General features: G+C 69.6%; 47 protein-coding genes and 1 tRNA gene (1 of these 48 running past the window's edge). 20 read left to right on the top strand and 28 right to left on the bottom strand.

The annotated features are described in order from the left end of the window. The 3 genes in view from folP to ftsH are tightly spaced (at most 50 nt apart) and all read right to left on the bottom strand, a layout consistent with a single transcriptional unit that may run on beyond the window. Positions 1 to 765: the 5' portion of a dihydropteroate synthase gene (folP, locus tag H7I41_RS29455; protein ID WP_264016202.1), read on the bottom strand. Its footprint begins 39 nt before the window's first position; 765 of the gene's 804 nt are visible here — the first part of the coding sequence; the start codon lies at positions 763 to 765; its stop codon lies beyond the left edge, outside the window. A gap of 50 nt (positions 766 to 815) precedes the next feature. Continuing rightward, complete coding sequence (gene folE, locus H7I41_RS29450; RefSeq protein ID WP_264016192.1) at positions 816 to 1418, bottom strand: GTP cyclohydrolase I FolE; 603 nt, start codon at positions 1416 to 1418, stop codon at positions 816 to 818. Positions 1419 to 1444: 26 nt separating this feature from the next. Beyond that, positions 1445 to 3772 (bottom strand): ATP-dependent zinc metalloprotease FtsH, encoded by a 2328-nt coding sequence (ftsH, locus tag H7I41_RS29445; protein ID WP_264016191.1) that lies wholly within the window; start codon positions 3770 to 3772, stop codon positions 1445 to 1447. 188 nt (positions 3773 to 3960) lie between these two features. On the opposite strand from ftsH, the gene H7I41_RS29440 reads away from it, so the two are divergent. The 4 genes from H7I41_RS29440 to H7I41_RS29425 are packed head-to-tail and all read left to right on the top strand — an operon-like array spanning position 3961 to position 7880. Beyond that, on the top strand, positions 3961 to 4935 hold the full coding sequence (locus H7I41_RS29440; RefSeq protein ID WP_264016190.1) for an alpha/beta fold hydrolase: 975 nt from the start codon (positions 3961 to 3963) through the stop codon (positions 4933 to 4935). Continuing rightward, positions 4932 to 6119 carry an LLM class flavin-dependent oxidoreductase gene (locus tag H7I41_RS29435; protein ID WP_264016189.1) on the top strand — a complete coding sequence of 396 codons (1188 nt, stop codon included), beginning with the start codon at positions 4932 to 4934 and terminating at the stop codon, positions 6117 to 6119. Before H7I41_RS29440 ends, H7I41_RS29435 begins: the two co-directional genes overlap by 4 nt. Next, positions 6119 to 7135 (top strand): zinc-binding dehydrogenase, encoded by a 1017-nt coding sequence (locus H7I41_RS29430; RefSeq protein WP_264016188.1) that lies wholly within the window; start codon positions 6119 to 6121, stop codon positions 7133 to 7135. Before H7I41_RS29435 ends, H7I41_RS29430 begins: the two co-directional genes overlap by 1 nt. A 16-nt stretch (positions 7136 to 7151) precedes the next feature. Further along, entirely contained in the window at positions 7152 to 7880 is a 729-nt protein-coding gene (locus H7I41_RS29425) for an SIMPL domain-containing protein (protein WP_264016187.1), read from the top strand. On the opposite strand, the gene H7I41_RS29420 is transcribed toward H7I41_RS29425, so the two are convergent. Further along, entirely contained in the window at positions 7877 to 10096 is a 2220-nt protein-coding gene (locus H7I41_RS29420; protein ID WP_264016186.1) for a molybdopterin-dependent oxidoreductase, read from the bottom strand. The genes H7I41_RS29425 and H7I41_RS29420 overlap by 4 nt on opposite strands. Positions 10097 to 10099: 3 nt before the next feature. Beyond that, positions 10100 to 10681 (bottom strand): hypoxanthine phosphoribosyltransferase, encoded by a 582-nt coding sequence (hpt, locus tag H7I41_RS29415; protein WP_372503826.1) that lies wholly within the window; start codon positions 10679 to 10681, stop codon positions 10100 to 10102. A gap of 166 nt (positions 10682 to 10847) precedes the next feature. Between hpt and H7I41_RS29410 the strand changes: the two genes are divergently transcribed. Continuing rightward, complete coding sequence (locus H7I41_RS29410) at positions 10848 to 11180, top strand: hypothetical protein (RefSeq protein ID WP_264016184.1); 333 nt, start codon at positions 10848 to 10850, stop codon at positions 11178 to 11180. Here the strand turns inward: H7I41_RS29410 and tilS are convergent. The 3 genes from tilS to dacB are packed head-to-tail and all read right to left on the bottom strand — an operon-like array spanning position 11138 to position 14558. Then, positions 11138 to 12145 (bottom strand): tRNA lysidine(34) synthetase TilS, encoded by a 1008-nt coding sequence (gene tilS / locus H7I41_RS29405; protein WP_264016183.1) that lies wholly within the window; start codon positions 12143 to 12145, stop codon positions 11138 to 11140. The two genes, H7I41_RS29410 and tilS, sit on opposite strands and share 43 nt — an antisense overlap. Continuing rightward, positions 12124 to 13173 (bottom strand): Rv3626c family coenzyme F420 biosynthesis-associated protein, encoded by a 1050-nt coding sequence (locus tag H7I41_RS29400; protein ID WP_264016182.1) that lies wholly within the window; start codon positions 13171 to 13173, stop codon positions 12124 to 12126. The genes tilS and H7I41_RS29400 overlap by 22 nt, the downstream gene beginning before the upstream one ends. Next, complete coding sequence (dacB, locus tag H7I41_RS29395) at positions 13170 to 14558, bottom strand: D-alanyl-D-alanine carboxypeptidase/D-alanyl-D-alanine endopeptidase (RefSeq protein ID WP_264016201.1); 1389 nt, start codon at positions 14556 to 14558, stop codon at positions 13170 to 13172. The genes H7I41_RS29400 and dacB overlap by 4 nt, the downstream gene beginning before the upstream one ends. A gap of 160 nt (positions 14559 to 14718) precedes the next feature. On the opposite strand from dacB, the gene H7I41_RS29390 reads away from it, so the two are divergent. The 3 genes from H7I41_RS29390 (at position 14719) to alc (ending at position 16859) form a co-directional block, all read left to right on the top strand. Then, the gene (locus tag H7I41_RS29390) at positions 14719 to 15207 is read left to right on the top strand and encodes an inorganic diphosphatase (protein ID WP_264016181.1); all 489 of its coding nucleotides are present in this window, start codon (positions 14719 to 14721) and stop codon (positions 15205 to 15207) included. Between the two features lie 76 nt (positions 15208 to 15283). Further along, positions 15284 to 15805 (top strand): 2-oxo-4-hydroxy-4-carboxy-5-ureidoimidazoline decarboxylase, encoded by a 522-nt coding sequence (locus H7I41_RS29385; protein ID WP_264016180.1) that lies wholly within the window; start codon positions 15284 to 15286, stop codon positions 15803 to 15805. Positions 15806 to 15827: 22 nt separating this feature from the next. Further along, positions 15828 to 16859: an allantoicase gene (gene alc, locus H7I41_RS29380; protein WP_372503825.1), complete on the top strand. Its 1032-nt coding sequence runs from the start codon at positions 15828 to 15830 to the stop codon at positions 16857 to 16859. Between the two features lies 1 nt (position 16860). Here the strand turns inward: alc and H7I41_RS29375 are convergent, their stop codons facing one another. The 9 genes from H7I41_RS29375 to H7I41_RS29335 all read right to left on the bottom strand — a co-directional run bounded on the left by H7I41_RS29375 (position 16861) and on the right by H7I41_RS29335 (position 26390). Further along, entirely contained in the window at positions 16861 to 17826 is a 966-nt protein-coding gene (locus tag H7I41_RS29375) for a 2-hydroxyacid dehydrogenase (protein WP_264016179.1), read from the bottom strand. 7 nt (positions 17827 to 17833) lie between these two features. Continuing rightward, positions 17834 to 19180 (bottom strand): glucarate dehydratase, encoded by a 1347-nt coding sequence (gene gudD, locus H7I41_RS29370; protein WP_264016178.1) that lies wholly within the window; start codon positions 19178 to 19180, stop codon positions 17834 to 17836. 87 nt (positions 19181 to 19267) lie between these two features. Further along, the gene (locus H7I41_RS29365) at positions 19268 to 20074 is read right to left on the bottom strand and encodes an IclR family transcriptional regulator (RefSeq protein WP_264016177.1); all 807 of its coding nucleotides are present in this window, start codon (positions 20072 to 20074) and stop codon (positions 19268 to 19270) included. A gap of 11 nt (positions 20075 to 20085) precedes the next feature. Continuing rightward, a complete protein-coding gene (locus H7I41_RS29360) occupies positions 20086 to 20805 on the bottom strand; it encodes a sulfite exporter TauE/SafE family protein (protein ID WP_264016176.1) in 720 nt (239 codons plus the stop codon). Next, entirely contained in the window at positions 20802 to 21821 is a 1020-nt protein-coding gene (locus tag H7I41_RS29355; protein WP_372503824.1) for an ABC transporter ATP-binding protein, read from the bottom strand. Before H7I41_RS29355 ends, H7I41_RS29360 begins: the two co-directional genes overlap by 4 nt. Continuing rightward, on the bottom strand, positions 21814 to 22857 hold the full coding sequence (locus H7I41_RS29350; RefSeq protein ID WP_264016175.1) for an ABC transporter ATP-binding protein: 1044 nt from the start codon (positions 22855 to 22857) through the stop codon (positions 21814 to 21816). The genes H7I41_RS29355 and H7I41_RS29350 overlap by 8 nt, the downstream gene beginning before the upstream one ends. Beyond that, the gene (locus H7I41_RS29345; protein WP_264016174.1) at positions 22854 to 23843 is read right to left on the bottom strand and encodes an ABC transporter permease; all 990 of its coding nucleotides are present in this window, start codon (positions 23841 to 23843) and stop codon (positions 22854 to 22856) included. Before H7I41_RS29345 ends, H7I41_RS29350 begins: the two co-directional genes overlap by 4 nt. Before the next feature lie 10 nt (positions 23844 to 23853). Then, positions 23854 to 24783, bottom strand: a complete 930-nt coding sequence (locus H7I41_RS29340) for an ABC transporter permease (protein WP_264016173.1) — start codon at positions 24781 to 24783, stop codon at positions 23854 to 23856. A gap of 14 nt (positions 24784 to 24797) precedes the next feature. Continuing rightward, a complete protein-coding gene (locus H7I41_RS29335) occupies positions 24798 to 26390 on the bottom strand; it encodes an ABC transporter substrate-binding protein (RefSeq protein WP_264016172.1) in 1593 nt (530 codons plus the stop codon). Positions 26391 to 26715: 325 nt separating this feature from the next. Between H7I41_RS29335 and H7I41_RS29330 the strand changes: the two genes are divergently transcribed. Next, positions 26716 to 27723, top strand: coding sequence for a 2-hydroxyacid dehydrogenase (locus H7I41_RS29330; protein WP_264016171.1), 1008 nt, complete (start codon positions 26716 to 26718; stop codon positions 27721 to 27723). On the opposite strand, the gene H7I41_RS29325 is transcribed toward H7I41_RS29330, so the two are convergent. Further along, the gene (locus H7I41_RS29325) at positions 27724 to 29166 is read right to left on the bottom strand and encodes a carotenoid oxygenase family protein (RefSeq protein ID WP_264016198.1); all 1443 of its coding nucleotides are present in this window, start codon (positions 29164 to 29166) and stop codon (positions 27724 to 27726) included. It abuts the gene before it with no gap. A 71-nt stretch (positions 29167 to 29237) separates the two neighbouring features. On the opposite strand from H7I41_RS29325, the gene H7I41_RS29320 reads away from it, so the two are divergent. Both H7I41_RS29320 and H7I41_RS29315 read left to right on the top strand, forming a co-directional pair. Further along, the gene (locus H7I41_RS29320) at positions 29238 to 29891 is read left to right on the top strand and encodes a TetR/AcrR family transcriptional regulator (protein ID WP_264016170.1); all 654 of its coding nucleotides are present in this window, start codon (positions 29238 to 29240) and stop codon (positions 29889 to 29891) included. Between the two features lie 68 nt (positions 29892 to 29959). Beyond that, on the top strand, positions 29960 to 30250 hold the full coding sequence (locus H7I41_RS29315) for a CDGP domain-containing protein (RefSeq protein WP_264016169.1): 291 nt from the start codon (positions 29960 to 29962) through the stop codon (positions 30248 to 30250). 11 nt (positions 30251 to 30261) lie between these two features. On the opposite strand, the gene H7I41_RS29310 is transcribed toward H7I41_RS29315, so the two are convergent. The 6 genes from H7I41_RS29310 to H7I41_RS29285 form a co-directional block, all read right to left on the bottom strand. Beyond that, positions 30262 to 31191, bottom strand: coding sequence for a LysR family transcriptional regulator (locus H7I41_RS29310; protein WP_264016168.1), 930 nt, complete (start codon positions 31189 to 31191; stop codon positions 30262 to 30264). Positions 31192 to 31258: 67 nt separating this feature from the next. Further along, positions 31259 to 32524 (bottom strand): glucarate dehydratase family protein, encoded by a 1266-nt coding sequence (locus tag H7I41_RS29305; protein WP_264016167.1) that lies wholly within the window; start codon positions 32522 to 32524, stop codon positions 31259 to 31261. Next, positions 32524 to 33459: a 5-dehydro-4-deoxyglucarate dehydratase gene (locus H7I41_RS29300; protein WP_264016166.1), complete on the bottom strand. Its 936-nt coding sequence runs from the start codon at positions 33457 to 33459 to the stop codon at positions 32524 to 32526. The genes H7I41_RS29305 and H7I41_RS29300 overlap by 1 nt, the downstream gene beginning before the upstream one ends. A gap of 29 nt (positions 33460 to 33488) precedes the next feature. Continuing rightward, on the bottom strand, positions 33489 to 35084 hold the full coding sequence (locus tag H7I41_RS29295) for an aldehyde dehydrogenase (NADP(+)) (protein ID WP_264016165.1): 1596 nt from the start codon (positions 35082 to 35084) through the stop codon (positions 33489 to 33491). Between the two features lie 187 nt (positions 35085 to 35271). Further along, entirely contained in the window at positions 35272 to 35667 is a 396-nt protein-coding gene (locus H7I41_RS29290) for a hypothetical protein (protein WP_372503823.1), read from the bottom strand. A gap of 45 nt (positions 35668 to 35712) precedes the next feature. Beyond that, the gene (locus H7I41_RS29285) at positions 35713 to 36789 is read right to left on the bottom strand and encodes a TerC family protein (RefSeq protein ID WP_264016163.1); all 1077 of its coding nucleotides are present in this window, start codon (positions 36787 to 36789) and stop codon (positions 35713 to 35715) included. 291 nt (positions 36790 to 37080) lie between these two features. Here H7I41_RS29285 and H7I41_RS29280 point away from each other — a divergent pair, with 291 nt between their 5' ends. From H7I41_RS29280 to H7I41_RS29270, 3 genes are read left to right on the top strand one after another with little or no spacing between them, the layout of a single operon-like run. After that, positions 37081 to 40995: a Pls/PosA family non-ribosomal peptide synthetase gene (locus H7I41_RS29280; RefSeq protein ID WP_264016162.1), complete on the top strand. Its 3915-nt coding sequence runs from the start codon at positions 37081 to 37083 to the stop codon at positions 40993 to 40995. Beyond that, positions 40992 to 42326, top strand: a complete 1335-nt coding sequence (locus H7I41_RS29275; protein ID WP_264016161.1) for a M1 family metallopeptidase — start codon at positions 40992 to 40994, stop codon at positions 42324 to 42326. Before H7I41_RS29280 ends, H7I41_RS29275 begins: the two co-directional genes overlap by 4 nt. Next, positions 42323 to 43588, top strand: a complete 1266-nt coding sequence (locus H7I41_RS29270) for a hypothetical protein (RefSeq protein WP_372503822.1) — start codon at positions 42323 to 42325, stop codon at positions 43586 to 43588. The genes H7I41_RS29275 and H7I41_RS29270 overlap by 4 nt, the downstream gene beginning before the upstream one ends. Here H7I41_RS29270 and H7I41_RS29265 read toward each other — a convergent pair. Together H7I41_RS29265 and H7I41_RS29260 are read right to left on the bottom strand one after the other, a co-directional pair. Further along, entirely contained in the window at positions 43566 to 44159 is a 594-nt protein-coding gene (locus H7I41_RS29265) for a TetR/AcrR family transcriptional regulator (protein WP_264016159.1), read from the bottom strand. The genes H7I41_RS29270 and H7I41_RS29265 overlap by 23 nt on opposite strands. 1 nt (position 44160) lies before the next feature. Continuing rightward, positions 44161 to 45948, bottom strand: a complete 1788-nt coding sequence (locus H7I41_RS29260; RefSeq protein ID WP_264016158.1) for an N-acyl-D-amino-acid deacylase family protein — start codon at positions 45946 to 45948, stop codon at positions 44161 to 44163. Between the two features lie 109 nt (positions 45949 to 46057). On the opposite strand from H7I41_RS29260, the gene galE reads away from it, so the two are divergent. The 6 genes from galE to H7I41_RS29230 all read left to right on the top strand — a co-directional run bounded on the left by galE (position 46058) and on the right by H7I41_RS29230 (position 56980). After that, positions 46058 to 47050: a UDP-glucose 4-epimerase GalE gene (gene galE / locus H7I41_RS29255; RefSeq protein WP_264016157.1), complete on the top strand. Its 993-nt coding sequence runs from the start codon at positions 46058 to 46060 to the stop codon at positions 47048 to 47050. Continuing rightward, positions 47047 to 48798, top strand: a complete 1752-nt coding sequence (locus tag H7I41_RS29250; protein WP_264016196.1) for a hypothetical protein — start codon at positions 47047 to 47049, stop codon at positions 48796 to 48798. Before galE ends, H7I41_RS29250 begins: the two co-directional genes overlap by 4 nt. Positions 48799 to 48854: 56 nt before the next feature. Beyond that, positions 48855 to 51215 (top strand): TPR repeat domain-containing protein, encoded by a 2361-nt coding sequence (locus H7I41_RS29245; RefSeq protein ID WP_264016156.1) that lies wholly within the window; start codon positions 48855 to 48857, stop codon positions 51213 to 51215. Positions 51216 to 51237: 22 nt separating this feature from the next. Beyond that, positions 51238 to 51906 (top strand): hypothetical protein, encoded by a 669-nt coding sequence (locus H7I41_RS29240; protein ID WP_264016155.1) that lies wholly within the window; start codon positions 51238 to 51240, stop codon positions 51904 to 51906. A 99-nt stretch (positions 51907 to 52005) separates the two neighbouring features. Continuing rightward, a complete protein-coding gene (locus H7I41_RS29235; RefSeq protein WP_264016154.1) occupies positions 52006 to 54333 on the top strand; it encodes a TPR repeat domain-containing protein in 2328 nt (775 codons plus the stop codon). A gap of 1771 nt (positions 54334 to 56104) precedes the next feature. Continuing rightward, positions 56105 to 56980, top strand: coding sequence for an alpha/beta fold hydrolase (locus H7I41_RS29230; protein ID WP_264016153.1), 876 nt, complete (start codon positions 56105 to 56107; stop codon positions 56978 to 56980). A gap of 57 nt (positions 56981 to 57037) precedes the next feature. On the opposite strand, the gene H7I41_RS29225 is transcribed toward H7I41_RS29230, so the two are convergent. Both H7I41_RS29225 and H7I41_RS29220 read right to left on the bottom strand, forming a co-directional pair. Beyond that, positions 57038 to 57110, bottom strand: a tRNA-Thr gene (locus tag H7I41_RS29225). 65 nt (positions 57111 to 57175) lie between these two features. Next, the coding region (locus tag H7I41_RS29220; RefSeq protein WP_276009964.1) for a DNA polymerase III subunit delta' C-terminal domain-containing protein at positions 57176 to 57671 on the bottom strand (496 nt) is incomplete at its 5' end.

Below are 57671 nucleotides of genomic sequence, written 5' to 3'. Positions count from 1 at the left end.
CGCATCGACCGAGGCACGCACGTCGTGCACCCGCACCCCCCACGCGCCGTGCAGCCCGGCCAGTGCGGACACCACGGCGGTGGCGGTCTCCCGCCCGTCCGGCGGTCGCGGTTCCCCGTCGGCGCCGGCCAACAGGGTGCCCAGGAACCGCTTGCGCGACGCGCCGACCAGCACCGGGATCCCGGTCGCGACGAACTCGGGCAGCGCGCGCAGCAGCGCCCAATTGTGTTGCGCGGTCTTGGCGAACCCGAGGCCGGGGTCGATGACCAGCTTCGCGGGGTCCACCCCGGCGGCGACGGCGGCGTCGACGGCGGAGAGCAGCTCGGCGCGGACCGCGGCGACCACGTCGCCGTACGGCGGCACCTCGTGTGGCCGCTGCGCGTGCACCGACCGCCAGTGCATCAACACCCACGGCACCCCGGCCTGCGCGATCAGCGGCGCCATGTCCGGGTCGGCCCGGCCGCCGGACACGTCGTTGACGATCCGCGCTCCGTGCTCCAGCGCGAGCCCGGCCACCTTCGCGTGCATGGTGTCGATGCTGACCGTGATGCCCTGGGCGACAAGGCCGTCGATCACCGGCAGTACCCGGCCGGCCTCGACCTCCGGGTCGACACGGGTGGCGCCCGGGCGGGTCGACTCACCCCCGACGTCGACGATCGCCGCACCCTCGGCGGCCAGCGCCAACCCGTGCTCGACGGCCCGCTCGCGATCGAGGAACAGGCCGCCGTCGGAGAAGGAGTCGTCGGTGACGTTGACGACACCCATCACCTGTACGTGCGTCCCGCCGGGGACCGGGACCGGAAGGCCGGGTGAACTCACTTGCGCAGGATGAGATCCAGCGCCTCGGCGCGAGATGCCTTGTCGGTCTTGAACTGTCCGCGCACCGCCGAGGTGGTGGTGACGGCGCCGGGCTTGCGGATGCCGCGCATCGCCATGCAGAGGTGTTCGGCCTCGATCACGACGATGGCACCGCGCGGGTCGAGTTTGCGCATCAGGGCGTCGGCGATCTGGGTGGTGAGCCGTTCCTGTACCTGCGGCCGCTTGGCGTACAGGTCGACGACGCGGGCCAGCTTCGACAGCCCGGTCACCCGGCCGTCCTCACCGGGGATGTAACCGACGTGGGCCACCCCGTGGAAGGCGACCAGGTGGTGCTCGCACGTCGAGTACATCGGAATGTCCTTGACCAGCACCATCTCGTCGTGCTGCTCGTCGAACGTGGTGTTCAGCACGTCGTCGGGGTTGGTGTGCAATCCGGCGAACATCTCCCGGTACGCGCGCGCCACCCGAGCCGGGGTCTCGGCCAGGCCGTGCCGGTCGGGGTCCTCCCCGATCGCGATCAGCAGTTCCCGGACCGCGGCTACGGCGCGCTCCTCATCGAATTCGACGCCGGTGGCCGTCGAGTTGTGCGACCGCGTCATCGGGGCCTCCCGTTGTGAAGTTGTCGTCAGTTCTGGGTCGGTGGATTGGGCCGGCCGGCGTCACGCGCCTGCTGGTCCTCGGGGCCACTCGCCTGTGGGCCGGCCTGCCCGGGCGGCGGGTAGTTCGGGTACGGCGGCGGGTACGCCGGCGGATAGGCCTCCGGCCAGCCCGACGGGTGGGGCGGCGGCGGATACCAGTGGCCCTGCGGCTGGCTTCCCGGCGGACCGCCCGGCGGCCAGCCGGGTGCGTGCCAGCCGGCGGGCGCACCGTAATTCGGTTGCGTCGCAGCACCGTTCGCCGGTACACCGTTGCCACCGGCACCATTGGTGCCCGCCGCGTTGCCGCCGTTCTTCGCGGCCGCCTCCTCGGCGGCCTTGGACGCCGCGGCGATCGCCGCCTTGAAGGCCGGCTCCTTGACGGGCGGGGGCCAGGGCTCACCCCGCTCGATCGCGAGTTCGCCGGGAGTCTTGATCGGCGGCTTGTCGGACGGCACCCGGCCCCCGAAGTCGTCGAACATGGTCAGCCGCGGCCGCTTCTTGACATCACCGAAGATCGCCTCGAGCTCGGCCCGGTGCAGCGTCTCCTTCTCCAGGAGCTCACCGGCGAGGGTGTCGAGCACGTCGCGGTACTCGGTGAGGATCTCCCACGCCTCGGTGTGCGCGGCCTCGATGAGCTTGCGCACCTCGTCGTCGATGATCTGCGCGACCTCGTGGCTGTAGTCGGCCTGCGTGCCCATCGTGCGGCCGAGGAACGGGTCGCCGTGCTCGGTGCCGTAGCGCACGGCGCCCAGCTTGGAGCTCATGCCGTACTCGGTGACCATCGCGCGGGCGATCTTGGTGGCCTGCTCGATGTCGGAGACCGCGCCGGTGGTCGGCTCGCGGAACACCAGTTCCTCCGCGGCACGTCCGCCCATCGCGAACACCAGGCGGGCGATCATCTCCGACCGCGTCATCAGGCCCTTGTCGTCCTCGGGGACCGCAACGGCGTGTCCGCCGGTGCGCCCGCGGGCGAGGATCGTGACCTTGTAGATCGGCTCGATGTCGGGCATCGCCCACGCCGCGAGGGTGTGTCCGCCCTCGTGGTAGGCGGTGATCTTCTTCTCGTGCTCGCTGATGATGCGGCCCTTGCGGCGCGGCCCGCCGACGACGCGGTCGACGGCCTCCTCGAGCGCGGCGCCGGTGATCACGGTGCCGTTCTCGCGGGCGGTCAGCAGCGCCGCCTCGTTGATCACGTTGGCCAGGTCGGCACCGGACATCCCGACGGTGCGCTTGGCCAGCCCGTCGAGGTCGGCGTCGGGAGCGATCGGCTTGCCCGCCGAGTGCACCTTGAGCACGGCGCGTCGCCCGGCGATGTCGGGGTTGGACACCGGGATCTGGCGGTCGAAGCGACCGGGCCGCAGCAGCGCCGGGTCGAGGATGTCGGGCCGGTTGGTGGCGGCGATCAGGATCACCCCGGCGCGTTCGCCGAAGCCGTCCATCTCGACCAGCAGCTGGTTCAGCGTCTGCTCGCGCTCGTCGTGGCCGCCACCCATGCCGGCGCCGCGCTGGCGGCCGACCGCGTCGATCTCGTCGACGAAGATGATGCAGGGGCTGTTCTGCTTGGCCTGCTCGAACATGTCGCGCACCCGGGAGGCGCCGACACCGACGAACATCTCGACGAAGTCGGAGCCGGAGATCGTGAAGAACGGCACTCCGGCCTCGCCGGCGACGGCGCGGGCCAGCAGCGTCTTGCCGGTGCCCGGGGGGCCGTAGAGCAGCACGCCCTTGGGGATCTTGGCGCCGAGCGCCTGGTAGCGGCTGGGGTTCTGCAGGAAGTCCTTGATCTCGTAGAGCTCCTCGACCGCCTCGTCGACGCCTGCGACGTCGGCGAACGTGGTGGTCGGCATGTCCTTGCCGAGCTGCTTGGCCTTCGACTTGCCGAACCCGAAGCCCATCCGCCCGCCGCTCTGCATGCGGGAGAACATCACGAACAGGCCGACGAGCAGCAGCAGCGGCAGCATGTAGATGAGCAGCGAGCCGAGCACGCTGCCCTGGTTCACCACCGTATTGATCTTGACGTTCTTGCCCTGCAGCGCCTCGAAGACCGTCACCCCGTACCCGGTGGGGTACTTGGTGATGACCTTGTCGCTGTCCTCGGTCTCGCCCTTGCCGCTCTTGAGGTCGAGTCGCAGCTGCTGTTCGCGGTCGTCGATCTGCGCGCTGTTGACGTTGCCCTCGTTGATCTGGGCGATCGCCACCGACGTGTCGACGGGTTTGTAGCCGCGGGTGTCGTCGCTGAAGTAGAAGAACGACCAGCCCAGCAGCAGCACGACCGCGATCACGGTCAGCGTGCGGATCACATTTTTCCGGTTCATCATTTTTCGGCCAGCGATGAGTCTGTCGGCCAGGTCCTTCCGATACGCGCAGCTGGGATCACTTCAGGCTACCGCTAGACCAACGTGCGGAAGTTCCCGACGGCCGACGGGTGACTTCGCGGGAGTTCTGGCTACACACGTCGCCAGAAGCCTTCCGCTGCCCGCCGCCCGTGTGCTTGGGTGAGCCGGTGGGCACCGACGCAACCACCCCGGCCGAACGTCTCGTCGACACCAACGGAGTCCGGCTGCGGGTGACGGAGGCCGGTGAGCGCGGCGCCCCGGTCGTGGTGCTGGCGCACGGCTTCCCGGAACTGGCCTACTCCTGGCGCCGTCAGATCCCGGTGCTGGCCGAAGCGGGTTACCACGTGCTGGCGCCCGATCAACGCGGGTACGGCGGGTCGTCGCGCCCGGCGGACGTGCAGGACTACCACGTCGTCCATCTCAGCGGCGACCTGATCGGACTGCTCGACGACGTCGGCGCCGACACCGCGGTGTTCGTCGGCCACGACTGGGGCTCCCCGGTGGTCAGCAACACCGCGCTGCTGCACCCGGACCGGGTGTCCGCCGTGGTGACCATGAGCGCGCCGCCGGTACCGCGCTCCTCGGGACCGCCCACCCAGATATGGCGCAGGATCTTCGCCGACAACTTCTTCTACATCCTGTACTTCCAGGACGTCGGCCCGGCGGACACCGAGTTGAACGAGGATCCGGGCCGGACGATACGGCGCATGCTGGGCGGGCTGAAGAACCCGGCCGATGCGACCGCCCTGGTCGACATGGCGACACCCGACCAGCGGGGCTTCCTCGACCGCATACCCGAGCCGGACGGCGTCCCGGCGTGGATCAGCGAGGAGGAGATCGAGCACTACGTCGCGGAGTTCACCCGCACCGGATTCACCGGCGGCCTGAACTGGTACCGCAACTTCGACCGCAACTGGGAACTGACCGCCGACACCCCGGCGAGAACGATCGGGGTGCCGACCCTGTTCATCGCGGGCACCGCCGACCCGGTGCTGTCCTTCACCCCCCGCGACCGCATCGGTGACGTGGTCACCGGTCCGTTCCGCGAGATCCTCATCGACGGCGCAGGCCACTGGGTGCAGCAGGAACGCGCCGACGAGGTCAACGCCGCCCTGCTCGAATTCCTCGGAGGTCTGCCATGAACCGTCCCCTGAACTTCGGCGTCTTCATCACGCCGTTCCACCCGGTCGGCCAGTCCCCCACCGTCGCCCTCGAGTACGACCTTGAGCGCACTGTCGCGCTGGACCGGCTCGGCTACGACGAGGTGTGGTTCGGCGAGCACCACTCCGGCGGCTACGAGCTGATCGCCTGCCCGGAAGTGTTCATCGCCGCGGCGGCCGAGCGCACCAAGCACATCCGGCTCGGCACCGGCGTGGTGTCGCTGCCCTACCACCACCCGCTGATGGTCGCCGACCGCTGGGTGCTGCTCGACCACATGACCCGCGGCCGGGTGGTGTTCGGCACCGGGCCGGGCGCTCTGCCGTCGGACGCCTACATGATGGGCATCGACCCGGTGGACCAGCGCCGGATGATGCAGGAGTCACTCGAGGCAATCCTCGCGCTGTTCCGCGCCGGGCCCGACGAGCGCGTCACCCGCGAGACCGACTGGTTCACGCTGCGCGACGCCCAATTGCACATCCGTCCCTACACCTGGCCCTACCCCGAGATCTCCACCGCGGCGATGGTGTCGCCGTCGGGTCCGCGGCTGGCCGGCCAGCACGGCACATCGCTGCTGTCGCTGTCGATGTCGGTGCCCGGCGGTTTCGCCGCGCTCGAGAACACCTGGGGTGTGGTCACCGAGCAGGCGGCCAAGGCAGGCCGCGAGACCCCCGACCGGTCGGGCTGGCGGGTGCTTGGCATCTTCCACCTCGCCGACACCCGCGAGCAGGCCATCGAGGACTGCACCTACGGGCTGCAGGACTTCGCGAACTACTTCGGCGCCGCGGGCTTCGTCCCGCTCTCCAACACCGTCGACGGCGAGCAGCAGACCCCGCGCGAGTTCGTCGCCGAATACGCCGCGGGAGGCAACTGCTGCATCGGCACCCCCGACGACGCCATCGCCTACATCACCGGCCTGCTCGAACAGTCCGGCGGCTTCGGCACACTGCTGCTGCTGGGCCACGACTGGGCCGACCCGCAGGCGACCCACCACTCCTACGAGTTGTTCGCCCGTAAGGTGATGCCGCACTTCAAGGGACAGCTGACCGCGCCGCAGGCATCGCACGAGTGGGCGAAGGGCATGCGCGACCAACTTCTCGGCAGCGCCGGACAGGCCATCGTGAACGCCATCACCGCGCACACCGACGAGATGCAGGCCAAGAGCTGATGCGGGCGTCGGTGCTGCGCGACGGCCGCATGGTGCTGCGCGACGACGTCGCCGACCCAGTGCCCGGCCCGGGACAGGTGCTCGTCGCGGTCAAGGCGTGCGGAATCTGCGGCTCCGACCTGCATTTCGCGCAGCACGGCGCCACCGTGCTGGAGTTGGGCGCCCAGCTGCAGGGCGCGCCGCTTGGCGGTGCGCCGCTCGACCTGTCCGCCGACGTGTTCCTGGGCCACGAGTTCAGCGCCGAGGTGCTCGAGGCGGGCCCGGACACCGACGCACCGGCTCCCGGCACCGTCGTGACGTCGGTCCCGGTGCTGTTGTCCGGCAACGGTGTCGAGCCGATCTTCTCCTCCAACACCACGATCGGCGGCTACGCCGAACGCATGCTTCTCTCGGCGCCCCTGCTGCTCCCGGTGCCCAACGGGCTCGACCCGCGGCACGCCGCGCTCACCGAGCCGGTGGCGGTCGGGCTGCACGCGGTGAACAGGTCGGCGATCGCCCCGGGCGAGGCGGCGCTGGTGGTGGGCTGCGGCCCGATCGGCGTGGCGATCATCGCGGCCCTGCGCCATCGGGGCGTGGAACAGATTGTCGCATCGGACTTCTCGGCGAAGCGCCGCGAGCTCGCCCAGACCGTCGGGGCGCACCGGACGGTTGACCCGGCGCAGGAGTCGCCGTTCGACACCGTCGCACCCGCGGTGGTGTTCGAGGCCGTCGGCGCCCCGGGCATCATCAACGACGTGCTGCGCCGCGCCCCGGCCCGGACACGGCTGGTGGTCGCCGGGGTGTGCATGGAGGCCGACACCGTGCTGCCGTTCTTCGCCGCCGCCAAGGAGATCGCCATCCAGTTCGTGTTCGCCTACGACCCCGCCGAGTTCGCGGAATCCCTGCGCGCCATCGCCGAAGGCGCCATCGACGTGGCCCCGCTGATCACCGGCGAGGTGGCGCTCGACGCGGTCGGCGCCGCGTTCGACGACCTGGCGCACCCCGACCAGCACTGCAAGATCCTGGTGACACCCTGACGGTAGGGTGCCAGGCATGCCGATCGCCGTGCGCGCGAAGACCCTGTTGACCACCCTCGCCGCCGCCGCGCTGACCGTCGGAACGCTGTCGGCCTGCGACGCCACGGCGGGCCCCGCCGCAGCGGCGAACACCGACTCCCGTCAGGTCACCGTGGTCGGCGCCGGGCAGGTGCAGGGCACCCCGGACCTGTTGACCGCCAACGTCTCCATGGAGTTCATCGCGCCCGACGTCACCAGTGCGATGAACCAGTCCAGCGACCGGCAGCAGGCTGTCATCAACGCCCTCGTCGACGCGGGCATCGAGCGCAAGGACATCAACACCACGCAGGTCAGCCTGCAGCCGCAGTTCGGCCCGGACAGCGTCGACATCGCCGGCTACCGGGCCAGCAACTCGCTCGACGTCAAGATCCGCGACCTCGGCGCGGCGTCGCAGGCGCTGGCGCTGATCGTCAGCACCGGCGGCGACGCCGCGCGGATCAACTCGGTGAACTACTCGATCGAGGACGACTCGCAGTTCATCCGCGACGCGCGGGCGCGGGCGTTCGAGGACGCAAGGAGCCGCGCCGAGCAGTACGCCGACCTCTCGGGACTCGGTCTCGGCGACGTCGTCTCGATCTCCGAGGTCGCCGGCGAGACGCCACCGGTGCCGATGCAGGCGCCGCGCGCGGCCATGGAGTCGGTGCCGCTGGAGCCGGGTCAGCAGTCCGTCGGCTTCACGGTGACCGTGGTGTGGGAGCTGTCCTAACCCGCAGGACTGATGTCGACGGGGATGCCGTTGAGCACCGCGGTGCCCGAGAGCGGGTCGAGCACCGCACCGTCGTTGAGCCGGTTGACGTTGACGCCCGGGCGCACGGCGGCGACGGCCAGCCGGGTGCCGAGCACGTCGTGACCCCAGCCGTGCGGTAGCGACACCACGCCGCGGCGCAATCCGTCGAACATCTCGACCGGCGCCTCCACCTCGCCGCCGGGCCCCTTGATCACCGCGGAGCCGGTGAGCCCGAGTGCGGCGGCGTCGGCCGGGTGGATCTGCAGCGTGCAGCGGTTGGTGCCGCCGGCGAGCGCGGGCAGGTTGTGCATCCAGCTGTTGTTGGAGCGCAGGTGCCTGCGGCCGATCAGGACGAAGTCCGCTTCGCGGCGTTGCAGCGAGTCCAGCAGCCGGCCGACGTCGGCGGCGAATGGCTCGGGTGCGAGTTCGACCTTGCCCGACGGCGTGCGCAGCACCTCGGTCAGCCGCGGCCGCAGTGGCCCGAGGTCGATGCCGTGCGGGTTGGCCCTGAGCCGGTCGAGCGTCAGCCCGTCGGGGCGGGCGCCGAACGCGTCGCCGTAGGGGCCGAGCCGCAGCATCATGTCGAGCCGACGTTCGTAACCGGGGCCGGGTGTCAGCATCGCGGTCAGCTCGGCGGCGTCGCGGCCGGCGACGGGTGAGTCGGGGTCGGCTGTCTCCCTGCCCAGCGTGGTCGCGATCACCTGGTCGTCGACGAGTCCGGGGTCGCCGTCTGGCGCCATCCCGTAGAGGATCAGCGCCAGCCGGGCCACGATCTCGACTTCGCCGGGCCTGCCGTCGGGCAGCGGCAGCGCGGGCGGCGAGTACCGCGCGGTGTTGCGGACCGCCAGGTTGTTCAGCGCGACGTCGAAGTGGGCGGTCCGCGACGGCGGCGGTGGCGGCAGGATCACATCGGCGTGCCGGGTGGTCTCGTTGAGGTACGGGTCGACGCTCAGCATGAAGCCGACGCCGTCGAGGGCGCGGCTCAGCCGGTCGCCGTCGGGTGCGGACAGCACGGGGTTGCCCGCCACGGTGATCAGCGCCCGCACCTGGCCGTCGCCGGGCGTCTCGATCTCCTCGGCCAGCGCGATGGCGGGCAGTTCGGACAGCGCCTCGGGATGCCCGGACACCCGGCTGTGCCAGCGGCCGGTGCGGAAGCCGCGGCCCGGCCGGTGCGGCCGCGGCGCCGAGGACACCGGCGACTGCGGGAACATCACGCCGCCGGGCCGGTCGAGGTTGCCGGTGAGGATGTTGATCACGTCGACGAGCCAGCTGGCGAGGGTGCCGAATTCGACGGTCGAGGTGCCGAGGCGGCCGTACACGGCGGCGCTCGGCGCGGCGGCGATGTCGCGGGCCAGCGCACGGATCTCTTCGGCGGCCACACCGCAGTGCGCGGCGACGGCCTCCGGTGCGAAGTCGGCGGCCAGCGCACGGACCTGGTCGACGCCGGCGACGAGGCCGGCGGGTTCGGGCGTGGCCAGCTGCTCGTCGAACAGCACGTGCACCACGGCCATCAGCAGCGCGGCGTCGGTGCCCGGCCGCGGGGCGAGGTGGCGGTCAGCGAGTTCGGCGGTGCGGGTGCGCGCCGGGTCGATGACGGTCAGCGTTCCGCCGCGCTTGCGCAGCGCCTTCAGCTTGCCGCCGAAATCGGCTGCGGTGGTGACACTTCCGTTGGAGACCAACGGGTTCGCGCCGATGATCACCAGGTGGTCGGTGCGGTCGAGGTCGGGCACCGGGAAGGCGATCGGATTGCCGAACAGGTGGCCGACCGAGACGTGCTTGGGCATCTGGTCGAGCGTGCTCGCCGAGTACACCTGCCGGGTGCCGAGCGCCTTGACGAGCAGCGGGACGTAGAGCGCGCCCGCGATGCTGTGCGCGCTCGGGTTGCCGAAGTACACCGCGACCGACGGGCCGCCGTGCTCACGCAGCACCGCGCCCAGCCGGTCGGCAACCACCGCGAACGCCCCGGCCCAGGTGGTCTCCACCAGTTCGCCGTCGCGTCGCACCAGCGGTGCGGTGAGCCGGTCGGGGTCGTTGTCGAGTTCGGGGAAGCCGGCGCCCTTCGGGCACAGGTAGCCGGCGCTGAACACGTCGGCGCGGTCGCCGCGGGCGGCGGTGACGGCGCCGTCGTCGACGGTCAGTGTCAGTCCACAGGTGGCCTCGCACAGCGGGCAGATCCGGAGCGCGGTGCCGGTCATCGTCTACCCCTCGTAGACCTTCGGGTCCAGCGTGCCGATGTAGGGCAGGTCGCGGTACCGCTCGGCGTAGTCCAGGCCGTAGCCGACCACGAACTCGTTCGGGATGTCGAAGCCGACGTAGGCCATCTCGACGTCGGCGCGCACGGCGTCGGGCTTGCGCAGCAGCGTGCACACGTTGAGGGACCGCGGCCTGCGCTGGGCCAGGTTGCGCAGCAGCCACGACAGCGTCAGCCCGGAGTCGACGATGTCCTCGACGATCAGCACGTCACGGTCGTTGATGTCGCGGTCGAGGTCCTTGAGAATGCGGACCACGCCCGACGACGACGTCGACGAGCCGTAGGAGCTCACGGCCATGAATTCCAGCTGGGTGGGCAGCGGGATCGAACGGGCCAGGTCGGTGACGAACATGACCGCGCCCTTGAGCACCGTCACCAGTAGCAGGTCCTGCCCGTCGGGGCCGATGTGGTCGCGGTACTTCTCGGCGATCAGCGCGCCGAGTTCGGCCGTGCGCTCCTGGATCTGCTGTTCGGACAGCAGCACCGACTTGATGTCCCCGGGATACAACTCGGCTGATTGCGCAGACACGTCCACAGCGTGCCACGTCCGCACCCGTCCGACCACCGCGAGGTCGTCGAAAAGGCAGGACGGTTTCGCGTTCCGGCCGCTATTTTTGGGATCGGTAGCCGCGCGGGTCGGGTCAGCTTGTCTCAACGACGCCGCACGGTGTGGCGCAGGAGATAAAAGGACACACATGACCACTCACAAGATGGGCACCCGGCTCCTCGCAGGCGCCGTTCTCGCGGGCGGACTCGCCCTCACCGGCGTCGCGCTGACTCCCGGCATCGCCCAGGCCAAGTGCAACTCGCTGAGCATGTGCGGCCAGGTGTGGTGCCCCGGACAGCCGCTGCCCGTCGGCGGGTCGGGTATGGCACCCGACGTCAAGTGGGACATGAACGTCTGCCACACCTATTTCTACGGTTTCGCCGGTCGCACCGGTGCGACCGACGGGCAGGTCCAGGTGGGGTGGCGAGTCCTGGAGGGTCAGCCGTCGAACGTCGGCCCCTTCGACTTCTTACAGCGCTGACGACTGATCGGTTCGGCACTCAGGGTCAGCGCACCGTCGTGACGCCCCGCGACCAGCCGTTGCGCCGGTAGCGACGATCCGACCGCGACGCCGCCCTGCCCCCGCCAGCCGGTGACCAGGGCGTCGACACCACGGATCTGTGTGTCGGTGAGCCCGTGGGCCCCGCCGGCCAGCAGCCACAGCCGGATCACCCGGCGTCTGACCGCCTCCGGGAGAGCGGCCAGTCCATCGGTGCTCAGTCCGTCGTCGGTGACCACCGCGGCCAGTCCGTCGCGGGCCAGGTCGTCCAGCGCGTCGTTGTCCTCGCGGAGCGCGGTGGCCGTGCGGGCCAGCGCTTCGGCGACGCCGCCGTTGAGGACGTCCTCCAGCAGCGGCAGCACCTCGGCGCGCAGGCGGCTGCGGGTGAAGCGCGGATCGGTGTTGTGCGGGTCGTGCCACGGGGTGAGCCCCAGTTCGGCGCACGCCGCCACGGTGGTGGCCCGGCGGACCGAGAGCAGCGGGCGATACCACGGTGGGTCATACGGCCTTGTCCCGGCGATCGAACGGGCGCCGGAGCCTCTGCCGAGACCGAGCAGCACCGTCTCGGCCTGGTCGTCGAGGGTGTGGCCGAGCAGCACCGGCGCCGCGTCACGAGCAGTCTCCAGCGCTGCGTAGCGAGCTGACCGTGCCGCCGCCTCCGGCCCGCCCGCGGAGCCGACGTCGACGCGAAGCACCTGTGCGTCAACGCATCCCAGGCGCAGCGCCTGTTCACCGGCGGTGTCGGCGATCCGCGCGGAATAGGGTTGCAGGCCGTGGTCGACGATCAGTGCCGTGGTCGGCTTCAGCGGGGCGGCCGCCGCCGTCAGCGCCAGCGAGTCGGGGCCGCCCGACAGTGCGACGCACCACCGCTCGTCGCCGGCGCCGTACGTGCCCGCGAAGGCCGCGACCGCCGCCCGCAAGGCGGCTACAGCACCCGTTCGATCCATCGTTGGGGTTCGTCGATCTCGGCGGGCAGCGGCAGCGTGTCGGGTCCGGACCAGACGGTGTTGAAGCGCGTCATCCCGACGCGGCCGACGACGTGGTCGACGAACGCCTTGCCGCGGGTGTACTGGCTCATCTTGGCGTCCACGCCGAGCAGCGCCCGCACCACTCGCTGCAGCGGCGGCTGTTTGCGCGTGCGCCGTTCGTCGAACCGGCGTCTGATGGTGGCCACCGACGGCACCACCTTCGGCCCGACGGCGTCCATCACGTGGTCGGCGTGTCCTTCGAGCAGCGTGCCGAGCACCAGCAGCCGGTCCATCGCCTCGCGCTGCGGCTCGCCCTGCATCGCGCGCATCAGGCCGATCACCCCGGTGGCGTTCGGATCCTGGTCGGCGTCGGCCCCGTTGCGCCTGGTCCGGACGAACTCGGCGAGCCTGCCGACCACCTCGGTGACGTCCTCGCCGGCGTCCTGGGTGAGCACCGCCAGGGACTGCGACATGTGGTCGGCCAGCCACGGGTTGGCCCGGAACTGCACCCGGTGGGTGACCTCGTGCAGACACACCCACAACCGGAAGTCGGTGGGCGACACCCGGAGTTGTCGCTCGACGGCGATCACGTTGGGCCACACCAGCAGGAGCTCGCCGCCGCCGGTCGCGAAGGGGTCGTACTGGCCCAGGATCCCGGAGGAGATGAACGCCAGCACCGCGCCGGTCTGCGCGCCCGTCAGGTGTCCGGATACGAATCCGCGTGGTGCGTCGCCGCCGCCGGTCATCACCCGCATGGAGCCGGTGGCCGCACGGACCCACTGCGCGCGGTCGACGATGCGGGCCTCGGTGACGGCCTGCCCCTCGTTCAGTCCGGTCACCTCCCGCACCGGCAGTTCGGCCTCGCGGGCCGCGGCGGCCAGCTGGTCGACGGCCTGGCGGCGGGTGTAGTCGGTGGTGACCGGGCCGGGCCGGGCGAGCTTCGCGCCGACGGTCGCGGCGAACTGCCAGTCGACGGCGCGGCCGACGGTGAGTTCGGCGCCGCTCATCTGGTGCACCCGCAGGTGCGCAGGGTGGCCGCGAACGCGTCGAGCGCGGTGCGGCCGGTCGGGCCTGCATTGTTGGACATCAGCGCGAACGTCAGCACGCGGCCGCTGGCGTCGGTGACGATGCCGGCGAGTGAGTTGGTCCCGGTGAGCGAGCCCGTCTTGGCGCGCAGCCAGCCCGCGGCGGCGCGGCCCTCGACGGTGTCGAGGTAGCGGTTGGACAGGGTGCCGCTGCCGCCGGCGATCGGCAGCAGGTCGACCAGCGGCCGCAACTTCGGCTGGTCGTCGCCGGTCGCGACGGCGACGACGTCGTCGAGGGTCAGCGCGGTGAGCCGGTCGTCGACGGACAGCCCGCTGGAGTCCTCGAGCACGGCGCGCCGGGTGTCGACACCGGCCTCCTCCAGCTGGTCCAGGACGGCCCGCGCCGCGCCGTCGAAGCTCTGCGGCTCGTCGACCTGGGCGGCGACCTCGCGCCCGATGGCCTCGGCCATCACGTTGTCCGACGCGTTCATCATGGTGCGCAGCCTCTCCATCAGCGGCGGGGACTGCACGGCGGCGATCTGCTTGCCGCCGGTGTAGGACGTCGGCCGCACGCTCACCATGGCCGGGTCGATGTCGAGCGCGATCGCCAGGGCCCGGCCCGCGTCCAGCGCCGGTGTGATGGACCGCCGCGACTCGTCGCTGACCGGCTGGGTGCGCCCGGCGTCGAGCATCACCGGCGCCATCGGCGCGATGTCGCCGCCGGGGATGTCGAGCGGGTCCCAGCCGACGGCCATGTCGGGCCCGCTGTAGGCGCTGACGTCGACCTGGACGGCGGTGACGTTGATGCCGCTGCGGCGCACCTGATCGGCGAGGTCGCTGATCCGGGCGGCGTCCTTGTACCAGGTGTCGGTGCCCTCGGGCGCCGCCGAGAGGGTCGGGTCGCCGCCGCCCTTGAGCACCACAAGCCCCCGGTCGCGCTGCTGGTCGCCCGCGACCACGGTGGTGGTCAGGCGCGCCTCGCGGTCCAGGGTCAGCAGCGCGGCGGCCGCGGTCAGCGTCTTGTTCGTCGAGGCGGGCTGCATCGGGATGTCGGCGCCCCTGGCCCACACCTCGTCGCCGGTGAGGGCGTCGGTGATGCGGCCGGTGAAGTTCCCGAGGTCCGGGTTGGCCAGCGCGCGGGCCAGTGCGGCGGCCATCCCGCGTGCCGTGGGCCGGGGTGCGTCGTCGGCGACCGGCTTGATCGCCGGGTCGGCGGTGACGGGGGTGGGCAGCGGTTTGGCGGCCTGGGCCTCACCGCCGCGGCCCGCGGTGAGCACGCCGGCCACGGCGACGACGGCGGCGACCAGCAACAGCACCGCCGCGCCGATCACCACATGGGTGGAGCGCTTCCACCGCGCGGGCCGCATCACGTCCGTGGTTCCTGCCTTCGCCACTACTCGCCCCGGTGAGCTCACCGGCAGGCACCCCCCGGGCACCTCATCAACGAGGGTATCCGCTCCATTAGGGTTGTCCCGCGTCGTCGTCACGACGCCCCGCATCGCAAACGACGTGAGAAGGAGCCGGGCCGTGGAGTTCGAGGTCGTCATCGAGATCCCCAAGGGATCGCGCAACAAGTACGAGGTCGACCACGAGACCGGGAAGGTCAAGCTCGACCGCTACCTCTACACCGCGTTCGGCTACCCCACCGACTACGGATTCATCGAGGACACCCTCGGCGAGGACGGCGACCCGCTCGACGCGCTGGTGCTGCTGCCCGAGTCGCTGTTCCCCGGCGCGGCGCTGGACGCGCGGCCGGTCGCCATGTTCCAGATGACCGACGAGGCAGGCGGCGACGACAAGGTGCTGTGCGTGCCTGCGGGCGATCCGCGCTGGGAGCACATTCGCGACCTCGGCGACATCGACGACTTCGAGCTCAAGGCGATCGAGCACTTCTTCGTGCACTACAAGGACCTGGAGCCGGGCAAGTTCGTGAAGGCCTCCAACTGGGTGGGCCGCGAGGAGGCCGAGGCCGAGGTGCAGCGTTCGGTGGAGCGCTTCAAGGCCCAGGGCCACTGATCCCGCCGTCGCGGAATTTGCCTGCGCGTAACACGGCGTAACGCCACCGTCCCATCGCCGCTGGACCATGGGGCACATGCTGATGCACCAGGGCATCGGACTCGACGCCTACAACGCGATGCCGCAGCGCCGGGCGGTGCACGCGGTCTACGAGTGCTGCGGCAGCGTGTCGCTGGCCGCCGACCTGGCGCGCGACCGGCCCTATCGCAACCACGACGCACTGTTCCGGCAGGCCGACGCGCTGCTGTTCGCGATGGCCGAGGTGTCGATCGACTCGATCCTGCAGGCGTATCCGAGTGTCGGCCGGCGGCCGCGCAGCGCCCGTTCACAGTGTGAGCAGTGCGCGGTGTGGGACGAGCGGCCCGAGGTGATGGCGCAGCTGGACGCGCACGCGCGCAGCTACGAGCAGCAGTTCGGCTTCGGCTTCGTGATGTACGTCAACGGCTTCGGCGCGGCGGACGTGCTGGCCGCGATGGTCGACCGGCTGCACAACGACGTCGACACCGAGCGCAAGGTGGTGCGCAACGAGCTCGCCCGCATCAACCGCAGCCGCCTGGAACGCATGCTGGGACCCGAAGGCGGCTACCACAACTGGTAGGCCACTGCCCTAGTCTCGGTGCGTGAGCACCCCGTCCGGCCCCGTGTCGCAGTCGCACTTCCTCTCGCTGCCCGATCTGGCCGTGCGCTCGGCGGGCGGGGCGGTGGTGTGGGCCAACGACGACCTGTTCGCCGAGAAGGAGAACCTGATCACCCCGGGCCCGGCGACCTACCGGCCCGCCACGTTCGGCCACAAGGGGCAGGTCTACGACGGGTGGGAGACCCGCAGGCGGCGCGACGCCGGCCCGGAGTCGCACGACGCGGCGATCGTGCGGCTCGGGGTGCCCGGGATCGTGCGCGGTGTGGTGGTCGACACGGCATGCTTCACCGGCAACTACCCGCCGGAGGTCTCGGTCGAGGCGGCGTTCGTCTACGGCCATCCGTCGGTGTCCGAGCTCGTCGACAACACGCACTGGACCACGATCGTGGAACGCACCGGCGTCGACGGCGACACCCGGAACCTGTTCCCGGTCGCCACATCCCGGCGGTGGACCCACGTGCGGCTGACCATTTATCCCGACGGCGGGGTGGCGCGGCTGCGGGTGCACGGCGAGGGACTGCTCGACCCGCAGTACGCGGAGTTGCCGCTGGACCTCGCCGCGCTGGAGAACGGCGGCCGGATCACCGCGTGTTCCAACATGTTCTACAGCTCGCCGAACAACCTGCTGCTACCGGGCACCGCCCGGCACATGGGCGACGGCTGGGAGACCTCGCGCCGCCGCGACGCAGGCAACGACTGGGTGGAGGTCCAGCTCGGCGGCCACGGGGTGCTCGACTTCGCCGAACTCGACACGTCCTACTTCCTCGGCAACGCGCCGGGGGCCGCGACGTTGCGTGGCCGCGACGATCCCGACGGCGAGTGGTTCGAACTGCTGCCGCGCACCGAGTTGCAGCCCGACACCCGGCACCGCTTCGTCATCGGCGACGACCGGCCGGTCACCCAGGCCCGGCTGGACATCTTCCCCGACGGCGGGATGGCCCGGCTGCGGCTGTTCGGCCGCCTCACCGAGCAGGGCCTGCGGCGGGTCGCCGAGAAGTGGAGCCTGTCCGGCTGACTCAGCGGGCGACGAGGTTGTGCAGCGGCTCGCCGCGGTGCAGCCTGCCGATGTTGGCGGCGATGTCGTCGGCCCGGCCGATGAAGGTGTCACGGGTGACGCCCGAGGAGTGCGGCGTCATCAGCACGTTCGGCAGGTCGGCGAACGGCAGCGCGCTGGGAGCGCCGTAACCCGTGGCATCGGGATACCGGTACCAGACGTCGACGGCGGCGGCGGCGATGGCCTGAGACGAAAGCGCCTCGTACAGATCGCGTTCGACGACGAGCGGCCCGCGCCCGACGTTGATGAGCACCCCGTGCGGCCCTATTGCGGCGAGTTCGGCCACGCCGATCATGCCCACGGTCTGTTCGGTCAGCGGGGCCGAGACCACGACGACGTCGGACTCGGCCATCAGGTCGGTGAGCCGGCCGGTCCCCGCCGCCCACCGCAGTCCCTCGGCGGCCGCGTCGAGATTGCCGCGGCCGGTGACGGCGGCACCGTCGGCGCCGAACGCACGGAACAGCTCCCAGCTGCGGCGGCCGATGTGGCCGAAGCCGACGAAGCCGATCCGGGCGCCCCGCAGCGAGGCGGGCTGGGCGATCGAGCGGTCGTACACCGAGGTCGCCCACCGGCCGGTGCGCAGCGCCCGGTCCTGCTCGAGAAAGTGCCGCCGCAGCATCACCGATGCGGCGACGACGAACTCGGCCATCGACTGCTCGTGATGGAAGGTGTTGGCCACCAGCGTATCCGGCGACAGCGCGTCGAAGTCGATCTTGTCGGTGCCCGCCCCCGCGGCGTGCACCAGCCGCAGTTTCGGGGCGGCGGCGGCCAGCTGCGCGCCGAACCGGCCGCCGACGAAGACGTCGGCATCGCCCAGCTCGTCGGCGACCGCACCGTCGGGCCAGCACACGCTGACACCGTCGGGCAGTGCGGCTTCGAACCGGTCGCGGTGCGGGGCGAGGTTGGTGTCGCCGACGACGACCTTCATCCGCGCGTCATCGGTCGAGCGCCGGGCGCTTGCTGTCGAAGGTCCAGCCCGGGACGAGGAACTGCATGGCCGCCGCGTCGTCGCGGGCGCCGAGGCCTTCGCTGCGGTACAGCTCGTGGGCGGCGGCCACGGCATCGTGGTCGATGTCGACGCCGAGCCCCGGGCGGTCCGGCACGGTGAGGTAGCCGTCGGCGATCGTGAACGGCGCCTTGGTGATCCGCTGGCCGTCCTGCCAGATCCAGTGCGTGTCGATCGCGGTGATCTCGCCGGGCGCGGCGGCAGCGACGTGGGTGAACATCGCCAGCGACACGTCGAAGTGGTTGTTGGAGTGCGACCCCCACGTCAGGCCCCAGGCGTCGCACAGCTGCGCGACGCGCACCGAGCCGTTCATGGTCCAGAAGTGCGGGTCGGCCAGCGGGATGTCCACGGCGCCGGTGCGGATCGCATGCCCCATCTCGCGCCAGTCGGTCGCGATCATGTTGGTGGCGGTGGGCAGACCGGTGGCGCGTTTGAACTCCGCCATCACCTCGCGGCCGGAGAACGTGCCCTCGGCTCCGACGGGGTCCTCGGCGTAGGCCAGCACGTCGGTCAGTTCGCGGCAGGTGCGGATGGCGTCGGCGAGCAGCCAGCCGCCGTTGGGGTCGAGGGTGATTCGCGCGTCGGGGAACCGGTCGGCGAGGGCGATCACGGCCTTGGCCTCGTCCGGTGCGGGCAGCACGCCGCCCTTGAGCTTGAAGTCGCGGAAGCCGTAGCGCTCGCGGGCGGCCTCGGCCAGACGGACCACCGCCTCGGGCGTCAGCGCCTCGTCGTGGCGGATGCGCAGCCACTCGTCGGCGCCGGCGTCCTCGTCGGCGGAAGACCGGTAGGCGAGGTCGGTGCGGGTGCGGTCCCCCACGAAGAACAGGTAGCCGAGCGCCTGCACCCGGTCGCGCTGCTGCCCGTCGCCGAGCAATGCTGCGACCGGCACGTCGAGGTACTGGCCGAGCAGGTCGAGCAGCGCCGACTCGACCGCGGTGACCGCGTGCACGGTGACACGCAGGTCGAACGTCTGCGCGCCGCGGCCGCCGCTGTCCCGGTCGGCGAACCGGGTCCGGATCGCGGCGAGTGTCGCGTGGTAGGCGCCCAGCGCCGAGCCGACCACCAGCGGGGCGGCGTCTTCGAGCGTGCGGCGGATCTGCTCGCCGCCGGGCACCTCACCGACACCGGTGTTGCCGTCGGAGTCGGTGAGCAGCACGAGGTTCCGGGTGAAGAACGGCCCGTGCGCGCCGCTGAGGTTCAGCAGCATGCTGTCGTGTCCGGCGATGGGCACGACCTTCATCTCACTGACGACGGGAGTACGGGTCTGCGCGCTCATGATGTCCTCACCCTAGAATCGCCGTTCTATGCGTGTCCAACACCAATGGGGCATGGACCAATACCGGCATCGAATCAGTATTGACGCTCATCCTGCGAACCATCGATCGCCGTTGACCAGCGGCCGGACCACCCGGGACACCTTGTCGCAGACCATCCGCAGCGCGTCGACGATCTCGCGTTCCCGCTCGCCGGTGAGACGCTCCAGCGGGACCGACGCGCTGATGGCGTCCTGCGCGGGCGTGACGTAGCGCAGCGGCACCGCGAAACACCGAACCCCCGGGGTGTTCTCCTCGTACTCGGTGGCGTAGCCGCGCACCCGCGCCTCCTCCAGCGACGCGTCGAGCACGGCCCGGTCGGTGATGGTGTGCGGAGTCAGCGGCGACAGCGACACCGGGATGTGGGCGTCGCGCTCGGCGCCGAACCGCTCGGCCAGCAGCGCCTTGCCGAGCGCACACGTGTAGGCCGGCAGCCTCCTGCCGACCTTGTTCGACGTCCGTACGTACTGGCGGGATTCGCGGGTCGCCAGGTACACGACGTCACCGCCGTCGAGCCTGCCGATGTGGAACGTCTCGTCGAGGTCGCTGCGCAGGTCGTCGAGGAACGGCGCGATCACGGGCAGGTAGGGGTCGGCGTCGAGGTAGCTGGTGCCGACGAGCAGCGCGCGGACGCCGATGCCGTACTGGCTGCCGGTCGGGTCCGACCGCACCCAGCCCTGCGCCACCAGCGTGCGCAGCAGGGCGTGGGCGCTGCTGCGCGGCATGTCCAGCGCTCCGCAGATGTCGCGGATGCGGGCCGGCCGGTCCGGGCGGGCGGCCAGGTATTCGAGCAGTTCGACGGTGCGCACCGCGGACTTCACCCTGCGGTCGGCCGCCGGCTCGGCAGGCTCGCCCATGACGCCCTCCTTCATCCCGTGATCTGACGGACGATCAGCACGACGGCGCCCACCGCGGAGACGGAGATCGCCAGCCAGCGCTGCCGCTGCCGGTCGAGCACCCGGTTCATCAGCCGGGACAGCAGGTATCCGATCACCACCGCGGGGCTCAGCAGCAGGAAGGACACCACCGAATGCCGGTCGATCTCCCCGCCGATGGCGAGCACCACGAGGGAGAGCACCGAGCCGACCAGGAAGAAGCCGCTCATCGTGCCGCGCAGCCTGGCGCCGGTCACCTTCTGCCAGACCAGGGCCATCGGAGGGCCGCCGATGGCGGTGGCGGTGCCGAGCACACCGGACGCCGCTCCGGCGAGCACCAGGTTGCGCCGGTGCGGCACCGGCGCCCATCCGACACTGGTCAACAGCACACCGCCGAGGACCACGCCCGCGAGCACCAGTGCAAGCGCCTTGTCCGGCAACATCACCAGCAGCAGCGCCCCGGCGACCGTCCCCGGGACCCGGCCGGCCAGCGCCCAGCCGGTGCCCTGCAGATCGATCTGCTGGTGCTCACGCGCCACCACCAGGATGGTGACGAGGGTGGCCAGCATGATCAGCGTCCCGGGGATGAGGCTCGGATCGACGAGCGCCACGAACGGCGCGGCCAGCATCCCCATGCCGAAGCCGATCGACCCCTGCATGCACGAGGCCAACAGGATCGCGGCGGCGATCACGCAGTACGCGGCGACACTCACGCCGACATCGTCGCCAACCCGCTCTGTTCGGACTGCAGCGGGTGGTGGCACAGCGCGGTGTGGCCGTCGGCCCGCGGGTCGGCGGCGACCGGCGGCGTCTGCTCGGCGCAGATGTCGGTGGCCCGCCAGCACCTGGTGCGGAAACGGCAGCCCGACGGCGGGTTCAGTGGCGAGGGCACCTCACCGCTGAGCAGGATCCGCTCGCCGCGCTGGGCGGCGTCGAGCTTCGGCGCCGCGGACATCAGCGCGGCGGTATACGGATGGCTGGGCCGCTCGAAAACCGCCTCGGTGGGCCCGTTCTCGACGATGCGGCCGAGGTACATCACCGCGACCCGGTCCGCCACATGCCGCACCACCGACAGGTCGTGGCTGATGAACACGTAGGAGATGCCGAGCTGATCCTGCAGATCGTTGAGCAGGTTGAGCACCTGCGCCTGCACCGACAGGTCGAGCGCGGACACCGGTTCGTCGCAGATGATCACGTCCGGGTCGAGTGCGAGCGCCCTGGCGATGCCGATGCGCTGGCGCTGCCCGCCGGAGAACTCCTGCGGGAACTTGCCCGCGGCCTTGGCGCCCAGCCCGACGAGGTCGAGCAGGCCGCGCACCCGCATGTCGCGGTCCTTGCGGTTCGGGTGCAGCGACTTGTGGGTGCGCCACGGCTCGGCGATGATGTCGCCCGCCGACATGCGGGAATTCAGCGACGCGTAGGGATCCTGGAACACCATCTGCACGCGGCGGCGGAAGTTCAGCAGGTCTTTGCCGCGCAGCCCGAACGGGTCGACGCCGTCGAACGTCACGGTGCCCGAGTCGGGTCGCTCGAGCATCATCAGGGTGCGCGCGAGTGTCGATTTGCCGCAACCGGATTCGCCGACCAGGCCGAGCGTCTCACCTCGAGCGAGGTCGAGGTCGATCCCGTCCAGCGCGGTCAGCCGGTTCTTGCCGCCGCCGGGCACGCGGAAGGACTTGCGCAGATCGCGGACGGTCAGCAGCTGGCCGTCCATTGCGGTGTCAGGCATTTCGGACCTCCTCCGGGAAGTGGCAGGCCACCTTGCGGCCGGCGGTGCCGGCAAGCGCTCCAGGGACGGCGGGGGCTTCGAGTGCCGGGCGGGTGGTGGTGCAGACGTCGCGGGCGATCGGGCAGCGCGCCTGGTACACGCAGCCCTCGGGGATGGAGTGCAGGTCCGGGGGCGACCCGCCGATCGACTTGAGCGCCTCGCCGCGGACCGCGTTCACGGGCACCGAGTCGAGCAGCCCCTTGGTGTAGGGGTGCCGCGGGTCGGCGAACACCTCGGCGACGGGCCCGGTCTCGACGATGTTGCCGGCGTACATCACCGCCACCCGGTCGGCCTCCTCGGCCACCAGCGCGAGGTCGTGGGTGATCAGGACGACCGCCATGTGGAATTCGGCGCGCAAATCACGCAGCAGCGCCATGATCTGCGCCTGCACGGTGACGTCCAGGGCGGTGGTGGGTTCGTCGGCGATCAGCACGGTCGGGTTGAGCGCCACGGCCATCGCGATCAGCAGCCGCTGGCGCATGCCGCCGGAGAACTGGTGCGGGTAGGAGTTCAGCCGCGACTCCGGCTGCGGGATGCCGACCCGCGCCATCAGCTCCACCGCCTTGCGCCTGGCGTCCTTGGCGCTCATGCCCTCGTGGATGCGGAACGGTTCCGACAGCTGGGTGCCCACGGTGTAGAGGGGGTTCAGCGCGGTCAGTGCGTCCTGGAAGACGATCGCCAGCTCCGTGCCCGCCAGCCTGCGCCGCGTCTTTCGGTCGACGGCCAGCAGGTCGTCGTCGCCGAGACGGGCGGAGCCGGCCACCACCTCGGCGACGGGTTCGAGCAGGCCGACGAGCGCGGTGGCGGTCATCGACTTGCCGCATCCGGATTCACCCAGCAGCGCCAGCGTCTCGCCGCGGTGGGCGGAGAACGTCACGTCGTCGACGGCGCGGACCGTGCCGGTGATGGTGCGGATGTCGACGGTGAGGCCGTCGACCTCGAGCGCCGGGTCGGCGTCGACCTTGTCGAGCGGCGGATGGTCTGCGACAGCGGTCATGAGAGTGCCTTTGCACGCTTGGTGAAGCCGGACAGTTTCTTCTGCGGGACGGTGAGCCGCCACCGCTGGGCGGGATCGGTGGCGATGCGCGCCCAGGCGGCAAGGATGGTGGCCGACACCGTGGTGATGACGATGGCGAGGCCGGGGAAGAACGACAGCCACCACGCGGTGTGCAGGTAGGTGCGGCCCTGCGACACCATCAGGCCCCAGCTGATGTCGGGCGGCTGGATGCCGATGCCCAGGAAGCTCAGCGAGCTCTCGGCGAGCATCACGTAGCAGAAGTCGAGCGTCGCGACCGTCAGCAGCGTCGGCAGCACGATCGGCAGCACGTGGCGCCAGATGATGGAGTGCGCGCTGGCACCGAATGTCCTTGCGGCGTCGACGAAGAGCCGGCTCTGCAGCTCGGCCGACTCTGCGCGGGCGGTGCGCAGGTAGACGGGGATGCGGGTGATCGCCAGCACCAGCACGATGTTCGCGGCGCTCGGTGAGAACACGTAGAGCACCACGACGGCGAGCAGCAGCGACGGGAAGCTCATGATGACGTCGGCGACGCGCATGGCGATGGTCTCCCGCCAGCCGCGGTGGTAGCCGGCCCACATGCCGACGGCCGAGCCGATCACCGCCGAGATCACCACCGCGGGGATCGCCACCGAGAGCGTGGTCTGGCTGGCGACGATGAGGCGGGCCAGCATGCTGCGGCCCAGCGGGTCGGTGCCGAGGATGTTCGCCCAGCCGTGGGACAGGGTGAACGGCGCCTGGTTTGAGTTGTCCAGGTCGATGTCGGTGGCGAGGTCGCCGACGAGCATCGGCCCGAACGCGGCGGTGAGGAACACCAGGCCGAGCACGCAGGCCGCGACCGCGGCGACGCGGTCGTTGACCAGCAGCCGGAACCACGCCGACCGGTTGCGGCCCTTCGACAGGTCGGTGTCGGCCTCGCCGACGATCGCGGTGGTCGGTTTGACCGGCACCATATCGATCTGAGTCATGGTGAGCTCCTTAGACCTTCGCGGGTTCGCGGACGCGGGCGTCGAGCAGGGCGTAGCAGGCGTCGATGATGATGTTGAGCAGGAAGATGCTCACGGCGGTCAGCAGCACGGCGGCCTGCAGCACCGCGAAGTCCCGTTGCAGGATCGCGTCGATCATCAGCTTGCCGATACCGGGCCAGCCGAAGATCGCCTCCACCACGACGGCGCCGTTGATGAGGCCGACGGCCAGGTCGCCGGCCACGGTCAGCGCGGGGGCGGCGGCGTTGCGCAGCGCGTGGTGGGTGACGACGCGGAAGTCGCTTGCGCCCTTGCTGCGGGCCAGCCGGATGTAGGGCGCCGACAGCGCGGACACCATGGCGCCGCGCACCACCTGGGTGAGCACGCCGAGCGGGCGGATCATCAGCGTGGCGATCGGCAGGATCCACGACAGCATCCCCGCGTCGGTGCCCGAGGTGGGCAGCACGCCGAGCAGCACCGCGAACAGCCACACGCCGGTGATCGCGAACCAGAAGTCCGGGATGCTGGCGGCGGTCATCGACAGCAGACTGGAGAACCGGTCGGCCAGCGAGTTGGGCCGGTAGGCCGCCCAGCAGCCGATGACGACGGCGCCGACCATCGCCAGCAGCATGGTGACCAGGGCGAGCTGCAGTGTCGCGGGGAAGGCCCGCAGCGCCATCTCCGCGGCGGGTTCACCGGTGCGCAGCGAGGACCCGAAGTCGAGATGCAGGACGCCGGTGAAGTAGTCGCCGAGCTGGGTGAGCCAGGGCTTGTCGAAGCCGTTGGCGGCGGCGAACTCCGCGCGCTGTTCGGGTGTCGCCGACTCGGGCAGGTACAGGTTGGTGGGATCGCCGGTGAGCCGGGCCAGCAGGAAGACGCCCAACAGCACGATGATCAGGGGCAGGGCGCTGGTGTACATCCGGCGCCGGACGAATCCGAACATGGTGTCGGCCTTCCTTACTGGGCGTCGGTGCGGTCGGTGGCGCCGTCGCGGGCCGGTGTCATCTCGGCGAGCCGCATCTCGTCGCCGGTGGCGGAGTTGGGGGTGTAGTCCACGCGCGGCGACTTGCCGAGGATGCCGGTCATGTGCGCGATGTAGGCGAACTGGGCGACCTCGTCGGGTTCCTCGGCGAACAGTTCGGCGTAGGCGTCCTGGCGCTGCTGGCCGGTGAGCTGGCCCGCCGCGTCGATCTTCTTGTCGAACTCGGGCGTGCCGCAACCGTTCTGGGCGCCGTCGGTGCGCATGTACTGATCGACGCTGAACGCGGCGTCCCCGGCCTGGTTGCCGTGCATGATCAGCGCCACGAACGGGCCGGCGTTCTCCGGGAAGGGCCGCAGCTGGAACTGCAGCTGACCGGCGGTGTCCATCATCTCGATCTTGGCGTTGAGGCCGACGTCGGCGAGCTCGCTCTGGATCACCTCGACGGACTCGACGACCTTGGGGAACTGCGCGGTGCGGCCGATCAGCCGGATCTGGCGGTCCACCGGAACACCGTCGGCCCTGGCCTCGTCGACGAGTTGCTTCGCCTTGTCCGGATCGTGCGGCCACGCGGCCAGTTCGCCGTTGTGGCCGACGACGCCGTCGGGGATCAGCTGTGCGGCGGGTTCGCCCATGTCGCGGAACAGCGCCTTGACGATTCCGCTGCGGTTGACGGTGTAGTTGATCGCCTGCCGCACGCGGATGTCATTGAGCGGGGCGTCGGTACAGGTGATGCGTAGCGCGGTGGTCTCGTTGTTGGGGAACTCCACGCCGAGATCGCCCGCGCCGTCCTCGAGGCCGAGGCCCGTCGCGATGTCGGTCTCGTCGCCGGTGATCATCGCGGCGCGGACGCTGCCCTCGCTGCGCCACTGGTATTCGGCGCGGGCGAACGACGGCTTCTCCGCCCAGTAGGTCTCGTTGCGCTCGAGCACCAGCTTCTGCCCGTAGTCCCAGTTCCCGATGACGTAGGGGCCGGTGCCGATCGGCTCGCGCACCTTCTCGGTCATGCTGGTGGTGCGCGGGACGATCTCCACGAACGACAGCCGCAGCGGGAGAATCGGATCGGGCGTCTCGGTGGTGACCGTCAGCTTCGTGTCGCTCGGGGTGTCCAGTACCAGCTTGTCGTCGCCGAAGACGTAGCCGTCGACGTTGCACTGCAGGTCGGAGTTCACCGCGCGGTCGATCGAGAAGGCGGCGTCGGTGGCGGTGAACGGCGCCCCGTCGGAGAACGTCACCCCCGACCGGATGTCGAAGCTCCAGACGTTCGGCGAGTCCTGGCGCCATCCGGTGGCCAGCAGCGGCTCGAGGTCGCCGGTGCCCGGATCGCGTTCGATCAGCGGCTCACTGATGTTGGAGCGGACCACGACGCCGGTGGAGGTCAGCGAGCTCTCACAGGGTTCGAGTGTGGGCGGCTCCTGCTGCAGCACGATGCGCAGGGTGTTCGGGTCGTAGCCGCCGTGTCCGCTGTTGGCCACGGTGCAGCCGGCGGCTGTCACACAGGTCGCCGCGGCGGCGGCGGTGAGGGCCAGCACGCGGCGCGCCCGCCGCGTGGTCGGGGTTGTGGACCTCATGAATCCTCCGAATGTGGCGTCCACGTATGTGGATGACTTGTGTGATCGCAACCACACGCTAGGGACGGGCGGAATGCGGGTCAACCGGTGTGAACGGCCCGGAGCGGCGCGGAAGTGGCACGCGGCACACGGCGCTGCGGCAAGTTAGGTGACGGTAATTGTGGGTCTGAGCTGCGGGATCATGGTGTCGGCGGCGTCGGCGATGCGCCGCCGGTTACGCCAGGGGCCGATCCATGCAGGTTCCGTATAAACCCATGCCAATTCCGAGTTGGACGGGTATCCACGGTCCGGCCTACGGTGACAACAGCCCCGACCGAGGAGAACCGTGCCCAGCACCGACGACACCGCCGCCCGCCGTGATCCTTCCCGCCGCCCGGGCGTGCTGCAGGTGGGCCCGCTGAAGCCCTCTCTCGCCGAGACACTTCGCACCGAGTACGACGCCCGCAGGCTGCCCGAGGACGCGGGCGAACGTGAGCGGTTCCTCGGCGCCGAGGCGGCAGACGTCACCGTCGTGGTGACCTCGGGCCGCACCGGTGTGGACGCCGCACTGATGGCGGCGTTGCCACGCCTCGGCGCGGTGATCAACTTCGGCGTCGGCTACGACACCACCGACGTCGACGCCGCGGCCGAACGCGGTGTGCAGGTGAGCAATACGCCCGACGTGCTGACCGACTGCGTCGCCGACACGGCCGTCGGTTTGATGATCGACACGCTGCGCGGCTTCTCGGCCGCCGACCGCTACCTGCGCGACGGCCGCTGGCCGGTCGACGGCAACTACCCGCTCACCCGGCAGGTCAGCAACACCCGGGTGGGCATCCTCGGCATGGGCCGCATCGGCAGCGCGATCGCCAAGCGGCTCAGCGCATTCGGCTGCACCATCTCCTACCACAACCGCAACCGGGTCGAGGGCTCGCCGTACACCTACGCCGCGTCGCCCGTCGAACTCGCCGGCGCCGTCGACGTGCTGGTGGTGGCGGCGGCCGGCGGTTCGGGCACCCGACAGCTGGTCGGCCGCGACGTGCTCGACGCTCTGGGCGCCGACGGCTACCTGATCAACATCGCCCGTGGCAGCGTCGTCAACGAGGACGCCCTGGTCGAGGCCCTCACCCAGGGCCACCTGGCCGGTGCCGGTCTCGACGTGTTCACAGACGAGCCCCATGTGCCCGAGGCGCTCATCGCCCTCGAGAACGTGGTGCTGCTGCCGCACGTGGGAAGCGGCACCGTCGAGACGCGGGCCGCCATGGAGGCGCTGACGCTGCGCAACCTCGAGGCGTTCCTCGCCGACGGCACGCTCGTCACGCCGGTGCCGATGCCGGTGCCCGCCGCGGGCTGACTACATTCCCGCGGGCACCCAGTTGCCATGGAACCCCGCCGGCACCCGGTGCGGCAGCTTCACCCTGGCGACGTCCTCGAGGGTCTGCGCGTCCAGGATCGCCAGCTCGCTGCGGTCGGTCACCCGGTCGTAGAGGTACCCCATCAACACGCCGTCGTCCTCGTCGGCGTCCGCTGACGTCGGCTCGAACACGAACTCCCCTATAGACTTTCCCTCACCGAACGTCCGTACCCGGCTGTCGCCGCCGATCATGTCGTGCTTGAACAGCGTGCCCTCGGGCGCGGTGGCGTCGCCGACGGCGGGCGCATAGCCGTAGCGGTGCCGCTTGCCCACCAGCCGTTCGTCGATCCGCGGGAACTCCTGCGCGCGGTCGTCGATCCGGGACTCGCGCACCTTGCCGTCGGCGAGGTCGACAGTCCAGCGGTCGAGCGTGGGCGGTCCCTCGTTCGGCCCGAGATGGTCGGTGTCGAACATCTTCGGGTGGCGCACCACGTCGAGCACGATCGTGTCACCGTCCTCGTAGGCGTTCATCGGGTGGAACACGTAGCACGGCTCGACGTCGAACCACCGCACGTCGGCGCTGTCGCCGTCGCGCGGCATCACCCCGACCCGTGCGGGATAGCGCGGGTTCCACGAGTACGGGAAGCGCCGGTCGGCACCCATCGCCCCGACCTGCCGGGCGGCGATCGGATCGGGGATGCGGACGCGGCCGATCAACGCGGACAACAGGAGTCGGGCGGGCAGCCGCAGTCCGCGTGGCACCGTCATCTCCGCGGCCTGGCGGTTGTCGAACGTCACCGGCAGGTCGTAGAAGACCACGTACCGCTCGGTGAGTGAGAAGTCGTGCATCATCGGGCTCCCGTTCACCTCGACGTGGACGGTGCGGCGGGCCCGGCCGTCGACGCCGATCACCGAGTACCGCACGGTGTTCCCGCGATGCATGCTGTAGGTGACGGCGTGCAGTTCGCCGGTGTCGGGATCGCGCTTGGGATGCGCCGCGTACCCGCCGCGCAGAGTGCCGTCGAAGTCGCAGACGCCGACGGTGTCGAGTTCCTCGGTGAGTTCGTAGTTCGCGACGCCACCCTCGATCAGGGCGAGCGTCCTGCCGGCGTGCCCGATCACGTTGGTGTTCGCCCCGATCTCCGAGACGCCGGGGTTTCCGGTCGGCGGGGTGTCACCGAGCATCCGGGCCGCGTGCGGCCCGCGCACCCACCTGTTGCGGTACCACTCGGCCTTGCCGTCGCGCAGCCGGAGGCCGTGCACCATGCCGTCCCCGATGAACCAGTGGTAGAGCGCCGGGTCGATCTCCCCGATCGGGTTCGGCCCGTTGCGCAGGTACCGCCCGTCGAGATGGCCGGGGATCGTGCCCTGCACCTCGAGGTCGGTCAGCGTGAATTCCTCGTCGATCGGTGCGAGAGCGCCCTCGAGATAGCGGTTCCCCATGTTCATACCCCTATAACAGTGTTATTTCGTGGTCCGCCTATGTATAACACCGTTATGAGACGATGGCAATGATGAACGCCGACCCGAAACGCCAGATGGTCGAGGCAGGGATCCTGATCCTCGAGCGCGACGGCCTGCCCGCCCTGAGCGCCCGCCGCGTCGCGACCGAGACCGGCACGTCGACCATGGCGGTGTACACGCACTTCGAGGGCATGCCCGGGCTGATCGAGGCCATCGCCGCCGAGACGTTCGCCCGCTTCACCCGGGCGCTCACCGACATCGCGCAGACCGACGACCCGGTGGCCGACTTCTTCGTGATGGGAGTGCGCTACCGCGAATTCGCGCTCGCGCACCCGCAGCGCTACCAGATGATGTTCGGCACCTCGGCGCAGTCACTCAACCGCCACCACGCCGACCTCACCGTCACCGGGAATTCGAGCAACAGGCCGGATTTCGCGGTGTCGTTCGAGGCGCTGCTGACCGTGGTGCGCCGGATGATCGCGGCGGGCCGGATCCGCGACGACGGGGTGTCGGTGATCGCGGGGCGGCTGTGGAGCATCAGCCACGGCACGGTGCTGCTGGAGATGGCCGGCTTCTTCGGCCATGAAGACCACGGCCTTTCGCAGATCCTCGCCCCGCTCACCATCGACACACTCGTCGGACTCGGCGACGACCGCGAGCGCCTGGACCGGTCGCTGGCCGCGGCGATCGAGGCGATCTCCTAGTACCGCCGAAACCGGGCGGCCGAGTCGGTAGCGTCGACAGTGGTCGGGCATCGTGACGGGAGGCAACCATGAAGCGCTGCATCGCCGGAGGATCGGCCGCCCTGATGATGGCCGCAACGCTGCTCACCGCCGCTCCCCCGGCCGCCGCCGGTTGCCTGTACGGCGGACCCGTCCTGAGTAAGTGCGACGGACCCGTGCAGCCCGACGGCACCTGGCAGCGCTGCGTGGCGGTCGCCCAGTGGGTTCCCAGCGGCCTCAGTTCCCACCTGGTGCCCGTCAAGCACTGCAATCCGATGGGTCCCGGTCAGCCCGCCCGCGATCTCAACTTCGCCGACCCGCCTGCGCGCATCGCGCCCTGAGCCGTTCCCGGCTACGCCGTCGACCAGGTCTCCAGCAGGTCATCGGTGGTCCATTCGCGTTGCGGCAGGACATCTTTGAGCAGCCGCAGCAGCGCGGGGTTGGAGCTGTCACCGCGCCACACCGCGTCGAGCTCCACGGGTCGCTCCCGGAACGCGCCGATCGACCGGAACACCACGCCCTCCGGATGCAGCGTCGCCGCCGACGCGGGCACCAGCGCGATCCCGATGCCGGAACGCACCAGCACCAGCATCGTGTGCACCTGCGTCACGTATTGCACGTACCGCGGCGTCGCGCCCGCGATGGTGAAGGTGCTGATCAGCAGCTCGTTGAAGTACCTGGCCTGCACCGGCGAGTACATCACCACGTCCTGGCCGTCGAGGTCGTTGAGGGTGAGCTGACGGCCCAGGCCGACGAGGTCGTGGCCGCTGGGCAGCGCGGCGACCAGCTGCTCGTGCAGTAGCGGCCGCGACACCAGGCCGGGCCGTTTCAGCGGCGGCCGCGCCATGCCCAGGTCGAGCTCGCCGGTCATCAAGCCCTCGACCTGTGCAGCGGTGACCATCTCCCGCAGGTCGAGCTTCACGTCCGGCAGTCGCTCCCTGGTGCGGTCCAGCAGCCGCGGCAGCACCGCGTGCGCCGACGCGGCGGTGAAGCCGACCACGACGGTGCCGAGATCGCCTGCGGGGATGCGCTTCACGGTCTGCGCGGCGCCCTCGGCCAGCTGAAGGATGCGGCGGGCGTCGGGCAGGAACGCGACACCGGCGGGGGTCAGGGTCACCGACCGCGTGGTGCGGTCGATGAGGTGGACGCCGAGCTCGCTCTCCAGCTGCTGGATCTGCCTGCTCAGCGGCGGCTGGGTCATGTGCAGCCGTTCCGCGGCACGGCCGAAGTGCAGTTCCTCGGCCACCGCGATGAAGCACGACAACCGCGCGAGCGAGAACACCGATGCACTCCTTGTATCACCGCCGCCGCCATGGAGGCGTCAGTGCATCAGCGTAGACCCGCGAGGGTCACCAGCGCGGGCTGCCCACCCGGAACGTCGGATCGATGCTGCGCATGTAGCCGGTGTCGTCACGATCCCGGATGCCGCAGCGCAGGTACTGCTCGTGCAGGGCGGCGAGGCTGTCCTCGTCGATCCGGACGCCGAGGCCGGGTGTGGTGGGAACCGGCACCGCGCCGTCGACGAATCGCAGCACGCCGGGCTCGACGACGTCCTCGGTCTTCCACGGCCAGTGCGTGTCGCACGCGTAGGTGAGGTTCGGTGTCGCGGCTGCCAGCTGCACCATGGCCGCGAGGCTGATACCGAGGTGCGAGTTCGAGTGCATGGACAGCCCGAGTCCGAAGGTGTCGCAGATGCCGGCGAGCAGCCGCGACCGCTGCAGGCCACCCCAGTAGTGGTGATCGGAGAGCACAACGCCGACAGACTGTTTCGCCACCGCGGGCGCCAGCTGGTCGAACGCCACCACGCACATGTTGGTGGCCAGCGGCATCGGCGACTGCCGCGCGACGTCGGCCATGCCGTCCAGGCCGGGCGTGGGGTCCTCGAGGTACTCCAGCACGCCGGCCAGCCCCGTCGCGACCTTCACCGACGTCTCGGGCGTCCACGCCGCGTTCGGGTCGAGCCGCAGCGGATGGTCCGGGAAGGCCACCCGCAACGCCTCGATGGCGGCCATCTCCTCCTCGGGTGGCCGCACGCCACCCTTTTGCTTGATGGCGGTGAAGCCGTACTCGGCGATCATCCGCTGCGCCTGCGCCACCAGCTGATCCGGATACAGCGCCTCGCCCCAGCCGTCGGGCTCGCCGCCGGGATGGGCCGCCCACTTGTAGAACAGGTAGGCCGAGAACGGCACGGCGTCGCGCACCGCCCCGCCGAGCAGGTCCGAGACCGGCCGGCCCGTGGCATGGCCCTGCACGTCGAGGCAGGCCACCTCGAAAGGCGAGAGCACCTGGTCGACCGCACTGGCCGAGGTGATCATCCCCGCCGTGCCCACCGCGGCGTCGTCACCGTGCAACCGGTCGGCGATCGCAGCGCGAATGGCGTTGACCGCGAACACGTCCTGCCCGACGATGGCGTCCGCCGCAGCGGTCAGCCGCTCCAGATGCTTCGTGTCGGCGTACGTCTCGCCCAACCCGGTCAGGCCGGCATCGGTGTCCAGCTGGACGATCGCCCGCAGCGCATAGGGCTGGTGCACACCGACGGTGTTCAGCAGCGGCGGGTCGGCGAAGGCGACCGGGGTGATGCGTGCGCGGGTGATCCGGATCGGGCGGCCCGACATCAGCGCACCGAGGGTGCGGCCAGCGCCTCGGCCAGTACCGCGCGGCCCGCGGCGATGATGGTGCGGAGCTCCTCGACGTCCTCGGGGGCGGCGTCGATCAGCGGCGGCCGCACCGGTCCGGCGTCGAGACCCTCGAGGGCGACGCCGGCCTTGATCAGCGCGACGGGGTAACCGGGCACCTTGTCGCGCAACCGCACCAGCGGGTGGAAGAACGCGCGCGACAGCGCCTCGCTGAGTTGCTCGTTGCCCGTCTCGAGTGCCTGGTAGAAGGCGAGCGCCAGGTCGGGCGCGAACGCGAAGGTGGCCGACGAGTACAGCGTCACGCCGATGGCGCGGAACGCCTGCTGCGAGACCTCCGCGGTAGGCAGGCCGTTGAAGAACTGGAACGGCTTGCCCGACGGCGCCAGCGCATCGTAGACGGCGCGCACGATGCGGCCGACACGGTCGAAATCGCCGGTGCCGTCCTTGAATCCGACGACGTTCGGGATCTGCGCGACCTCGACGGCAGAGGCCTCGGTGTACCGGGCGTTGTTGCGGTTGTACACGATCAGCGGCAGGTCGGTGACCGCGGCGACGGCGCGGGTGTAGGCCACCAGCCCGGCCTGCGGCATCTCCACCAGGTAGGGCGGCAGCAGCAGCAGTCCGTCGGCGCCGGCCTCCGCGGCGGCCCTGGCGAACGACTTGGCCTGCGCGAGTGAGCCGCCGGCACCGGCGTACACCGGCACCCGGCCGCCGACCACGTCCACCGTGGTGCGAACCACCGTGCGCACCTCGTCGGTGTCGAGCGCATGGAATTCGCCGGTGCCGCAGGCGGCGAAGACGCCACCGGGCCCGGCGTCGACGCCGGTCGCGATGTGCTGCGCCAAGCGCTCGGTGTCCACCTCGCCTGCCGCGGTGAACGGGGTGACGGGGAAGAACAGGACGCCGTCAAGCATGGGTTGCTCCTAGATCGATCGTGAGGGGGTCAGTCGCGGGTGAGTTCGCCGTCGATGCGGCGCCAGAGCCGGTCGGGGTTACCGTCGGCGATCGCATTGGGAAGCAACGACTTCGGTGCGTTCTGATAGCAGACCGGGCGCAGGAAGCGCTCGATCGCCCGGGATCCCACCGAGGTGGTCCGGGAGTCCGAGGTGGCAGGGAACGGTCCGCCGTGCACCATCGCGTGGCCGACATCGACGCCGGTGGGCCAGCCGTTGAACAGGATCCGGCCGACCTTCAGCTCGAGCGTGGGCAGCAGTGCGCCCGCCTGCTCGACGTCGGAGTCGTCGGCCTGCACCGTCGCGGTCAGCTGGCCCTCGATTCCGGCGGCGACGCGCTGCATCTCGACGATGTCGGCACACCGGACGATGAGCCCCGAGGCGCCGAACACCTCCGCCTGCAACGCCTCCGAGCCCAGCAGGCTGGCGGCGTCGGTGGAGAACAGCGCCGAACGACAGGACACGCTCGGTGCGTTGTCCGCCGACCCGCGGGCGATCAGGTCGGCCTCGGCGGCCAGCGCGTCGACGCCCTGGCGGTACGTATCGGCGATCCGCGGCGTGAGCATCGCGGCGGGCGCGCTCGCGCTGAGGGCGTCACGGGCGGCGGCGATGAACGTGTCGAGGTCGGGTCCGTCGATCGCGATGACCAGTCCCGGATTGGTGCAGAACTGACCGGCGCCCAGAGTGAGCGAACCGACGTACTCGCGGCCGAGGTCGGCGGCGCGGGTCGCCAGCGCGCCCTCGAGCAGGAACACCGGGTTGATCGAGCTCATCTCGGCGTAGACCGGGATGGGTTCGGGCCGGGCTGCGGCGGCGGCCACCAGGGCCAGGCCGCCGGTGCGGGAGCCGGTGAAGCCGACGGCCTTGACGCGCGGGTCTTTGACGAGTGCACCGCCCAGTTCGGGGCCGTCGCCGAACAGCAGCGAGAAGGTGCCCGGCGGGAAGCCGGCGTCGGCGACGGCGGCGGTGATCGCCCGGCCGACCAGTTCGGAGGTGCCGGGGTGGGCGTCGTGGCCCTTGACCACGACGGGGCAGCCGGCGGCCAGAGCCGACGCGGTGTCGCCGCCGGCGACGGAGAAGGCCAGCGGGAAGTTGCTCGCGCCGAACACGGCCACGGGTCCGAGGGGGACGAAGCGCTGGCGGATGTCGGGGCGCGGCACCGCTCGGTCGGGCAGGGGCGGGTCGATGCGGGCGCCGTTCCAGCTGCCCTCGCGGACCACCGCGGCGAACAGCCGTAGCTGGCCGGTGGTGCGGCCGACCTCGCCGGTGAGCCGCGCCTCGGGCAGCCCGGATTCGGCGTGCGCCCGCGCCACGAGGGTGTCCTTGACGGCTTCGATGCGCTCGGCGATCGCCTCCAGGAACTGGGCCCGCTTCTCGGCGGGGGCGCTGCGGTACTCGGCGAAGGCGTCGGCGGCCGCGGCGCAGGCGGCGTCGACGTGCGACGCGTCGCCGTAGCGGTAGGCCGGCTCGAGCTCGGCGCCGGTGTTGGGATCGAAGCCGCGAATCTCGGCGCCGGAGCCGTCCACCGCTTGCCCCGCGATCAGCAGCTGGCCGGTGAGTTCACCAGACGTCACTGTGGATGTCATGCACCCACGGTAGAACGCGGATAAATGCTTGTCTAAGTCCGTTTCAGGGTCGATTCATACCGGCATTGAATCGGGGGTGGCGTGTGTGCTCGCTATCTCGCGGGCAGCGCGCCGCTTATTGCACCCAGGGTCGTTGCGCGGGCGAGATCACGACCCAGGACGCAAGAATGACGACACGGCGCGACGGCTACGACGCCCTTAGCTCGTCGCGCGCGGCGAGACGGCGCAGCACGTCACGCCCGACGGCCCGGACGTCCTGATCCGCCGACGCCGCGATGAGCGTGACGCCGTCCGCCACGCCGGCGGTCTCGATGTCGGCCACCAGCCCGGCCAGCCCGTCGACGGTGCCTGCGTACTGCAGCGTCGTCGCGGCCTCGGCGGGTTGCAGCGCGCCGCGCGCGGCCCGGTAGTCGGCGGCCACCGCGACGGTGACGTCGAGGATCACCGCGACATCCGCACGGTCGGCCCTGATCCGGGTCCTGGCGCGACGCGCCTGCTGCAGATCGGTCGCGGCCACACGCACGGCCCCCTGCTCGCCGGTCGTCAGTTCCTGCCAGTCGCCGTCTGCCACATAAAGCCGCACGGCAGCCAACCTACGAGCAGCCGACCCCCGCGTCGAGGCTTGCGCTCAGCGCGAATCGAAGCTCTTCGACCCGCTGTCGCCGGAGTTGTCGCCCGAGGTGTCGGTCGCGGGCTCGTCCGTGGTGACGAGCTTCGAATCCTGCATCCCCTCGACCTCTTCGGGACTCTTGCCCCGCGTCTTGTAGAGGCTGGCGACCGTCGTGATGATCAGCGTCACGATGATGACACCCAGGCTGAGCAGCGTCGGGATCTCCGGCACGGGCACGTGCTCGCCGCCGTTGATGAACGGCAGCTCGTTCTCGTGCAGGGCGTGCAGGACGAGCTTCACGCCGATGAAGGCCAGGATGAACGCGAGGCCGTAGGACAGGTACACCAGGCGCTTGACCAGGCCGCCGAGCAGGAAGTACAGCTGCCGCAGACCCATCAGGGCGAACACGTTGGCGGTGAACACCAGGTAGGGCTCCTGGGTCAGGCCGTAGATCGCCGGGATCGAGTCGAGCGCGAAGATGAGGTCGGTGGTGCCCAGCGAGACGATAACCAGGAACATCGGCGTCATCAGCCGCTTGCCGTCCTCCTTGACCCACAGCTTGAGACCGTCCCACTTGTCGGTGAGGGTCAGGTGGTTGCGCGCGAACTTCACCACGGCGTTGTCGCCGTCGTCCTCGTGGTCGGAGTCACGGGCCAGTTGCACCGCCGTGTACACCAGGAACGCACCGAAGATGTAGAACACCCACGAGAAGTTGTTGATGGCCACCGCGCCGAGGGCGATGAAGATGCCGCGGAAGATCAGCGCCAGGATGATGCCCACCATCAGCGCTTCCTGCTGGTACTTCTTCGGCACGTTGAAGCTGGCCATGATGATCAGGAAGATGAACAGGTTGTCCACCGAGAGGCTGTACTCGGTCAGCCAGCCCGCGAAGAACTCGATCCCGAAGTCACCACCGTGGAAGAACCACACCCACACCCCGAAGACCACAGCCAGCGAGACATAGACCGACAGCGCGATCGAGCATTCCTTCATGCTCGGCTCGTGCGGGTTGCGGGCAATGGCCACCACGTCGAACAGCAGCACCGCCACCGTCACGGCGATGGTGATGCCCCACTCCAGGGCGGAAACGTTCACTCGACATACCTCCGGTCGTCCAATACGCCGGAGGTCTCTTCCGCCACCACGCATGACACGCGGGGCCCGCAGCACCGGTCGGCCGATGACGGCCGACGTAATGACGACACCGCGGCGAAGGAATACTCCCCTCCGGAACCGATTGTGCCTGGCCGAGACGGTCGTGGCTAATCGGGGTCCTGCCGGTCGATCGCTGTCGCGATCCAAGGGGGGATACCCCGCAACGCGCAATAGTCATCACACGCCGCCGCGCCGCCGACCGGCGGCGGCCGCGCTGAGTAGTTTGTACCCGTGACAGCAGCGGACCCGGGGCACGAAATACCCGCTCAATATGCGTTGTCGCCGTTCGCTCCGGAACCGCGCACGCTCATCGACATCCTGCACGAGACGGCGGGCCGGTTCCCGGACTCGCCTGCGCTCGACGACGGCACCGTGCAGCTCACGTACGCCGAGCTGGTCGCGGACATCGAGGAGAGCGTCGCGTGGCTGGCGGCCCGAGGGATCGGCCGCGGTGACCGGATCGGCATCCGGATGCCGTCGGGCAGCTATGCGCTGTACGTGGCGATCCTCGCGACGCTGGCCACCGGCGCCGCCTACGTGCCGGTCGACGCCGACGATCCCGACGAGCGCGCCGCCCTGGTGTTCGGCGAGGCCGGGGTGGTGGCCGTGATCACCGAGAAGGGACTGGTGCGCGCCACCGGCTCGTCGCGGGGGTGGCGCGCGGCCGCCCCGCTGAGCCGCGACGACGCCTGGATCATCTTCACCTCCGGATCGACCGGCACACCGAAGGGTGTCGCGGTCACCCACCGCAACGCGGCGGCGTTCGTCGACGCCGAGGCGCGGATGTTCCTGCAGGACAATCCGCTCGGGCCCGGTGATCGGGTGCTGGCCGGGCTGTCGGTGGCGTTCGACGCGTCGTGCGAGGAGATGTGGCTGGCCTGGCGGCACGGCGCGTGCCTGGTGCCCGCCCCGCGGTCGCTGGTGCGCAGCGGCATGGACCTCGGCCCGTGGCTGGTGTCGCGGGACATCACGGTGGTGTCGACGGTGCCGACGCTCGCCGCGCTGTGGCCGGCCGAGGCGCTGGAGGCGGTGCGGCTGCTGATCTTCGGCGGCGAGGCGTGCCCGCCGGAGCTCGCCGAGCGGCTGGCGGTCGACGGCCGCGAGGTGTGGAACACCTACGGTCCGACCGAGGCGACGGTCGTCGCGTGCGCCGCGAAGCTCGACGGGAGGAGCCCGGTCAGCATCGGGCTGCCGCTGGCCGGCTGGGATCTCGCCGTCGTGGACAAGAACGGTGTCCCGGTCACCGACGGGGAGATCGGCGAGCTGGTGATCGGCGGCGTCGGCCTGGCCCGCTACCTCGATCCGGACAAGGACGCCGAGAAGTACGCGCCGATGTCGACGCTCGGCTGGTCGCGGGCGTACCGCAGTGGCGACCTGGTGCGGCTGCAAGCCGACGGCCTCTACTTCGTCGGCCGGGCCGACGACCAGGTCAAGGTCGGTGGGCGCCGCATCGAACTCGGTGAGGTGGACTCGGCGCTGGTCAACCTGCCCGGTGTGAGCGGCGGCGCGGCGGCCGTCCGCAGGACCACCAGCGGCACTCCCCTGCTGGTCGGCTACATCGCGAGCGCCGACCCCGCCTTCGACGTCTTGGCGGCCCGCGCCGCGCTGGCCGAGTCGCTGCCCGCGGCGCTGGTACCCCGCCTGGTGCTGCTCGACGAGCTGCCCACCCGCACGTCGGGCAAGGTCGACCGCGACGCCCTGCCGTGGCCACCGCCCGGTGAGCCCGCAGACGTCGCGACGGAGCTGGGCGGCACCACCGGATGGCTGGCCGGACTGTGGCGCGACGTGCTCGGCGCACCGGTGGACGGGCCGGAGGCCGACTTCTTCGCCCTCGGTGGCGGGTCGCTGTCGGCGGCGCAGCTGGTGGCCGCGCTGCGGCAGCGCTACCCGCACGTCACCGTCGCCGATCTGTACGACCATCCGCGGCTCGGGTCGCTGGCCGGCTACCTCGACGAGCTCGCCCCGCCGCCTGCCGTCGTCACCCGCGATGTCACGCCGACACCCCGGCTGACGCAGCTGGTGCAGGTGGCGCTGTCGCTGCCGCTGGCCACGCTGACCGGGTTGCAGTGGGTGGTGTGGCTGGCCCTGGTCAACAATGTCGCCGCCGCGTCGGACCTGGTGCCGTGGGCGACGCCGGTGAACTGGTGGTGGGTGCTGGCCGGCTTCGTGCTGTTCGTGTCCCCGCCGGGACGGATGGGCATCGCGGTGCTGTGCGCGCGGATGCTGGTCGGCAGCCTCGAACCGGGCACCTACCGTCGCGGCGGACCGGTGCACATGCGGGTGTGGCTGGCCGAGCGGCTCGCCGAGGCCGGCGGCGCGGAGAATCTTGCCGGCGCGCCGTGGCTGGTCTACTACGCCCGCGCCCTCGGCAACACCGTCGGCAAGGGCGTCGACCTGCACTCCTCGCCGCCGGTGACGGGGATGCTGCGCCTCGGCCACCGCTGTTCGATCGAGCCGGAGGTCGACCTGTCCGGCCACTGGGTGGACGGCGACCACTTCCACGTCGGCCGGATCACCGTCGGCAACGACGCCACGATCGGCGCCCGCACCACCCTGCTGCCGGGCGCCGTGGTGGGCAAGAACGCCGACGTCGCCCCCGGATCCGCGGTGGTCGGCAAGGTGAAGAACGGCCAGTACTGGAAGGGTTCGCCCGCGGTGAAGTCGGGCAAGGCCCGCCACCCCTGGCCCGATCACCGGCCGCGCCGCGCGCCGCTGTGGGTGGCGATCTACGGCGTGACGTCCATGCTGCTCGGCGCGCTGCCGCTGGCCGCACTCACGGTGGGCCTCGCTGTGCTGGGTTGGGCGGTGCGACACACCGATTCGTTGGGGGATGCGTTCCCGGTGGCGGCGCTGTGGACGCCGGTGGCGATGCTCGCCGCCCTGGTCGTCTACGCCGCGCTGACGGTCGCCGGGGTGCGGCTGCTGTCGCTGGGTCTGCGCGAGGGTTACCACCCGGTGCGCAGCCGCACCGGCTGGCAGGTGTGGGCCACCGAGCGGCTGATGGACGCCGCCCGCACCTACCTGTTCCCGCTCTACGCCAGCCTGCTGACGCCGTCGTGGCTGCGCATCCTCGGCGCGAAGGTGGGCCGCGGCACCGAGATCTCGACGGCGCTGTTCACGCCGAAGTTCACCGAGGTGCAGGACGGCGCGTTCCTCGCCGACGACACCATGGTGGCGTCCTACGAACTCGGCGGCGGCTGGATCCACGTCGCGAAGGCGACCATCGGCAAGCGGGCGTTCCTCGGGAACTCCGGGATCACCCAGCCCGGCCGCAAGGTCCCCGACGACGGGCTGGTGGCGGTGCTGTCGGCCACCCCGCATAAGGCCAAGGCGGGCTCGTCGTGGCTGGGCAGTCCGCCGGTGCGGTTGCGGCGCAAGCCGACTGCGGCCGACGCGCTCCGGACGTTCGACCCGCCGCTGAAGCTGAAGCTGATGCGGGCGGCGGTGGAGACCTGCCGGCTGATCCCGGTTCTGGTGTCGTTCTCGATCGGCGTGGCGGTGCTCTTCGCGCTGCAGGCGCTGGCGATCCGGTTCGGCCATTTGTGGACCGCGCTGGCCTCCGGCGTGGTGCTGCTGGTCGCGGGCGCGGTGGCCGGGGCGATCGCGGTGATCGCGAAATGGCTTGTGGTGGGCCGGATCACAGCCATCGAACATCCGTTGTGGTCGTCGTTCGTGTGGCGCAACGAGGTGGCCGACACGTTCGTGGAGACGGTGGCGGCGCCGTGGTTCGCGCGGGCGGCCAGCGGGACACCGGTGATGAACCTGTGGCTGCGCGGTCTCGGTGCGACGATCGGCCGCGGCGTGTGGTGCGAGACGTACTGGCTGCCGGAGGCCGACCTGGTGACGCTGGCCGACGGCGCGACGGTGAATCGCGGCTGTGTGGTGCAGACGCACCTGTTCCACGACCGCATCATGCGGATGGACACCGTCGTGCTGGAGCGGGGTGCGACGCTGGGCACCCACTGCGTGGCGCTGCCCGCGGCCCGGCTGGGCGCCGGGTCGACGGTGGGCCCCGGCTCACTGGTGATGCGCGGCGACGAGGTGCCTGCGTCGAGCCGCTGGCAGGGCAATCCCATTGCACCGTGGATTCTTTCGCGCAAGAAGCGCCGGGACGCGACCGACAGCCGACAGGACAGCGCCGCGTGACGCGTGCGAAGAAGGCCGCCAAGAAGTCGTCGGCGCCGGTGATCGACCCGTACCTGCCGCGCAACGGCAACTTCGGCTACCGGGTGTCGCGCTACGAACTCGACCTGGAGTACAAGGTCGCGATCAACCGGCTGTCCGGCACGGTGACCATCACCGCGGTGACGCTCGCGGCGCTGCGCGACTTCACCCTCGACCTGTCCGACGCGCTGTCGGTGAGCAAGGTGTCGGTCAACGGGAAGCGACCGGCGCAGTTCGGCAGTGCGCACGGGAAGTTGCGCATCGTGCTGTCGGCGGTGCTGCCCGCGGGCGCGGCGATGACCGTGGAGATCCGCTACGGCGGCAACCCCCGGCCGATCCGGTCCCATTGGGGGGACGTCGGTTTCGAGGAGCTGTCCAACGGCGCACTGGTCGCCGGGCAGCCCAACGGCGCGGCGTCGTGGTTCCCGTGCGACGACCATCCCGCCGCCAAGGCCAGCTACCGCATCCAGGTCAGCGCCGACAGCCCCTACCGGGTGCTGGCCAACGGCGAGCTGGTGTCCCGGCGCACCCGCGCCGCGCACACGGTGTGGACCTACGAGCTGGCCGAGCCGACGTCGACCTACCTCGTGACGCTGCAGATCGGGATGTACGAGCGGCACCGGCTGGCCAAGTCGCCGGTGCCCATCCACGCCGCGCTGCCGCCGCGGCTGCGCCACCACTTCGACCACGACTTCCACCATCAGCCGCAGATGATGAAGCTGTTCGTGAAGTTGTTCGGCCCGTATCCGTTGTCGTCGGGCTACACGGTGGTGGTCACCGACGACGACCTCGAGATTCCGCTCGAGGCGCAGGGCATGTCGATCTTCGGCGCCAATCACTGTGACGGGCACCGAAATTCCGAACGGCTAATCGCCCATGAGCTGGCCCACCAGTGGTTCGGCAACTCGGTGACCGTACGGCGGTGGCGCGACATCTGGCTGCACGAGGGGTTCGCCTGCTATGCGGAGTGGTTGTGGTCGGAGAACTCCGGCGGCCGTTCGGCCGACGAGTGGGCCCGGCACTACCACCACCGGCTGGCGGATTCGCCGGAGAACCTGCTGCTGGCCGACCCCGGCCCGCGCGACATGTTCGACGACCGGGTCTACAAGCGCGGCGCGCTGACCCTGCACGTGCTGCGCCGCCATCTCGGCGACGACGACTTCTTCGCCCTGCTGCGGGACTGGACGGCCCGGCACCGCCACAGCACCGCCTTCACCGACGACTTCACCGGCCTGGCCGCGAATTACGCGCGGGACTCGCTGCGGCCGCTGTGGGACGCGTGGCTGTACTCCAAGGACCTGCCGAAGCTGTGACCGACGTCGGCGGGGCGCCCGCGACCGGGCCCGTCACCCGGGGCAGCGTGGCCCGGGTCGGGGTGGCGACGGCGCTGACCGCCCTGTGCGGCTACACCGTGCTGTACCTGGCCGCGCGTGCGCTCGAACCCGAGGGCTTCTCGGTGTTCGGGGTGTTCTGGGGCGCGTTCGGACTGGTGACCGGCGCGGCGAACGGCCTGCTGCAGGAGGCCACCCGGGAGGTCCGCTCGTCGCGGCACCTCGAGGTCACGACCGGTGCGCGCACACCGCCGATGCGGGTGGCCGCGATGGTGGGGGTGGTGACGGCGCTGCTGATCGCAGGCAGTTCGCCGTTGTGGTCGGGGCACGTGTTCGTCGAGTCGGGCGGGCTGAGCGTCGTGCTGCTCAGCGTCGGCCTTGCCGGATTCTGCCTACACGCAACGCTGCTCGGGATGCTCGCCGGGGTGAACCGCTGGACGCAGTACGGGTCGCTGATGGTGACCGACGCCGTCATCCGGGTTGTGGTTGCGGTGGCGACGTTCGTGCTCGGCTGGGGCCTGGTCGGATTCCTGTGGGCGACGGTGGCCGGCGCGGTGGCGTGGCTGATCATGCTGGCGGCGTCGCCGTCCACCCGGGCGGCGGCCCGGCTGCTCACCCCCGGTGGAATCGTGACTTTCCTTCGGGGTGCGGCACATTCGGTGACGGCCGCCGGCGCGAGCGCGATCCTGGTGATGGGTTTCCCGGTCCTGCTGAAGGCCACCTCGGAGGACCTCGGCGCGGCGGGTGGCGTGGTGATCCTCGCGGTGACGCTGACGCGGGCGCCGCTGCTGGTGCCACTGACGGCCATGCAGGGCAATCTGATCGCCCACTTCGTCGATCAGCAGGACCGGCGACTGCGGGCCCTCGTCACACCCGCGGTCGCAGTTCTCGCGCTCGGCACGGTCGGCGTGATCGCCGCAGGCCTGCTGGGACCGTGGCTGCTGCAGAACGCATTCGGGGCGGAGTACCGGGCCGACGGGGCGCTGCTGGCGTGGCTCACCGCGGCGGCGGTGGCGATCGCGCTGCTCACGCTGACCGGTGCGGCCACTGTCGCGGCGGCACTGCACCGGGCGTACGCGGCGGGCTGGGTGGGCGCCACGGTCGCGTCGGTGCTGTTGCTGCTGCTGCCGCTGGACCTGGAGACCCGGACGGTGGTCGCGCTGCTGTGCGGTCCGGTGGTGGGCATCGCCGTCCACCTGGTGGCGCTGGCCCGTGCAGACGTCAGACCGGTGGCTGCGGACTGAGCAGGGCGGCCAGCAGCCGGATGCGTTGCGCCTCGATCTCTGGCTGCGGCAGCACCGGCCGCACCAGCGCCGCCCCGTCGAACGTGTTGGTGAGCATGGCCACCAGCGCGCCGAACATGTCGTGCGGGAAGTCGTCGGCGCCGGGCAGCGAGCGGGCGATGTCACCGATGTTGGTGGCGTACTCGGTGAGCACGTCGCGCAGGGTGGCCCGCAGCTTGTCGTCGGTGCGGGCGGCGACCAGCAGTTCGTACATCACCGTGTTGGTGTCGTTGCCGGTGACGTCGCGCAGGATCGTCAGCACGGCCTCGAGCGCGGGCTGGTCGGCGGGGATCTCGGCGACCTGCTTGGTGAACAGGTCGAGTTGGCGCCGCATCACCTCATAGGCCGTGGCCGCCATGAAGTCGCCCATGGTCGGGAAGTGCCGGAACAGGGCGCCGTCGGAGACCTGCGCCCGGCCGGCGATCACCTTGGCCGACGCCCGTGCGTAGCCGACCTCGATGATCGTCTCGATGCTGGCGTCGAGGAGCCGGCTGACGGTCTCCGCCCGCCGCTGCTGCTGCGTTCTGGCCATGTCAGACAGGCGTTTTCACGCGGCTGACGGGTTCGGCACCGGCGCGCAGGAAGCGGCCCGCCCGCACCGTGGTGCCGTAGCCGTCGCAGAACTCACCGTCGCGGAACACGACCACGCCGTTGACGCCGGTGGCGGCCACCGCGGCGTCGTTGCGGTTGACCATGCGGCTCAGCCCGCCGTAGAAGTCGACCTCGGCCTCGTGGTAGCCGTCGACGGAGTCGTCGAGTCCGGCCGGGTCGATCACCACGAAGTCGGCCCGGTCGCCGTCGCGCAGGGTGCCCGCCGGAACGCCGAACCAGTCGGCGACCTCGGCGGTGAGCCGGTACACCGCCCGCTGCACCGACAGGAACGGCCTGCCTGCCCGGTCGGCCTCGAGGGTGCGGTTGAGCAGCCGCAGCGCGTAGTTGTAGAACGCCATGTTGCGCAGGTGCGCTCCGGCGTCGGAGAAGCCCATGTGCACAGAGGGTTCGGCGGCGAGGCGGTCGAGCTCGCGCGGCCGGTGGTTGGCGACGGTGGTCGTCCACCGCACGTTGCGCTCACCGTTCTCCACGAGCACGTCGAGGAACGCGTCGAGCGGATGGCAGTCGCGCTCGTCGGCGATGTCGCCGAAGCTCTTGCCGACGAGCGAGGCGTCGGGGCAGGCAACGATCTTGGCGTCGTGGAAGTCGCGGTGCCACAGCGTCGGTCCGAGGATGCGGCGGTCGAACTCGGTGCGGAACCGGCGCCGGTAGTCCGGGTCGGCGAGCAACTCGTTGCGCTCCAGCTGTTCCCGCAGGTGCAGCGCGGCGGTGCCTGCGCCGAACTCCTCGAAGACCGGCAGATCGATGCCGTCGGAGTACAACTCGAACGGCACCGGCAGGTGCTGGAAGCGAACGCTGGCGCCGAGGACGGCGTTGAGCAGCCGGGTGCCGGGCCCGAACACGCGGGCGGCTCCCGGGGCGGACTTCGCGTCGGCCGAGACCAGCAGGCTCATCCGCACCCCGGCGCGGCGGCCGAACATGCGGCTGCTGGCCAGGAAGAACAGCAGCGCGGTCAGCGGGTTCTTGACGTCGGGGGCGCTCTGCAGGATCCGGCGGCGGCGGCGCAGCGCCCCGATCAGCTTGCGACGCTCCTTCCACGTGGCGAAGGTCGAGGGCAGCGCCCGGGAGCGGAAGCGCTCGCCGTCGAGTTTGTCGATGGCCGCGTCCATCCCGGACATGCCGAGCAGGCCGGCGTCGAGGGCGTCGTCGAGCATCTCGACCATCGTGCGCATCTCGGCCCGGGTGGGCCGGGTCCGCTCGTCGGTGGCCCGGTCGAGTCCGAGCACCGCGGTGCGCAGGTCCGAGTGCCCGAGCATCGAGGCGATGTTGGGCCCCAGCGGCAGGTCGTCGATGGCGGCGACGTACTCGGCAGGCGTCGACCAGGTCTTGTGGGCCTGCAGGGCGCCGAGCACGTACTTGCGCGGCACCGCCTCGACCCGGCTGAACAGGTCGGCGGCGTCTTCGGAGTCGGCGTACACCGTCGACAGCGAGCAGTTGCCGAGCAGTACCGTCGTCACGCCGTGGCGCACCGACTCGCGCAGGCCGGGGTCGAGCAGCACCTCGGCGTCGTAGTGGGTGTGCACGTCGATGAAGCCGGGGACGACCCATTTGCCCCTGGCGTCGATCACGTCGGTGCAGCCGGTCTCGTCGAGCTGCCCGACGGACACCGCGGCCACCACGCCGTCGCGGATGCCCAGGGTGCGCACCCGGGGGGCGGCGCCCGTCCCGTCGAACCACAGTCCGTCGCGGATGATCACGTCGTAGGGCATGGCGCCTCCCGGGGTTGGTTCCGCTCACCCTAGATCAGTTAGTGAGCACTTGCAATCTTTTCTGCCGGATATCCTGGCGCCCGACCGATCGACGGAAGAAGGAGGGCCGATGACCTGGCTGGTGACGGGTGGGGCCGGATACATCGGCTCGCACGTCGTGCACGCGCTGCTGGACGCCGACATGCCGGTGGTGGTCATCGACGATCTCTCCTCCGGTATCGAGCACTTCGTGCCCGACGCGGTGCCGTTCGTGCGCGGCAATCTCCTCGACGAGGACCTGGTGTTCGACACGCTGAGCCGCCACGAGGTCAGCGGGGTGATCCACATCGCGGGCTACAAGTACGCCGGGGTGTCGGTGACGCGTCCGCTGCACACCTACGAGCAGAACGTGTCGGCGATGGTGACGCTGCTCAAGGCCGCCGACGGTGCGGGCGTCGACAAGGTGGTGTTCTCGTCGAGCGCGGCGACCATCGGCACGCCGGACACCGACGTCGTCGACGAGCAGACGCCGACCAGCCCGGAGTCGCCCTACGGCGAGACGAAGCTGATCGGCGAGTGGATCCTGCGCGACCTGGGCCGGGCCAGCGGCCTGCGGCACACCAGCCTGAGGTACTTCAACGTGGTGGGGTCGGGGTCCGACGCGCTCTACGACGCCAGCCCGCACAACCTGTTCCCCGTCGTGTTCGAGATGCTGCACCAGGGCCGGATCCCGCGGATCAACGGCGACGACTACCCGACGCCCGACGGCACCTGCATCCGCGACTACATCCACGTCACCGATCTGGCGCTGGCGCACGTCGCGGCGGCGCGGCGACTGGCCGACGGCCTGCCGGTCGAACCGGTGTACAACCTCGGCAGCGGGGCGGGCACCTCGGTGCGCGAGATCATGACCGCGATCCGCGAGGTGACCGGCATCGAGTTCGAACCGGACATCATGCCGCGGCGACCCGGCGACCCGGCCCGCATCGTCGCGACCGGCGACCTCGCCCGCCGCGACCTGGACTGGCAGATGCGGCACTCCCTGCAGGACATGGTGTCGTCAGCGTGGCGGGCGAGCCTTGCGGCGCGGGCGGCCGCGCCGGGTGCGGAGTGGGCCGGCTGAACCGGGTCGCGCGTCTCGCCGCCGCGCTGATCGCGGTGCACCTGGTGCTGCGCGGAGTGCTGGCGTTCGGCGGCTACTTCTACTGGGACGACCTGATCCTGATCGGGCGGGCCGGGACGTCGGGGCTGCTGTCGCCGTCGTTCCTGTTCGACGATCACGACGGGCACGTGATGCCCGCGGCGTTCCTGCTGTCCGGCGCGATCACGCGGGTGGCCCCGTGGAGCTGGGTGCTACCCGCACTGAGCCTGGTGGTGTTGCAGGCGCTGGCGTCGCTGGCGCTGCTGCGGGTGCTGCACGTGATCCTGGGCTGGCGACCGGTGTTGTTGCTGCCGTTGACGTTCGCCTTGTTCACACCGTTGGCGGTGCCCGGCTTCGCATGGTGGGCGGCGGCGCTGAACTCGCTGCCGATGCTGGCGGCGCTGGCCTGGGTGAGCGCCGACGCCGTGCTGCTGGTGCGCACCGGGCGTGCGCGGTACGCGGTGTCGGGTGTGCTGGTGCTCTTCGGTGGGCTGCTGTTCTTCGAGAAGGCGGCGGTGATCCCGTTCGTCGCGTTCGCGGTGACGGCACTGCTGGCGCATGTGCGTGGCGAGCCGGTGGCCGCGGTGTGGCGGCGGGGACAGCGATTGTGGATCGCGTCGCTGGCGCTGGTGGCGGCGTGGATCGCGCTTTACGTGCTGGTGGTCGACCAGCAGCGGTGGAGTACCGACCTGGCGATGACATGGGACCTGTTGGCGCGCTCGATCACCCACGGCATCGTGCCGGGCCTGGTGGGCGGGCCGTGGGAGTGGCAGCGCTGGGCGCCCGCGTCACCGTGGGGGACGCCGCCGGTGGCATCGATGGTGCTGGGCTGGGTGGCGCTGGCCGCGGTGGTGGCGGTGTCATTGGCGCGCAAGCAGCGGATCGGACCGGTCTGGTTGGTGGCGGTGGGTTACGCCGTCGCGTGCCAGGTGCCGATCTACCTGATGCGCTCGTCGCAGTTCACGGCGCTCGAACTGGCGCAGACGCTGCGGTACTTCCCGGACCTGGTGGTGGTGCTGGCGATGCTGATGGCGGTGGGGCTGTGTGCACCGAATCGGGTGTCGGCGTGGCTGGACGCGTCGCGGATGCGGTCGGTGGTGGTGGTCGCCGCGGTGGCGGCTTTCGTTGGCAGCAGCCTGTATTCGACGGCGACGTTCCTCACGGTGTGGCGTGACAGCCCGGTGCCGGCGTATGTGGCGAACGCCAGATCGGGCCTGGCCGCGGTCGGTCCGGGCGAGACGATGCTGGACCAGGAGGTCGATCCGCTGATCCTGCAGCGGGTGGCGTGGCCGGAGAATCTGGCCAGCCACATGTTCGCGCTGGTTCGCGACCGTCCCGAGTTCGCCGATGCCGCAACGGACTTGCGGATGCTGGACCGGACGGGACGGGTGGTCGACGCGCTGGTGACGTGGGTGCGGGCGATCCGGCCCGGGCCGGAACCGCAGTGCGGATACCTGGTGCAGCCCGACGCCCCGGTGCGCATCCCGCTGGACGGGCCGCTGCTGCCGGCGGACTGGACGGCGGAGATCAACTACCTCGCCAACAGTGACGGGTCGTTGACGATGTCGCTGCCGGAGGGACGCGAAGCCAGGGTGCCGGTGCGGCCCGGATTGAACCGGGTGTTCGTGCGGCTGCCCGGTGCCGGTGATGCGATCGAGGTGCGGGCGAACACCGCAGCGCTGTCTGTGTGCATCTCCCCCGGGCCCGTCGGATTCGTGGCACCGAGGTAGTCGGGGGTACGGGATACTGAGCACATGGAATTGCGAGGTTGCGGGCTGGTGCGCCCGTGAGTGCACTCGACGGCTTCTACGCGACGTGGAACGACGCCAGGAACACCTTCGGTGAGGGCACGCCGCAGGGCGGATCGCAGATCGACGCCAGCCCGACGTTCTCCAAACTCGGCGAAGACGTTCAGGCCGCGGCACCGGGTGACACGTGGACCGGAGCCGGCTCCGAGGCCTACGGCGGAGCCAACAAGAAGCACGGCGAAAACTTGACCAAGCTCGCCGACCTCGACCAACGCCTGGCCGCCCAACTCGACCAGGCCGCCGACGTGGTGACCACCGGCCGCGGCAATCTCGACGCCGTCCGCCAATGGGTGACCGACGCGGCCAACAGCGTCCCGCCCGGCAAGCAGCGCGACGAACTACTGATGAAGATCGCCAACAGCGGCCTCGGCCAGGTCAGCGAAATCGTGCAGACCTCCAACGACGCCAACAACACCATCCGCGACAACATGAACAGGCTCAAGCCGGAGTTCGACGCCGTCAACTTCAGTAGTGAGGGCAGCCCGTCCGGCGACCCGGGCGACGACAAAGAGACCGAGGAGCGCGACAGGCTGCCGCGTGGAACCCCGACCGGTGAAGGGCAGAGCGAGGGCGAGCAGGACGGCGAGGCGGTGGCCGAGCAGGCCGACCTCCCGCCCGATCAGCGCGACCCGGCGGTACTGGACGAGGTGGCGTCCAACCTCCCGCAGAATCCGCTCACCCAGGCCCAAATCGATGCGCTCGCGCGCGGCGAAGAGATCGACAACGTGCCGAAGGAGACGCAGGAGTACTACCGCGACTTCTACCAAGCTGCCGGCAAGGACGGCCTGCTGGCGCTGGACCGTCACCTGGAGGCACAGGAGGCTGCCGGCGACACCGAGGCGGGCGCTCAGCGTGACAGCCTCGCCAACGGGTTGATGGTCACCAGCAACGAGAACATCGTCGAGCGAAATCCCGACGGCAGCATCGCCTCTCGCGGCGGGTACGACCAGCTTCCATCCGAACTGCGCGACCTGATCGAGTGGCGCAACGGCGACGCGATCCCCAACGAACTCGAACTAGGTACGGTCGCCGCGCAGGAACAGAACATCGCCGACATGACCCAGCTCGGCGAACTGATGGGCGAGGCGAACCCCGGCTATCAGCCCGGCACCCAGCTGGGCACCGAGATGTATCAGAAGGCGGCCGACATGGTCGAACCGAACCGCGATGGGTGGGCGTTCCGCGATACGTCGGTGGAGACCTACGAACGTGCTGCGAACAATTTCGCAGACGTCGCCGGACGCAACAACGAAGCGTCCTACCGGATCTGGTCGGGTGACGGCATGGAACCGGGATACAACCCGGAGCACACCGTACGTACGTTGATGGGGCAGGACTGGTCAAACGCCGGTGGCGGCACGGGTGCGGCGACGCTGCTCGACTGGATGAACGAAGACATGGACCGCCCGGTCGGTGACCCCATCGGCGACCGGGCCAGGCAGGCTTTCACCGAGGTGCCCGCCATGCTGGCGCCGGGTGACAACGATCCGGTGTTCAACACGATGCGGGATGCGTTCGCGCACAACGATGCGGTGTCGACGGAGATGGCTCAACTCCTGGCGGAGAACACGGGCTCACTTGCGGGACCCGGGACCTACGCGAACGGGTATCCGGAGACGACGTTCGACTCGGCGGGCAATCCCGTTCTCGCGGCGTCGGAAGCCAACCGGTTGCTCGAACTGGGTAGCTATTCAGAGGAGGGCCGGGTCACCCTCGCGCACGCGGCAGAGACGGGTCGCATCGACGAACTCGAAGCCGCTATGCGCGCCAACCCGGGCAACATCGAGCAAGACGTGAACAACAGTCCGGCGGGAAGCTTGTCCGGGCGCATCGACAACGCGATGCTCGATGCCATCGGTCACCACAACGAAGTGTTCCAGAACGAGATGACCGAGGAACAGCAGAGGGACGCGGTGTACCGGGCGAAGATCCTCGGTGCCGAACTGGCCGGCGTGGCCACCGACGAACTGGCGGGCAAGATCCCCGGCTCGGGCACGATCACGGACGTCACAGGGCTCGCACCGGGCGACCTCGTCGAGAATCAGATCAAAGAGGCTATCGGCACGGCCCAATACGAGGGGATCTCTGCGCCTCATCAGGACGACCTGGGCGCGGGAGCGAATCGCCAAGCGCAGCAAGCTATTCTGCAGGCCGCCTACGACGCAGGTCAGCTCCCTCCGGAATTGGCGCCGAACGGGCAACCGATCAACCTCTCCGGGCAGCCATTGGCTCCCGGCAGTCCGGAAGCCATCGCGCTGGACAACTTCCTGGACAGCCGCGGGCTCAACCCGTACGTCGAGAATTACGGCCAGAGCTACAAGATCGATGTCGGCGGATAGCGCGGGCGACGGTAGGCGTCGCATGGTCGTAGCCCTCAGCGTGTTCGCGCTGTGCTCGGCTGCTCTTGTCGGCGGATGCCGCGCGCAGGACAGCGCGCCGTCGGAGCCATCGACCTCCGCGCTGCCGCCGTTTCCGTACCCGCCGTTGGAGATTCGGACCAGCGTGGCGGTGCCGTTGGAACAGCCACTGTTGGGTGCAGCGGAATTCGCGCTCGACATGTCCGTCGATGCGCGGTTGAGTGATGATCCCGACGAGGAGCGGCTCTACCGGGAGTACCGCAGCAAAATTGCGCCCGAGGCGGACAGCGACGCGCCCCGCACCTCGGACCCGTATGTGGGTCAAACGGGCGGGGCACTGCACGGTGCCGTCGCCGCTCAGCAGTTGCCCGACGGAGCGGCCGAGGTGACCATTTGCTTGTTCGACACCCCGGGCCTATATGTCATGAAGGAGGACGGCGAGCTGATTGCGGCACCGTCGACGGGCCCGATCGGCTTGTGGCGACCGCGCGTGCAGTGGACGAATCGCCCGGCAGCCGATGGTTCGACGTCTCGAGAACCCCGCTGGCTGCTGTTGGACATCGGCGCGATCCAGAACATGACCAAAGAGCAGATCGCCGGGGTGTGCGATCCCTTCAAACCGCAACCGTTCGTTCAGAAGGCGCCCGACCCGACCTCCGCGCCGCCGGGGTAGATGCCCGACCGCGGCACCGGTCGGATTCGTGACACCGAGGTCGTCGGGGGTGCGGGATACTGAGCACGTGAGTTTGCGACGTGGCGAGTGGGGGCGCTCGTGAGTGCACTCGACGGCTTCTATGCGACATGGGAGAAGGCCAGGGACAACTTCGGGAAGGACACACCGAAGGGCGGTGTGGAATTCGACGCAAGTGCGAACCTGCAGAATCTCGGAGCTTACGTCAGAGCGGCCGCGCCAGGAGCGGCGTGGACGGGTGACGCGTCCCAGACCTACGACGCTGCGAACACAAAGCATGGAGAAACACTTGAAGAGCTTGCTTCACTAGACAAACGCATGGGGTACTACCTCGACCAGTCGGCGCAGGTCGTCGTCCAAGGACGTCGTGACCTGGAAGATGTGCGGGATTGGGTCACCAGCATGGCCTCTCAGATTCCGCTGGGCCAGGACGGCGACCTGATGCGGATGGCGCTTGCGAGCGAGGGACTCCAGAAGATCACCGACATCGTCGAGCGCTCGAACGGCGACCTGCAACAAATTGCGAACAACATGCGCGAGGACATCAGTAAGTACAACAACATCGGAGCCGGCAAGGGCGCAGTGAATGAGCCCTTGCCCGAGTACGTCGCCGATCTCCTCCCGGATGACGTTGACGGAACTCCGAACGAGCTGACTTCCGAGGAGGGTCGTACCGACGGCGAAAGTCTCGAAGATGCAATGCTGTCACCGACACAGCGGGAGCGCCTACTCGAGGCAGGCAATCTCGACCGCGCACAACTGGACGCCTTGGCCAGAGGCGAAAAGGTCAACGTTGGGCCGGAGCGAATGGCCTATCTCTATCAACTGTCTCAGTCGATGAACGGTATGCCACCCGAGAAAATCAGAGCCATATCGGACAAGCTGCCGATGGACGAGCGGATGGCACTCGCACAGGGCCTAGCCCTGATATCGAACCCGAACGCACAGTCCGGGGTGCCGAACACCGGCGGACCCACCGACAAGACGCGCGACAACTTCGTTCCCGCTGCCGGTAGCTTGAGCAATCTGCCCGACAGTCTGCAACAGGAGCTGACCCGGACCGATCGTGTCGAGGTGGTAGCCGCATCTTCGGCACAGGACGGTAGCCAGGACCCCGGTTACACCCGGCTTCATGGTGTCGGGGCACTCGAGGACATCACTGCAGTCTTTGAGAATGCCGGCGAATACGCGAGCGGCAGCGAAGCGACGAAGGCCGCGTTAGATGCGGCAGCGCAGTACACGAACGCATCCATCGATCACCGCGAGACGTCAGCTAGATTCGGCTTTGACGTGGATCCCGCCCTCCTCTCGGACGCGCATGGTGATGACCCGAGAAGTGCATTAGCGGACATTTTCCAGAGTTCTAGTAGCGATCACCTGGGGATACACGACTTAGCAACTGGCGAGAAGAGCGAGACGTTTCTGCGCGCACTCACTCAGGAACATTGGGGTGAACAGTACGGTAGGGCCAGTGATGTCCTGTCATGGGTTGACGATGATCCTGCGAGCCGAATACATGGCGAAACCGCCAGTGGTCTGGCGCACTATCTGGCCGAGAAAGCGCCAGTCCTGGGCAACCTGCCCGGAGGCGGAACATTCGGTGAGAACAATGGTGAAATGGCACAAGTGGCGGCTCAAGCCATATCGCCGTATCTTGACGACCTAGCTGGCATCGCGGGTGGCCCGGACAACGGTGTGGAGAACTTCAAGAACTCCGGCAAAGGCGACATAGTAGGCATGTCGGACATGTTTGCATCTCTCAATCAAAACCATGAAGCAGCTACGCTTATCAACGCGGCAGGCGCTGCCGCGTACGAAAGCATTTTGACGGAAAACGCTGCGAACGGGATGAAACCGCACGATTTGCTGACCGCAGGCAGAATATCCGAGGCGATGAATCTGGGCGCCGAGCAAGCGAACCTTTTCGAGCGCGAGACTGCCCGGTGGGAGCAAGCTGTTCGCGAAGGCAAGACCGAAGACTTCATAAACAATTTTCTGAAGACCACGGGCACCATACCAGGACTGTCTGAGGTGAGCGCTTTCGGTGAAGTCGCAGTGAACGTGACGGGGAACGACCCGACGAATCCCGCAACAATAAACGGTGGCGAGATGATGCAGACGCTCGTGGAGACCGGCGGGGCGAATACAAATCCATACAAATTCGATGCAGCCGTGATGAATGGAGTGATTCAGGCACATCCACACCTCGCAGACGATCCGCGGTTGCAGCCGTTGATCACCGATGGTCTTATCGATATGAGTAAGGTCGGCGATTCCCGAAATAATGCGTCTTCGATCATCAATGACTGGATCGCGGAGGTCGGGCCGCAGTATGGTTTCAGCCGGGAGGTTCTTAACGATTGGGGAGATGCAACTGAGAATGGCGCGCAACCTGATTGGACACCGTGACTTCATGCTTCGACGACGCAAGTTTACTACGGTTCTGACACTCACGATCGCCAGCATGTCGCTGTGTGCCGTCGGTTGCGACAACTCAGATCCAGCGCCTTCCATACCCCCGCCAGCAACTGGGGAAGGCATGTCCACTAGGTGGATACCGAATCCGGCAGTCGACCTCATGAGCCCCGAGGGCACATTTATCCGGGCGTTCGTAGAGTCGCGCGAGGCCGCCCTCACGAGCTTCGATCGCACTGGCTTAGAAGCTATCGAATCTGACGGGTATCCCGGCTTCGCTCGCGCCTTCAATCGGCTGGAACCGCCAGAACAGATCGGTGGTTTATACCCAGACCTAGGCCGTTGGGGCGCGGGAACCTGGTACTACGAGGTCGTTGAGATGCTCCCTCAAGGAAACGGCTTCGCTGCAGTGGTTTGCGCATTCAACTCGCTGGTGGCTGAGCGTCCAAATGGTGGCGACGTTTACAGAAGCGGAGGCGGCGACGACTTGGGTCAGGCCTCGCGTCTTACGTTCGCGCCCGATCCGCAACTTCCTCCAGAAGAGCAGAAATCTCCCGCCGCTCATCAACAAGGCCCCGCCCGCAGACCTGTCGAGAACGTCTTCGGCACCTGGGTCGCTACCGACTACGACTACTTGGGAGCTGAACCCGCCGAATGCAATCGGCTCGCCCCGGGAACCCCATCAGACTGGCCAAGTCCCTACTACCGAAAAGACCCGCCTCCGACACTCTCACCGGAACCGGGTTGGCCGACAGGGTCCCCCGCTTAGGAGAACCCCATGCCCCAGAATGCGCACGCGGAAGGCAAATGACCACACCACGGCAACTGATCTGCTCACTGCTAGCGTGCATTCTCGTTGCCGCTTGCGGTCGTGGCGGCGGGCTTCCCACAGACGTATGGGCTGAGAGACTCGGTCAAATAACTCCAAGGTGGTCAGCAGCACCGAGTCTCGATCTTTCGCAAGGCGTGGCAGTACCAGTGAGAGGTTACTTGGAGTCACGCTTCCTTGCTGAGAGCACTGGGGACATCAACGATGTCTATGCCGGCTTTTCAGAGGCGGTTCCCCCGAATTATCCGCGTGACAGCACTGACGTCGGTGCCCGAAATAGACAGCCCAACATGGCTATCCATTGACGTATCCGCTCGTGGGTAACCTCGAGTACAAGTTGATGTCGGTCAACCGAACAGGCGAAAACGTTGTCACTCAAGTTTGCGGATTCCTTTACCGAGTAGCCGAGAGAGGCTCTGGCGACAGTTTCAAGCCTTTGATCGAAGGCGGGTCGAGTCCGACGAACGGCATCATCGCGATGAGGTTGACGCTGACGGCTCCTGAGGGCACTCCGGAAGAAGCGCTACCTCCCCAGGAGGGACCTGCGTCGAGTCCATCTGACAATGTCTTCGGGGGTTGGAAGGTTGTCGGATTTCCTCGCCGCGACATCTCCGTCGAGTGCTTCACAGTGGCCGACAATGGAGTCCGACAAAGCCGCATGTGTCGCAGCAGCTCCCGAGCCAGTCGAACGCCGCAAGTTCCTTTCGAATGGTGAACACCCAAGAAGTGATTTTCCGACGCTTCCGGCTTCACCCGGTTGGCCTGAGCCCGCCAGCTGATGGACACCTCGTGCCATCGTTTGCTGCACGGCGCTATGGCGTGCTGCTCCATCACCTCCCCAACCCGACGACAGATGGCTGGACGTCTACTGCGTCCACCCCGGCACCGTTTCACAACTTGCGCAATAACACCCACTCCCGACGTGTTGCAGAAAAAGTGACCTCACCAATCACCCACCACCGCACGGTCGTCGACGGCATCGACACCTTCTACCGGCAGGCCGGCCCCGCCGACGCGCCCGTCGTACTGCTCCCCCACGGCTATCCGGCATCGTCGTACGTCTACCGCCATCTGCTGGCCGCCCTCGGCGACACCTACCGCCTCATCGCGCCCGACCTTCCCGGATTCGGCTACAGCGCAACACCTTCGGCCGACGACTTCGGCTACACCTTCGCCGCCTACGCGCAGTTCCTGCAGCGCTTCGTCGAGACACTCGAACTCGACCGCTACGTCATCTGGCTGCACGACTACGGCTCGCAGTTCGGCTTCCAACTCGCGCTCGCCAAACCCGACAACGTCGCCGGCCTGATCATCCAGAACGGCGACATCTACGAGGATGCCTTCGGCCCGAAGTACGACTTCCTCAAGGAGTCCTGGAACAACCCCGGCCCGCAGTCCCGCCGCAAGATCGCCGACCACGTCACCCTCAGAGGATTCGAGTCGGAGTTCCGCGGCGAGCTGCCCGACGACGTCGCCGGCCGCATCAGCCCCGACCTGTGGACCTTGCACTGGTCGCTGATGAACACCCCCGAGCGCATCGCCAACCTCATCCGCCTGCTCGAGGACCAGCCCAACACCCTGCAGTGGTTCCCCGACGAGCAGGCCTACCTGCGCGAGCACCAGCCCCCGACACTCATCGTCTGGGGACCGCACGACGGCTACATGCCCGAGAAGTCCGCCCGCGCGTACCACCGCGACCTGCCCGACGCCCCGCTGCACCTGCTCGGTGGCGGTCACTGGCTACTCGAGACCCACCTCGACGAGGTCGTACCTCTGGTTCGCGAATTCCTGTCGCGAACGTACGGAAGTTGAACGCAAACGCCGAGAGCACCTGCAAACAAGCGTGCACTCGGCGCGAAGAAAAGAGAGAGCCGCCTAGGAGAATCGAACTCCTGACCTATTCATTACGAGTGAATCGCTCTACCGACTGAGCTAAGGCGGCGTGCCCGGCGAACCAAGCGGGACGAGTCTAGCGGCAGCCACCACCGGCCGCCAAAAGCGCCCGGGTCAGCCGCGCAGCGCCTGGCCGACGGTGGCCACCATCGCGTCGACGGCGAATTTCGGCTTCACGTTGATCGCCAGTGCTTCGCGGCACTCGAGCACCGACTCGATGCACCGCAGCAGCCGGTCGGGCGGCACGTGCTCGGCCATCGACGCCACCTTGTCGGCCATGTCCGGGTGGTTCGGCGCGACGCCGCTGACGCCCGAGGACACCAGCAGCGCGTCCCGGAAGTAGGTCGCCAGGTCGATCAGCGCCCGATCCAACGCATCCCGCGACGCCCGCGTCTGCCGCGACTTCTGCCGTTTCTCCAGGTCGCGGATCGCCCCCGTGGCGCCCCTCAAAGCGCCCGCGGTGCCCTTGCCGGTTCCGCCCGCGCCCAGCGCCGTCCGCAGCTCCTCGGTCTCGGCCTCGTTGCGGCCCTCGGTCATGGCCCGCGCCTCGGCCTCGGCCGTCGCCACCAGCTCCTCGGCCGCCGCGTACGCCCGCGACGGCGTCGCCGCG

The sequence above is a fragment of the [Mycobacterium] manitobense genome (genome assembly GCF_025821665.1).
GTDB lineage: Bacteria > Actinomycetota > Actinomycetes > Mycobacteriales > Mycobacteriaceae > Mycobacterium > Mycobacterium arseniciresistens.
The sequence above is the reverse complement of the archived record's forward strand: the minus strand, read 5'-3'. Positions and strand labels throughout refer to the sequence as shown.

What these genes read in the sequence shown, in the direction of transcription:
- H7I41_RS29365 (WP_264016177.1), bottom strand. Translation starts at nt 20,074, where the DNA reads ATGGGCGAGCCTGCCGAGCCGGCGGCCGACCGCAGGGTGAAGTCCGCG.
- H7I41_RS29420 (WP_264016186.1), bottom strand. Translation starts at nt 10,096, where the DNA reads ATGACCGGCACCGCGCTCCGGATCTGCCCGCTGTGCGAGGCCACCTGT.
- galE (WP_264016157.1), top strand. Translation starts at nt 46,058, where the DNA reads ATGACCTGGCTGGTGACGGGTGGGGCCGGATACATCGGCTCGCACGTC.
- folE (WP_264016192.1), bottom strand. Translation starts at nt 1,418, where the DNA reads ATGACGCGGTCGCACAACTCGACGGCCACCGGCGTCGAATTCGATGAG.
- ftsH (WP_264016191.1), bottom strand. Translation starts at nt 3,772, where the DNA reads ATGAACCGGAAAAATGTGATCCGCACGCTGACCGTGATCGCGGTCGTG.
- H7I41_RS29300 (WP_264016166.1), bottom strand. Translation starts at nt 33,459, where the DNA reads ATGCTTGACGGCGTCCTGTTCTTCCCCGTCACCCCGTTCACCGCGGCA.
- H7I41_RS29385 (WP_264016180.1), top strand. Translation starts at nt 15,284, where the DNA reads ATGCTGATGCACCAGGGCATCGGACTCGACGCCTACAACGCGATGCCG.
- H7I41_RS29295 (WP_264016165.1), bottom strand. Translation starts at nt 35,084, where the DNA reads ATGACATCCACAGTGACGTCTGGTGAACTCACCGGCCAGCTGCTGATC.
- H7I41_RS29305 (WP_264016167.1), bottom strand. Translation starts at nt 32,524, where the DNA reads ATGTCGGGCCGCCCGATCCGGATCACCCGCGCACGCATCACCCCGGTC.
- H7I41_RS29430 (WP_264016188.1), top strand. Translation starts at nt 6,119, where the DNA reads ATGCGGGCGTCGGTGCTGCGCGACGGCCGCATGGTGCTGCGCGACGAC.
- H7I41_RS29260 (WP_264016158.1), bottom strand. Translation starts at nt 45,948, where the DNA reads ATGCCCTACGACGTGATCATCCGCGACGGACTGTGGTTCGACGGGACG.
- H7I41_RS29400 (WP_264016182.1), bottom strand. Translation starts at nt 13,173, where the DNA reads ATGAGCGGCGCCGAACTCACCGTCGGCCGCGCCGTCGACTGGCAGTTC.
- H7I41_RS29345 (WP_264016174.1), bottom strand. Translation starts at nt 23,843, where the DNA reads ATGACTCAGATCGATATGGTGCCGGTCAAACCGACCACCGCGATCGTC.
- H7I41_RS29340 (WP_264016173.1), bottom strand. Translation starts at nt 24,783, where the DNA reads ATGTTCGGATTCGTCCGGCGCCGGATGTACACCAGCGCCCTGCCCCTG.
- H7I41_RS29240 (WP_264016155.1), top strand. Translation starts at nt 51,238, where the DNA reads ATGGTCGTAGCCCTCAGCGTGTTCGCGCTGTGCTCGGCTGCTCTTGTC.
- dacB (WP_264016201.1), bottom strand. Translation starts at nt 14,558, where the DNA reads ATGCGGCCCGCGCGGTGGAAGCGCTCCACCCATGTGGTGATCGGCGCG.
- H7I41_RS29375 (WP_264016179.1), bottom strand. Translation starts at nt 17,826, where the DNA reads ATGAAGGTCGTCGTCGGCGACACCAACCTCGCCCCGCACCGCGACCGG.
- H7I41_RS29350 (WP_264016175.1), bottom strand. Translation starts at nt 22,857, where the DNA reads ATGACCGCTGTCGCAGACCATCCGCCGCTCGACAAGGTCGACGCCGAC.
- H7I41_RS29335 (WP_264016172.1), bottom strand. Translation starts at nt 26,390, where the DNA reads ATGAGGTCCACAACCCCGACCACGCGGCGGGCGCGCCGCGTGCTGGCC.
- H7I41_RS29435 (WP_264016189.1), top strand. Translation starts at nt 4,932, where the DNA reads ATGAACCGTCCCCTGAACTTCGGCGTCTTCATCACGCCGTTCCACCCG.
- H7I41_RS29355 (WP_372503824.1), bottom strand. Translation starts at nt 21,821, where the DNA reads ATGCCTGACACCGCAATGGACGGCCAGCTGCTGACCGTCCGCGATCTG.
- H7I41_RS29325 (WP_264016198.1), bottom strand. Translation starts at nt 29,166, where the DNA reads ATGGGGAACCGCTATCTCGAGGGCGCTCTCGCACCGATCGACGAGGAA.
- gudD (WP_264016178.1), bottom strand. Translation starts at nt 19,180, where the DNA reads ATGAGCGCGCAGACCCGTACTCCCGTCGTCAGTGAGATGAAGGTCGTG.
- H7I41_RS29425 (WP_264016187.1), top strand. Translation starts at nt 7,152, where the DNA reads ATGCCGATCGCCGTGCGCGCGAAGACCCTGTTGACCACCCTCGCCGCC.
- tilS (WP_264016183.1), bottom strand. Translation starts at nt 12,145, where the DNA reads ATGGATCGAACGGGTGCTGTAGCCGCCTTGCGGGCGGCGGTCGCGGCC.
- H7I41_RS29265 (WP_264016159.1), bottom strand. Translation starts at nt 44,159, where the DNA reads ATGGCCAGAACGCAGCAGCAGCGGCGGGCGGAGACCGTCAGCCGGCTC.
- H7I41_RS29410 (WP_264016184.1), top strand. Translation starts at nt 10,848, where the DNA reads ATGACCACTCACAAGATGGGCACCCGGCTCCTCGCAGGCGCCGTTCTC.
- H7I41_RS29315 (WP_264016169.1), top strand. Translation starts at nt 29,960, where the DNA reads ATGAAGCGCTGCATCGCCGGAGGATCGGCCGCCCTGATGATGGCCGCA.
- H7I41_RS29320 (WP_264016170.1), top strand. Translation starts at nt 29,238, where the DNA reads ATGAACGCCGACCCGAAACGCCAGATGGTCGAGGCAGGGATCCTGATC.